The 55635-nt window shown below is 71.6% G+C and carries 57 protein-coding genes (1 of these 57 only partly in view); 39 read left to right on the top strand and 18 right to left on the bottom strand.

Translation table 11 applies throughout. The features are described from left to right. Together AB0368_RS34690 and AB0368_RS34685 are read right to left on the bottom strand one after the other, a co-directional pair. Window positions 1-535 carry the 5' portion of a TrkA family potassium uptake protein gene (locus tag AB0368_RS34690; RefSeq protein ID WP_366158262.1) on the bottom strand. The gene continues 134 nt to the left of window position 1, outside the view, so 535 of the gene's 669 nt are visible here — the first part of the coding sequence; it begins with the start codon at window positions 533-535; its stop codon lies beyond the left edge, outside the window. Beyond that, window positions 528-1829: a potassium transporter TrkG gene (locus tag AB0368_RS34685; protein WP_366158305.1), complete on the bottom strand. Its 1302-nt coding sequence runs from the start codon at window positions 1827-1829 to the stop codon at window positions 528-530. The genes AB0368_RS34690 and AB0368_RS34685 overlap by 8 nt, the downstream gene beginning before the upstream one ends. 190 nt (window positions 1830-2019) lie before the next feature. Here AB0368_RS34685 and AB0368_RS34680 point away from each other — a divergent pair, with 190 nt between their 5' ends. Continuing rightward, window positions 2020-3303, top strand: a complete 1284-nt coding sequence (locus AB0368_RS34680) for an MFS transporter (RefSeq protein ID WP_366158261.1) — start codon at window positions 2020-2022, stop codon at window positions 3301-3303. Between the two features lie 250 nt (window positions 3304-3553). Here AB0368_RS34680 and AB0368_RS34675 read toward each other — a convergent pair whose 3' ends face one another. Further along, a complete protein-coding gene (locus AB0368_RS34675) occupies window positions 3554-3952 on the bottom strand; it encodes a hypothetical protein (RefSeq protein ID WP_366158260.1) in 399 nt (132 codons plus the stop codon). 126 nt (window positions 3953-4078) lie between these two features. On the opposite strand from AB0368_RS34675, the gene AB0368_RS34670 reads away from it, so the two are divergent. Then, window positions 4079-6235, top strand: coding sequence for a DEAD/DEAH box helicase (locus AB0368_RS34670; protein WP_366158259.1), 2157 nt, complete (start codon window positions 4079-4081; stop codon window positions 6233-6235). Window positions 6236-6334: 99 nt separating this feature from the next. On the opposite strand, the gene AB0368_RS34665 is transcribed toward AB0368_RS34670, so the two are convergent. Beyond that, window positions 6335-7525: an NlpC/P60 family protein gene (locus AB0368_RS34665; RefSeq protein WP_366158258.1), complete on the bottom strand. Its 1191-nt coding sequence runs from the start codon at window positions 7523-7525 to the stop codon at window positions 6335-6337. Between the two features lie 95 nt (window positions 7526-7620). On the opposite strand from AB0368_RS34665, the gene AB0368_RS34660 reads away from it, so the two are divergent. From AB0368_RS34660 to AB0368_RS34650, 3 genes are all read left to right on the top strand, one after another. Beyond that, window positions 7621-7923 (top strand): metal-sensitive transcriptional regulator, encoded by a 303-nt coding sequence (locus tag AB0368_RS34660; RefSeq protein ID WP_366158257.1) that lies wholly within the window; start codon window positions 7621-7623, stop codon window positions 7921-7923. 175 nt (window positions 7924-8098) lie between these two features. Further along, the gene (locus tag AB0368_RS34655; RefSeq protein ID WP_366158256.1) at window positions 8099-8311 is read left to right on the top strand and encodes a heavy-metal-associated domain-containing protein; all 213 of its coding nucleotides are present in this window, start codon (window positions 8099-8101) and stop codon (window positions 8309-8311) included. Continuing rightward, on the top strand, window positions 8304-9284 hold the full coding sequence (locus AB0368_RS34650) for a hypothetical protein (RefSeq protein WP_366158255.1): 981 nt from the start codon (window positions 8304-8306) through the stop codon (window positions 9282-9284). The genes AB0368_RS34655 and AB0368_RS34650 overlap by 8 nt, the downstream gene beginning before the upstream one ends. Here the strand turns inward: AB0368_RS34650 and AB0368_RS34645 are convergent. Then, the gene (locus AB0368_RS34645) at window positions 9277-10443 is read right to left on the bottom strand and encodes an SAM-dependent methyltransferase (RefSeq protein ID WP_366158254.1); all 1167 of its coding nucleotides are present in this window, start codon (window positions 10441-10443) and stop codon (window positions 9277-9279) included. The genes AB0368_RS34650 and AB0368_RS34645 overlap by 8 nt on opposite strands. Window positions 10444-10527: 84 nt before the next feature. Between AB0368_RS34645 and AB0368_RS34640 the strand changes: the two genes are divergently transcribed. Then, window positions 10528-11169: a biliverdin-producing heme oxygenase gene (locus AB0368_RS34640; RefSeq protein WP_366158253.1), complete on the top strand. Its 642-nt coding sequence runs from the start codon at window positions 10528-10530 to the stop codon at window positions 11167-11169. Beyond that, window positions 11166-11459 carry a DUF2470 domain-containing protein gene (locus tag AB0368_RS34635; protein ID WP_366158252.1) on the top strand — a complete coding sequence of 98 codons (294 nt, stop codon included), beginning with the start codon at window positions 11166-11168 and terminating at the stop codon, window positions 11457-11459. Before AB0368_RS34640 ends, AB0368_RS34635 begins: the two co-directional genes overlap by 4 nt. Window positions 11460-11507: 48 nt before the next feature. On the opposite strand, the gene AB0368_RS34630 is transcribed toward AB0368_RS34635, so the two are convergent. The 3 genes from AB0368_RS34630 to AB0368_RS34620 form a co-directional block, all read right to left on the bottom strand. Further along, window positions 11508-13358 (bottom strand): DEAD/DEAH box helicase, encoded by a 1851-nt coding sequence (locus tag AB0368_RS34630; protein WP_366158251.1) that lies wholly within the window; start codon window positions 13356-13358, stop codon window positions 11508-11510. Window positions 13359-13631: 273 nt separating this feature from the next. Next, on the bottom strand, window positions 13632-13856 hold the full coding sequence (locus AB0368_RS34625; protein WP_366158250.1) for a DUF3107 domain-containing protein: 225 nt from the start codon (window positions 13854-13856) through the stop codon (window positions 13632-13634). Window positions 13857-13893: 37 nt separating this feature from the next. Continuing rightward, window positions 13894-14556, bottom strand: coding sequence for a TetR/AcrR family transcriptional regulator (locus AB0368_RS34620; RefSeq protein ID WP_366158249.1), 663 nt, complete (start codon window positions 14554-14556; stop codon window positions 13894-13896). A 155-nt stretch (window positions 14557-14711) separates the two neighbouring features. On the opposite strand from AB0368_RS34620, the gene AB0368_RS34615 reads away from it, so the two are divergent. The 5 genes from AB0368_RS34615 (at window position 14712) to AB0368_RS34595 (ending at window position 20776) form a co-directional block, all read left to right on the top strand. Beyond that, window positions 14712-16736, top strand: coding sequence for a Daple (locus AB0368_RS34615; RefSeq protein ID WP_366158248.1), 2025 nt, complete (start codon window positions 14712-14714; stop codon window positions 16734-16736). After that, a complete protein-coding gene (locus tag AB0368_RS34610; RefSeq protein ID WP_366158247.1) occupies window positions 16736-17695 on the top strand; it encodes an alpha/beta hydrolase in 960 nt (319 codons plus the stop codon). Before AB0368_RS34615 ends, AB0368_RS34610 begins: the two co-directional genes overlap by 1 nt. A gap of 37 nt (window positions 17696-17732) precedes the next feature. Next, the gene (locus AB0368_RS34605) at window positions 17733-18596 is read left to right on the top strand and encodes a DUF3152 domain-containing protein (protein ID WP_366158246.1); all 864 of its coding nucleotides are present in this window, start codon (window positions 17733-17735) and stop codon (window positions 18594-18596) included. 111 nt (window positions 18597-18707) lie between these two features. Beyond that, window positions 18708-19889, top strand: coding sequence for an adenylyltransferase/sulfurtransferase MoeZ (gene moeZ / locus AB0368_RS34600; RefSeq protein WP_366158245.1), 1182 nt, complete (start codon window positions 18708-18710; stop codon window positions 19887-19889). 80 nt (window positions 19890-19969) lie between these two features. Then, on the top strand, window positions 19970-20776 hold the full coding sequence (locus AB0368_RS34595) for a prenyltransferase/squalene oxidase repeat-containing protein (RefSeq protein ID WP_366158244.1): 807 nt from the start codon (window positions 19970-19972) through the stop codon (window positions 20774-20776). Window positions 20777-20780: 4 nt separating this feature from the next. Here the strand turns inward: AB0368_RS34595 and AB0368_RS34590 are convergent, their stop codons facing one another. Together AB0368_RS34590 and proB are read right to left on the bottom strand one after the other, a co-directional pair. Next, a complete protein-coding gene (locus tag AB0368_RS34590) occupies window positions 20781-22019 on the bottom strand; it encodes a glutamate-5-semialdehyde dehydrogenase (RefSeq protein ID WP_366158243.1) in 1239 nt (412 codons plus the stop codon). A 17-nt stretch (window positions 22020-22036) separates the two neighbouring features. Continuing rightward, a complete protein-coding gene (proB, locus tag AB0368_RS34585) occupies window positions 22037-23149 on the bottom strand; it encodes a glutamate 5-kinase (protein WP_366158242.1) in 1113 nt (370 codons plus the stop codon). Between the two features lie 61 nt (window positions 23150-23210). Between proB and AB0368_RS34580 the strand changes: the two genes are divergently transcribed. Together AB0368_RS34580 and AB0368_RS34575 are read left to right on the top strand one after the other, a co-directional pair. Next, window positions 23211-23513 carry an MGMT family protein gene (locus AB0368_RS34580; protein WP_366158241.1) on the top strand — a complete coding sequence of 101 codons (303 nt, stop codon included), beginning with the start codon at window positions 23211-23213 and terminating at the stop codon, window positions 23511-23513. Continuing rightward, entirely contained in the window at window positions 23513-24316 is an 804-nt protein-coding gene (locus AB0368_RS34575; protein ID WP_366158240.1) for a class I SAM-dependent methyltransferase, read from the top strand. Before AB0368_RS34580 ends, AB0368_RS34575 begins: the two co-directional genes overlap by 1 nt. Here AB0368_RS34575 and AB0368_RS34570 read toward each other — a convergent pair. Then, window positions 24313-24987, bottom strand: a complete 675-nt coding sequence (locus AB0368_RS34570) for a TetR/AcrR family transcriptional regulator (protein ID WP_366158239.1) — start codon at window positions 24985-24987, stop codon at window positions 24313-24315. The two genes, AB0368_RS34575 and AB0368_RS34570, sit on opposite strands and share 4 nt — an antisense overlap. Before the next feature lie 89 nt (window positions 24988-25076). Between AB0368_RS34570 and AB0368_RS34565 the strand changes: the two genes are divergently transcribed. Beyond that, entirely contained in the window at window positions 25077-26051 is a 975-nt protein-coding gene (locus AB0368_RS34565) for an NAD-dependent epimerase (RefSeq protein ID WP_366158238.1), read from the top strand. Here the strand turns inward: AB0368_RS34565 and AB0368_RS34560 are convergent. Next, a complete protein-coding gene (locus tag AB0368_RS34560) occupies window positions 25970-27388 on the bottom strand; it encodes a gamma-glutamyltransferase (RefSeq protein WP_366158237.1) in 1419 nt (472 codons plus the stop codon). The genes AB0368_RS34565 and AB0368_RS34560 overlap by 82 nt on opposite strands. Before the next feature lie 105 nt (window positions 27389-27493). On the opposite strand from AB0368_RS34560, the gene AB0368_RS34555 reads away from it, so the two are divergent. Both AB0368_RS34555 and AB0368_RS34550 read left to right on the top strand, forming a co-directional pair. Beyond that, entirely contained in the window at window positions 27494-28081 is a 588-nt protein-coding gene (locus AB0368_RS34555) for an NADH-quinone oxidoreductase subunit B family protein (RefSeq protein WP_366158236.1), read from the top strand. A gap of 64 nt (window positions 28082-28145) precedes the next feature. Next, entirely contained in the window at window positions 28146-29450 is a 1305-nt protein-coding gene (locus AB0368_RS34550; protein ID WP_366158235.1) for a DUF2252 domain-containing protein, read from the top strand. Between the two features lie 4 nt (window positions 29451-29454). Here AB0368_RS34550 and AB0368_RS34545 read toward each other — a convergent pair whose 3' ends face one another. Further along, entirely contained in the window at window positions 29455-30444 is a 990-nt protein-coding gene (locus tag AB0368_RS34545) for a hypothetical protein (RefSeq protein ID WP_366158234.1), read from the bottom strand. Next, a complete protein-coding gene (locus AB0368_RS34540; protein ID WP_366158233.1) occupies window positions 30437-30979 on the bottom strand; it encodes a SigE family RNA polymerase sigma factor in 543 nt (180 codons plus the stop codon). Before AB0368_RS34540 ends, AB0368_RS34545 begins: the two co-directional genes overlap by 8 nt. A 64-nt stretch (window positions 30980-31043) precedes the next feature. Here AB0368_RS34540 and AB0368_RS34535 point away from each other — a divergent pair, with 64 nt between their 5' ends. Then, window positions 31044-31784: an NADH-quinone oxidoreductase subunit C gene (locus tag AB0368_RS34535; RefSeq protein WP_366158232.1), complete on the top strand. Its 741-nt coding sequence runs from the start codon at window positions 31044-31046 to the stop codon at window positions 31782-31784. Continuing rightward, window positions 31784-32743 (top strand): complex I subunit 1 family protein, encoded by a 960-nt coding sequence (locus AB0368_RS34530; protein WP_366158231.1) that lies wholly within the window; start codon window positions 31784-31786, stop codon window positions 32741-32743. The genes AB0368_RS34535 and AB0368_RS34530 overlap by 1 nt, the downstream gene beginning before the upstream one ends. 94 nt (window positions 32744-32837) lie before the next feature. On the opposite strand, the gene AB0368_RS34525 is transcribed toward AB0368_RS34530, so the two are convergent. Further along, on the bottom strand, window positions 32838-33260 hold the full coding sequence (locus tag AB0368_RS34525; protein WP_366158230.1) for a hypothetical protein: 423 nt from the start codon (window positions 33258-33260) through the stop codon (window positions 32838-32840). A gap of 367 nt (window positions 33261-33627) precedes the next feature. On the opposite strand from AB0368_RS34525, the gene AB0368_RS34520 reads away from it, so the two are divergent. The 8 genes from AB0368_RS34520 (at window position 33628) to AB0368_RS34485 (ending at window position 42389) form a co-directional block, all read left to right on the top strand. Further along, on the top strand, window positions 33628-34281 hold the full coding sequence (locus tag AB0368_RS34520; protein WP_366158229.1) for an NADH-quinone oxidoreductase subunit I: 654 nt from the start codon (window positions 33628-33630) through the stop codon (window positions 34279-34281). Further along, on the top strand, window positions 34278-34793 hold the full coding sequence (locus tag AB0368_RS34515) for an NADH-quinone oxidoreductase subunit J (RefSeq protein ID WP_366158228.1): 516 nt from the start codon (window positions 34278-34280) through the stop codon (window positions 34791-34793). The genes AB0368_RS34520 and AB0368_RS34515 overlap by 4 nt, the downstream gene beginning before the upstream one ends. Then, window positions 34793-35113, top strand: a complete 321-nt coding sequence (gene nuoK / locus AB0368_RS34510; protein ID WP_366158227.1) for an NADH-quinone oxidoreductase subunit NuoK — start codon at window positions 34793-34795, stop codon at window positions 35111-35113. The genes AB0368_RS34515 and nuoK overlap by 1 nt, the downstream gene beginning before the upstream one ends. After that, window positions 35110-37011: an NADH-quinone oxidoreductase subunit L gene (locus AB0368_RS34505; RefSeq protein ID WP_366158226.1), complete on the top strand. Its 1902-nt coding sequence runs from the start codon at window positions 35110-35112 to the stop codon at window positions 37009-37011. The genes nuoK and AB0368_RS34505 overlap by 4 nt, the downstream gene beginning before the upstream one ends. After that, window positions 37008-38549 carry an NADH-quinone oxidoreductase subunit M gene (locus AB0368_RS34500; RefSeq protein ID WP_366158225.1) on the top strand — a complete coding sequence of 514 codons (1542 nt, stop codon included), beginning with the start codon at window positions 37008-37010 and terminating at the stop codon, window positions 38547-38549. Before AB0368_RS34505 ends, AB0368_RS34500 begins: the two co-directional genes overlap by 4 nt. Beyond that, on the top strand, window positions 38546-40033 hold the full coding sequence (locus tag AB0368_RS34495; RefSeq protein WP_366158224.1) for a proton-conducting transporter membrane subunit: 1488 nt from the start codon (window positions 38546-38548) through the stop codon (window positions 40031-40033). The genes AB0368_RS34500 and AB0368_RS34495 overlap by 4 nt, the downstream gene beginning before the upstream one ends. Window positions 40034-40136: 103 nt before the next feature. After that, the gene (htpX, locus tag AB0368_RS34490) at window positions 40137-41024 is read left to right on the top strand and encodes a zinc metalloprotease HtpX (RefSeq protein WP_366158223.1); all 888 of its coding nucleotides are present in this window, start codon (window positions 40137-40139) and stop codon (window positions 41022-41024) included. Window positions 41025-41132: 108 nt separating this feature from the next. Next, on the top strand, window positions 41133-42389 hold the full coding sequence (locus AB0368_RS34485) for an MFS transporter (RefSeq protein WP_366158222.1): 1257 nt from the start codon (window positions 41133-41135) through the stop codon (window positions 42387-42389). Window positions 42390-42393: 4 nt separating this feature from the next. On the opposite strand, the gene AB0368_RS34480 is transcribed toward AB0368_RS34485, so the two are convergent. Next, on the bottom strand, window positions 42394-43092 hold the full coding sequence (locus tag AB0368_RS34480) for a GntR family transcriptional regulator (RefSeq protein ID WP_366158221.1): 699 nt from the start codon (window positions 43090-43092) through the stop codon (window positions 42394-42396). A gap of 151 nt (window positions 43093-43243) precedes the next feature. On the opposite strand from AB0368_RS34480, the gene AB0368_RS34475 reads away from it, so the two are divergent. After that, window positions 43244-44356, top strand: coding sequence for a carbohydrate-binding protein (locus tag AB0368_RS34475; RefSeq protein WP_366158220.1), 1113 nt, complete (start codon window positions 43244-43246; stop codon window positions 44354-44356). Here the strand turns inward: AB0368_RS34475 and AB0368_RS34470 are convergent. Beyond that, window positions 44353-46329 carry a transglycosylase domain-containing protein gene (locus tag AB0368_RS34470; RefSeq protein ID WP_366158219.1) on the bottom strand — a complete coding sequence of 659 codons (1977 nt, stop codon included), beginning with the start codon at window positions 46327-46329 and terminating at the stop codon, window positions 44353-44355. The two genes, AB0368_RS34475 and AB0368_RS34470, sit on opposite strands and share 4 nt — an antisense overlap. 287 nt (window positions 46330-46616) lie before the next feature. After that, window positions 46617-46805, bottom strand: coding sequence for an ATP-binding protein (locus tag AB0368_RS34465; protein ID WP_366158218.1), 189 nt, complete (start codon window positions 46803-46805; stop codon window positions 46617-46619). A 173-nt stretch (window positions 46806-46978) separates the two neighbouring features. Between AB0368_RS34465 and AB0368_RS34460 the strand changes: the two genes are divergently transcribed. From AB0368_RS34460 to AB0368_RS34410, 11 genes are all read left to right on the top strand, one after another. After that, window positions 46979-47509 carry a hypothetical protein gene (locus AB0368_RS34460; RefSeq protein WP_366158217.1) on the top strand — a complete coding sequence of 177 codons (531 nt, stop codon included), beginning with the start codon at window positions 46979-46981 and terminating at the stop codon, window positions 47507-47509. Window positions 47510-47538: 29 nt separating this feature from the next. Beyond that, entirely contained in the window at window positions 47539-47679 is a 141-nt protein-coding gene (locus AB0368_RS34455; RefSeq protein ID WP_366158216.1) for a hypothetical protein, read from the top strand. 70 nt (window positions 47680-47749) lie between these two features. Next, window positions 47750-48769 (top strand): hypothetical protein, encoded by a 1020-nt coding sequence (locus AB0368_RS34450; RefSeq protein WP_366158215.1) that lies wholly within the window; start codon window positions 47750-47752, stop codon window positions 48767-48769. Window positions 48770-49074: 305 nt separating this feature from the next. After that, window positions 49075-49710: a hypothetical protein gene (locus tag AB0368_RS34445; protein WP_366158214.1), complete on the top strand. Its 636-nt coding sequence runs from the start codon at window positions 49075-49077 to the stop codon at window positions 49708-49710. After that, entirely contained in the window at window positions 49707-52103 is a 2397-nt protein-coding gene (locus tag AB0368_RS34440) for a serine hydrolase (protein WP_366158213.1), read from the top strand. Before AB0368_RS34445 ends, AB0368_RS34440 begins: the two co-directional genes overlap by 4 nt. Window positions 52104-52154: 51 nt before the next feature. Beyond that, on the top strand, window positions 52155-52391 hold the full coding sequence (locus AB0368_RS34435; protein WP_366158212.1) for a hypothetical protein: 237 nt from the start codon (window positions 52155-52157) through the stop codon (window positions 52389-52391). 69 nt (window positions 52392-52460) lie between these two features. Then, window positions 52461-53471 carry an LLM class flavin-dependent oxidoreductase gene (locus AB0368_RS34430; protein WP_366158211.1) on the top strand — a complete coding sequence of 337 codons (1011 nt, stop codon included), beginning with the start codon at window positions 52461-52463 and terminating at the stop codon, window positions 53469-53471. A gap of 11 nt (window positions 53472-53482) precedes the next feature. Next, on the top strand, window positions 53483-54304 hold the full coding sequence (locus tag AB0368_RS34425; RefSeq protein ID WP_366158210.1) for a GNAT family N-acetyltransferase: 822 nt from the start codon (window positions 53483-53485) through the stop codon (window positions 54302-54304). Further along, a complete protein-coding gene (locus AB0368_RS34420) occupies window positions 54301-54966 on the top strand; it encodes an MOSC domain-containing protein (RefSeq protein ID WP_366158209.1) in 666 nt (221 codons plus the stop codon). The genes AB0368_RS34425 and AB0368_RS34420 overlap by 4 nt, the downstream gene beginning before the upstream one ends. A gap of 29 nt (window positions 54967-54995) precedes the next feature. Next, window positions 54996-55364: a DUF4180 domain-containing protein gene (locus tag AB0368_RS34415; protein WP_366158208.1), complete on the top strand. Its 369-nt coding sequence runs from the start codon at window positions 54996-54998 to the stop codon at window positions 55362-55364. 116 nt (window positions 55365-55480) lie between these two features. Beyond that, on the top strand, window positions 55481-55635 hold a 155-nt coding region (locus AB0368_RS34410; protein WP_366158304.1), incomplete at its 3' end, for a toll/interleukin-1 receptor domain-containing protein.

Below are 55635 nucleotides of genomic sequence, written 5' to 3'. Positions count from 1 at the left end.
TGACCCCCCACTTGCTGCGCAGGCCGATGTCGGCCAGCGACCGGCCCACGGCCTCGCGTGGCGCCCGGACCTTCGCGATGGCGAAGCCGTCGTCGAACTCGATGTAGTCGAGCATCCGGCCGGTGATCAGGTGCGCGACCCGCTCGCCCATCTCCGACTCGGGGAAGATGACGTGCCCGGCGCCGACCCGGGACAGGATCTGCCCGTGCTTGACGCTGGTCGCCTTCGCCCAGATCTCCTGGACGCCGACCTCCGCGAGGGTGAGCACGGTCAGCACGCTGGTCTCCAGGTTGGTGCCGATGCCGACCACGGCCCGGGAGAAGTCCTGGACGCCGAGCTGGCGAAGCGCGTCCGTGTCGGTCGCGTCCGCCTCGACCACATGAGTCAGCCGGTCCGACCAGTCCTGCACGATCCGCGGATCGGAGTCGATGCCGAGCACCTCGTGGCCGAGGTTCAGGAGCGAATCGGCGACCGCACCGCCGAAGCGGCCCAGTCCCACGACGACGACGTTGTCGGTTGCTTCCTTGTCAGCCAACGAGGGGCCTCTCTTCCGGATAGCGGTAGAGCCGGCGACGGGTGTTGAGCGCGATCGCGGTGCCGACCGCGATGGTGCCGACCCGGCCGACGTACATGAGAACGACCAGCACCATCTGCGCGGCGGAATTCAGCTCCGGCGTGATGCCGGTGCTCAGCCCGACCGTGGCGAACGCCGACGTCACCTCGAAGAGAGCGCGGTCGAACGGCACGTCGTCGGTGAACAGGATCAGTGCGAGCGTCCCGCCCCCGACCAGGGCCACACCGAGCAACGCGACCGTGATCGCCTGCCGCTGCGTCTCCTCCGCGATCCGCCGCTTGCGGACGACCACATCGGGCTCGCCCCGGATCTCCGCCCAGATGACGAAGGCGAGCAGCAGGAACGTCGTCACCTTGATGCCACCCGCGGTGCTGGCACTGCCCCCGCCGATGAACATCATCCCGTTCGTGACGGCGATGGTCTCGGTGTTCATCGCGCCGAGGTTGATGCTGTTGAAGCCGCCCGAGCGGGTCATGACGTCCTGGGTGAAGGCGGCCAGAACCTTCGCCGGGGTACTCAGCGGACCGAGCGTCCCCGGATTGCTCCATTCAAAAGTCAGGAAGACGAGAAAGCCGAACAGGCTGAGCAGCAAGGTGCCCCACACCGTCAGCCGGGTGTGGGTCGACCACAATCCAGCGGTACGCCACTCGCGCGCGAGCTCGAAAATCACCGGAAAGCCGATCGAGCCGCCGAGCACACCCAGGGCCAGCGGTACGCAGATCCACCAGTCCCCGACGAACCGCACGAGGCTGTCCGGGTACAGCGCGAACCCGGCATTGTTGAAGGCCTGCACGGCGTGGAAAACGGCTTCCCACGCGGCCCGCCCGAACGGATAGTCGTACGCCAGCCAGAACCGCAGGGTGAGCACCACACTGATGGCGGCCTCGGACGCGAACATGAGCAGCGCGACCCGGATCAGCACGCCCCCGATGTTCCCGCCGAAGAGCCCCGCGCTCTCCGCCTGAGCCAGCAACCGGCTCCGCAACCCCAGCCGCCGCGACACCAGCAGGCTGAGCAGCGTGGCCAGCGTCATGATCCCGAAACCGCCGATCTGGGACAGCACGGTGAGCAACACCAGGCCGAAGCCCGACCAGTACGTCGGAGTGTCGACCACCGACAACCCGGTGACGCAGACAGCGCTCGTGGCGGTGAACAGCGCGGTGACGAACGGCGCATGCCCTGGCTCAGCCCGCGCAGCAGGAACCATCATGAGCGCTGTCCCGACGGCGATGGCCCCGAGGAAAGCGATCGGCACGATGCGCGCCGGGTAGCGCCACGGCGAACGAGCACGCACCGCTGGAACCTCCCGATCTTGTTGGCTAAGGTCCTTCATTACCCGGCAGAAAGGGTGCGTGATGCAACTCGACATGGCGACGGTCTTCGCCCTTTAGCGAGGACGGGTGTGGTGCCCGCTCCTCGTTCGCTTCGTCGTCGAGGAGTTTCTTTTGCGTGCCCTTCATCCGGGTCTCGGCCCGGACTTCGTCAAACTCTGGAGCGCCACCGCGATCGCCAACCTGGGCGACGGCGTCGCCCTCGTGGCCGGACCGCTCCTGATCGCATCACTGACGCCCGACCCGGCCGCGGTGGCCGGCGCGGCGTTCGCACAGCAGCTGCCCTGGTTGCTGTTCGCACTGATCAGCGGCGCCTGGGCAGACCGGCTGGACCGCCGGCGCCTGGTCGTCACGGTCGACCTCATCCGCGCTGGGGTGCTGGGTGTGCTGGTCGTCTGCGTACTGGGTTCAGCACTGTCGATCTGGCTGGTGTACGGGGTGGTATTCGTGCTCGGCACCTGCGAGACGTTGGCGGACACCGCGTCTTCGGCGTTCGTGCCGGCGCTGGTGCCGGCGTCGCGGTTGCCGGTGGCCAATGCGTGGTTGGGAGCGGCGTTCACCGTGATCAACCAGTTCGCGGCCAAGCCTTTGGGTGGGTGGTTGTTCGTGGCGGGGGCGGCGGCTCCGTTCGGCTTGCAGGCGGCGGCTTTCGTGGTAGCGGCCTTGCTGATCCACCTTCTTCCGGTGGGGCGGCCCTCGGCCTCTCCCGGCTCGGCGCCGGTCTCTCCGAGCTCGGTGCCGGTCTCTTCCGGCTCGGTGTCGTTGCGGGATCGGCGGTCTCTTCGTTCGGAGATCGCGGAGGGGGTTCGGTGGTTGTGGCGGCATCGGTTGCTCCGCACGCTTGCGTTGGCTATGGCTTGCGGCAACCTCGTGTACTGCGCTGCGTTCGCCACCTTCGTCCTCTACGCGCGTGACCGGCTGGGCCTCGGTTCGGTCGGCTACGGGTTCCTGCTGACGGCTTTCGCGGTGGGCGGCCTGCTGGGCAGCGTCCTGGCACCGCGGCTGATCCGGAAGGTGGGGGCGGGGGTCCTGTTGAGAGCGGGACTGCTCGTCGAGGTCGCCCTGCACGGGACCCTCGCAGCCACGACGACACCCCTGGCCGCGGCGGCGATGATCGTGGCCTTCGGCGTGCACACGATGGTGTGGGGGACGGTGGTGTGGACGCTCCGGCAGCGGGCCGTCCCGTCGTCCCTGTACGGGCGGGTGACCGGGGCGTACTCGCTCCTGGACCTGGGCGGTGCGGCGCTCGGCTCGCTGGCCGGCGGCGCGCTTGCGCAGGCATTCGGCATCGTGCCGGTCTTCCGGGGCGCGGCGATGGCTATGGGTGTCGTCGTGGTGCTCACGTGGCGTCCCCTCGGTCGGGCGACGGCCGCGTTGCGGGAGCCGGTCCCGAGCTGATTGCCCCTCGGTGGGCGGGGTGCGGTGGCGTCTGGCACCGCACCCCCCGCACTAGTTGTTATCGATCACGCCATGCAAACGGCGACACGGTGACGGCGGCTTCGGCGATGCGCCGGCCAGTGTGAGTCTTGAGATCCTTGCGCGCCGACTCGATCCACGCCTCGACGGGACCGGCAAACTCACGTCCACGGCGAGGTGAGCGTCGGAGGCGCTCAGGGCCTCAGCGCGCATGGACTCGACGGAAGCCGTCCTAGTTCGCTCCGCCTGTGAAGCGGCCCTCGCCGGGTTTGTTGGGGCGGAAGCGCAGGGCAGACCAGCGGTCGTCGATCGCCACCTGGCCGCACGGGCGCATGTCGAAGTCCGCCACGATCGGCCACAGGGTGTCGCGGTTGATGTCCGCCTTGTTGCCCTTCGGATACGCCACCCAGACGGCGGCCGGCAGCTTGAGTTTCTCCGCGTGCTCCTCCATCAGCTTGCGCGCGCTCGCCGCGTCGTCCGCGAATACCACCGCTGTGCTGGCCGTCTGCGGGGTGTCCACCTCGCGGACGCCCTCCGGCATCGGGGTGAGCAGCGGCAGATGGGCCGGGTGGGACAACCAGACGGTGGTGTTCGGCTTGATCAGCAGCTTTTCGGCGATCGACTTCGTCATGCCTTCACGCTGCCACCGACCTCCGGATCCGGTCTACGAAATCCTCGAGCCTGTGGACAACGGACGTGCCTGTGGATAACCGGCATCCTGTCGGACCGGGCTGGTAGACATGCGGTCGTGGCGGAGATGACGCAAGAGGCAGTCAGCGGAGCGGAGCGGGCGGCCGTCCGGGAGTGCGCCGAGGAGGTGCTCCGGAGGCTGGCGGGCGATCATGCCGTGCTGCGCGAGGACCAGTGGCGCGCGATCGAGGCGCTGGTCGTCGACCGGCGGCGGGTGCTGTGCGTTCAACGTACGGGATGGGGTAAGTCTGCCGTCTATTTCGTCGCCACCGCGCTCTTGCGGGACGGTGTGACCGCCGAGGAGGGCGAGCCGCCCGCCGGCCCCACCGTGATCGTCTCGCCGCTGCTCGCGCTGATGCGCAACCAGGTCGAGGCCGCCGCGCGCGCCGGGATCCGGGCGCGGACCATCAACTCCGCCAACCTCGACGAGTGGGACGAGATCACCGCGGAGATCCGCAGCGGGTCCGTGGACGTGCTGCTGATCAGCCCCGAGCGGCTCAACAATCCCGATTTCCGCGACAACGTGCTGCCCGGACTGGCGGCCGGCACCGGTCTGCTCGTCGTCGACGAGGCGCATTGTGTCTCCGACTGGGGCCACGACTTCCGCCCCGACTACCGGCGGCTGAGGACCTTCCTGGCGGGGCTTCCCTCCCGTACACCGGTTCTCGCGACCACCGCCACGGCCAACGCCCGCGTGACCGCCGATGTCGCCGACCAGCTCGGGGATGCCCTGGTGCTGCGGGGCACCCTCGACCGTGACTCGCTGCGGTTGGCCGTGCTGGAGCTGTCGAACCCCGCGCGCCGGCTGGCGTGGCTTGCCGACCACCTCGACCGGCTACCGGGCTCCGGGATCATCTACACGCTGACGGTCGCCGCGGCCACGGAGACCGCCGAGTTCCTGCGGACACGGGGGTTCACTGTCGCCTCGTACACGGGGCAGGTCGAGGACGCCGACCGTCGCGCCGCCGAGCAGGACCTGCTCGACAACAAGATCAAGGCCTTGGTCGCGACGTCGGCGCTCGGCATGGGGTTCGACAAGCCCGACCTCGGGTTCGTGGTGCACCTCGGCGCGCCGCCGTCACCGATCGCCTACTACCAGCAGGTCGGCCGCGCGGGCCGTGCCGTGGAGCATGCCGAGGTGGTGCTGCTGCCGGGCCAGGAGGACGCCGCCATCTGGCGGTACTTCGCAAGCCTGGCGTTCCCGCCCGAGGACCAGGTCCGCGCGGTGCTCGCCGCCCTGTCACCGGACCGCCCGCTGTCGACGCAGGCGCTCGAGCCGATCGTCGACCTGCGCCGCGCCCGCCTCGAACTGATGCTGAAAGTCCTCGACGTGGACGGCGCGGTCCGCCGCACCCGTGGCGGCTGGATCGCCACCGGCGAGCCGTGGACATACGACACCGCACGCCTGCGCCGCGTCGCGGAGGCCAGAACCGCCGAGCAGCAGACCATGGTCGAGTACGCGGACACGACCATGTGCCGCATGGAGTTCCTCCGCCGCTGCCTCGACGACCCGGCGGCCCAGCCGTGCGGTCGCTGCGACACGTGCGCAGCGCCGCAGTTCGACACGGAGGTCTCGCCCGAGTCGCTGGCGGCGGCCAACGCCTTCCTCGGCCGCGCGGGCGTCGACATCGCTCCGAAGAAACTGTGGCCGACCGGCATGGCGACCGTCGGCGTCGACCTCAAAGGCAAGATCCCTCCGGCCGAGCAGATCCTCCCGGGCCGTGCGGTGGGTCGCCTCTCGGATCAAGGATGGGGTACGAGACTCCGCGCGCTCGTCAGCCCCGAGGCGGCGGACGCCCCGATCCCGGACGAGCTGGCGGCCGCCGTGGTCGAGGTGTTGAAGGGCTGGGCACACGCCGACGACGCCTGGCAGCAGCGGCCGGCCGGAGTGGTGGGAGTGGCCTCGCGGCGGCATTCGGTGCTCGTCGCCAGCCTGGCTAGCCACATCGCGACGGTGGGGCGGTTGCCGATGCTGGGCATGCTCACGTCGTCCCACAGAAGTGACGGCGGGCCGCGGGGCAACAGCGCGCAACGGGTCCTGGCGTTGCATAACGCTTTCACGGTTCCGGCGGAGGTGGGGGAGGCGTTGGGCGGGCTCGGCGGGCCGGTTCTGCTGGTGGACGACCTCGTGGATTCGGGGTGGACGATGGTGCTGGCGGGGCGGGCGCTCCGGCGGGCGGGAGCTTCGGGGGTGTTGCCGATGGCTCTGGCAATCGCCGGCTGATCAGCCAGAGGGCATCGGTGGGCCGTGGCGCGGGCGGCCCGGTGGCCGGGTGGTGTCTTGGCTTTTGGCCACGCTCAGCGGCTCGTGGGCGGCGGCTCCTTATGCCGGGCGGGCGAAGCCTGCAATGGGTTGGGAGTCGATGCTCGCCACGCGGACGTTCTCGCCGAACTCGGGGGCGTGGATCATCTTGCCGCCTCCGATGTAGATCCCGACGTGGCTGATCGGTCCGTAGAAGAACACCAGGTCCCCGGGCTTGAGTCGGCCCCTGCCGATGTGAGCGGTCGAGGCGTACTGGCGGGCCGCGTTGTGGGGGAGATCGACCCCGGCGGTGCGCCATGCTGCCAGGGTCAGGCCCGAGCAGTCGTACGCGCGGGGGCCATCCGCGCCCCAACGGTAGGGCTTGCCGAGTTGGGCGAAGGCGAATGCCACCGCTTGTCCGGCGGGGCCGGGGACGTAGTCGGGGACGGGGATGTCGCCCATGTCCGTGTAGCGGCTGCCTCCGCCGTACGCGATGACTCGCATCTGTTTGAGGGCGACGATTTCGCCCTTGACGGTGGCCCTGCGGGTGTTGAGTTGCGTCTGCTGGCGACGTTGCTGATCGGCGAGGGCGTTGAGCATCTGCCGGGTGCCGTTGACCCTCGACTGGGCCCGCCGCAGCGCCTCGGTGGCTCGCTGTTCCGAGGATGCGAGCTGGTGCAGTACGAGCAACTTGTCGACGAACTCATGAGGCTCGTCGGAGGCGAAGAGGGCGACCGTCGGGCCGGTGCGGGTTCGCTGGTACGTGTTCGACATCAACCCGTCCACGAGCACCTGCTGCTGTTCGAGGTCGCGGGTCATGGGCCCGAGCCGGCTGTTGAGGTGCGAGATACGGACTTGTGTCGTGTGGAGGTCCTCGCGCGAGTCGTTGTACTGCTCGACGACCACCTCGAGCCGGCGCGAGGCGGCGGCGATGTGCTTGTCCAACTCGGCGGCGGTCGGGCGGTCGGCACGGAAGGCGGCTGCGGCAAGGCGGTCGGCGCGGACGGCGCCGAGGGCGGCCGCGGTAAGCCGGTCAGCGCGAAGCGGAGCGGCAGCGCTAACGCGGTCACCGCGGAAGGGAGCGGCAGCGGCAAGGCGGTCAGCGCGGAAGGAGGCGGCAGCGGAGCGGTCAGCGCGGAAGGGAGCGGCCGCGGTGATGAGCCGGTGGGCGTGGAAGGCAGCGGCTGCCGGAGCTGGGGTCTGGAAGCCCGTGAGCAGCAGCGCCGACATCAGCGCGACAATGGCGGCTCGGGCGGTCACGGTAGACGACACAGAGCACCTAACGACGCAAAACTCTCAAAAGCCACGCGCAAGATCGGAAATGACCCGGCGGGTGGTGGATACCGGTGGGGGGTATGATGGCCTCCATGACCACCGAGCACGAACACCCCGGCCCGCACGGCTACTCCGGGGATAAGGCCGCTCTCCTCGGCCGGCTGCGTCGTATCGAGGGACAGATTCGCGGCCTGCAACGGATGGTCGACGAGGACACGTACTGCATCGACGTTCTCACGCAGATCTCCGCCGCGAAGAGCGCTCTGCACGCGGTGGCGGTCGGACTTCTCGAGGACCATCTCGCGCACTGCGTCGTCGACGCCGCCCGAGCGGGCGACCCGACCGCCAAGGTCAAAGAGGCCTCCGACGCGATCGCCCGCCTGGTCCGGTCCTGAAGCCACCCGAAACCCGCCCGGGGAGCGCCTGAGAGCCGCCGGGAGACGCCGGGGAGACGCCGGGAGACGCCCGGGAGACGCCGGGGGAAGAGCGGGGAAGCCCCGACGCCCGAAACGAACGAGAACAGACGCCCGAAACGAACGAGAACAGACGAGAGAAACGAGAGAGACCGCCATGGCCGTCACCGCCACCTACACCGTCACCGGGATGACCTGCGGCCACTGCGTCCAAGCCGTCACCGGCGAACTCAAGCAACTCCCCGGCGTCGACGACGTCCAGATCGACCTCCCCACGGGCGCCGTCACCGTTACCAGTGCCGGCCCCCTCCCCGACGATGCCGTGCGCGCCGCCGTCGACGAGGCCGGATACGAGCTCGCCGATGCCTGAGCTGCTCGAAGACGCCCCTCCCGCGGACACCCAGGCCGCCGAGCGGGGCGCCGGGTTCAAGCTGGCCGCCTTCGGCGCCGTCCTCGTCGTCGTGCTTTTCGCCGGGTACGGCATCGGCCGCCTCAACAACTCCGTGGAGAAGGTGCAAAACAACTCCGTGGAGAAGGTGCGAACCAACCCCACGATGGCAAGCCATGACGACACCGGCGCCGCGCCGCATGTGCACAACGCCGACGGGACCGTCACCCAGGTTTCCGGGGGCTCGGCGCAGTCCGTCGGCGGTCTCTCGGTGACCGCGAGCGGCCTCACCCTCCAGCCCGTGACCTCTGCCTTCACCGCGGGTCGCACTCAGCCGCTGCGCTTCAAGATCACTGCTGCCGGCGGTGCGGCGGTCACCACCTATGCCGTCGTGCATGACAAGCCGCTGCATCTGGTCGTTGTTCGCCGTGACCTCACCGGCTATCAGCATCTGCATCCGGTCATGGCGCCCGACGGCACCTGGGGTGTCGACCTTCGGCTCGCTCAGCCGGGCAGCTATCGGGCCGTCGCCGACTTCACCGCCATCGTCGGCGGGCAGCAGACCCCGGTCACCCTGGGCGTCGACCTCACGGTCGCCGGGAACTACGCGCCGGTCGGGCTGCCCGCGCCGGTCACCGAGGTGACCACTGACGGCTTCAGCGTTCAGTACGCGGGTACGCCGCAAACCGCCACGACCCAGCCGATCCTCATGACGGTACGGGGCCCGGACGGCCGGCCCGCGACGCTGGAGCCTTACCTGGGCGCGTACGGGCATCTGGTCGTGCTTCGTGAGGGCGACGTCGGCTACGTCCACGTGCACCCGGAGCCCCAGCTCACCGACGGCGCCGTGAAGTTCTGGCTGGCTGCGCCGGGGCCGGGGCGGTATCGGCTGTTCTTCGACTTCCAGGTGGCGGGGAAAATCCACACCGCGGCCTTCAGTGCGGTGGTCAGCTGAGGAGTTTCTCCAGGGCCGGCGTCACGCCCCACTGGGCGGTCAGCGTCTCGTACTCGTCGCGCTGGGCGTCCGTGGCGGTGGCGCCGGTGTGGCGGGCTCGCAGGAGCAGGTTGCGGGGTGTGTGCTGGGAGTCCACGAACTCGACCACGTCCACCTTGTAGCCGTTCAGCCGCAGCAGGGACGAGCGCAGCGAGTCGGTGAGGACGTCGGCGAAGCGCTCCCGCAGGATCGCGTTCCGGGTGATCTCCGCGTACGGCCGGGGGGCCGGGTGTCCCTTGAGCTGGGTGGCGATGTCGTGGTGGCAGCACGGCGCCGCCAGCACCCAGCGGGCGTTCCAGCGCACCGCCCGGGCCAGCGCCTGGTCCGTCGCGGTGTCGCAGGCGTGCAGGGCCAGGACCAGGTCCGGCGCCTCGTCGACGACCGCGTCCTCGATCGTGCCCGCGACGAACCGTACGGTGTCGGCGCAGCCCAATTGCTCGGCGACGGCGGAATTCCGTACCCGCTGATCCTCTCGGACGTCGACCCCCACGACCCGGACGTTCGCTCCGCGGTCCGTCAGATAGCGGTAAGCCGCGAAGGTCAGGTAGGCGTTCCCGCAGCCCAGGTCGACGACGCGCAGCGGCGACGGCAGCTCCTCGGGCAGCGTGGCGGCCAGCGCCCGCAGGAACGCGTCCACCTGGCGTCGCTTGGCCGCGTTGCCGCCGATGACGCCGAAGAGCGGATCGCCGGGGTCGAGCAGCCACTGCTTGGCCCGGTCGTGGTCCAGCGGCCGGGCGGGATCGCGATCGCCGGGGAGGCGCGGTTCGCGGGCGGCCGGGGCGCCGGACCGGTGCACCTGGGCGTCGCCCTTCTTGGTGATCCGGATCTGCACCGTCGCCGTCTCGGTCTCGACGTGCCAGTTGCCGAACGGCTCCGCCAGCAGGGCGTCGATCGCCGCCGCGGCCTCGTCAACCGCGAGATTCCTCGTGTACGGGCGGGTGCCGTCGTCCGTCACGAGCTGCAGCCGGCGGCCCGCCTTCAGGGTGACCGGGCGCAGCTCGGCTCGGGTCACCGAGGGGGCCGGGCCGCGGCGCCGGCCGGCCGCGACCGCGCGGGTCAGCGTGGGGCCGAGCACCAGCTCGCGAACCTCGGAGAGGGCGGTGTCCAGGGGTTGGGGCATCCCACCATTCTGCCCCCGGCTTTTCGGGGAACCGCGATCCGGCGGGACTTGTTAGGCTCGCCTAACCAGGCATGGAGGTGCTGCATGACGTTGGCCGATCCTCCCGCGCGACTCTCCACCCGGCTGCGGACCGGAACACGTACCGAGCACGATGCCGCTCAGGGCAGCGGGTTTCTCGACCGGCTCGCCGCCGGCACGCTGCCACGAGCCGCGTACGCGGACCTCGCCGTCCAGCACTGGTTCATCTACGAGACGCTGGAGCAGGCGGCGGTGGCGATGGCGGGCCACCCGGTGGCGGGCGCGTTCGTCTTCCCGGAGCTGACCCGGCTGCCCGCGCTCAGCGAGGACGTGGCCGAACTGGGCGGCCATGAGCAGCCGGCTCAGCTTCCGGCCACCCGCGAATACCGGGCGCGCCTGCGGGCCGTCGCCTTCGACAACGCCTGGGGCTTCATCGCGCACCACTACACCCGCTACCTGGGCGACCTGTCCGGCGGGCAGTACCTCGGTCCGGCGATCGCGCGGGCGTACGGGCTGGACGGCGCCGGGCACCGGTTCTTCGTGTTCGAGGGCATCTCGCCGCCGGAGTTCCGAAGTCGCTACCGTGAGCTGCTGGACGCGGCGGCTCTGTCACCGGAGGACGAGGAGCGACTCCTGGCCGAGGTCGTGGAGGCGTACAGGTTGAACATCGCGGTGCTGGACGATCTGCAGCAGAGGTGGGCGTCATGACCTTCACGCCGGACGTCGTCGAGCAGATCGCGCGCCACATGAACGGTGACCATGCCGAGGACAACGTGCTCATCGTGCGCGGTCTCGGCGGGGTCAGCACGGCCAGCGCCGCGCGGGTGTCGGGGGTGGACGCCGACGGGATGGACTTCGAGGCCACCGTGAACGACATCGCGGTGCCGGTGCGGATTCCGTTCCAGCGGCGGCTCACCGAACGCCGCGAGGTACGCGGTGAGGCGGTGCGCATGTACCGGGACGCCTGCGCCGCCCTGGGCGTCGAACCCCGGCACTGAGCAGCGAAAGGGCGCCCCACCGGGTGGTGAGGCGCCCTCGTCGTCAGCTCAGTCCTGCGCTCCGGCGCCCACGCCGGCGTCGGAGCCGCCGGTCATCTCGCCCGAGGCCGGGGCATCGTCGCTTCCGTGCCCACCGCGGCGGCGGCGCCGGCGGGGACGGGTGCTGCCGCCGTCCGGTGCGTCGCCCGGCTCGGCATCCAAGGAGACCGGGGCGGCGTCCGAGGAGACCGGGGCGGCGTCCGAGGAGACCGGGGCGGCGTCCGAGAAAGCCGGGGACTCGGTGCGAGACCGGCTGCGGCTCCGGGAGCGGGTGCCGGCCCTCGGCGACTCGGAGTCGCCCGTAGACCCGGAGTCACCGGTGGAACCCGTGCCGGCGGGGGAGTCGGTGTCGGCGGCCGGCGCTGTGTCCGTACCGGTGACGCCTTCTCCGGCGCGGCTGCGACGACGCTGCCGGCGCGGACGATCGGACGTCTCCTCCGAAGGGCCGGTGCTCTGCGGTGCGGCGTCGCCGCCGCGGTCGCGGGAACGGTCGCGGGTGCGCGGGCGGGTGGACTCCCGGCCACTGCCCCGGCGCCGGCCGCCCAGGTCCTCCTCCACCTCGGCAGCCAGGCCCGCCCGGTTGCGCTCGGCGGTGGGCAGCGTGCCCGAGATGTCGGTGGGGATGTCCAGGTCGGCGTAGAGCGCCGCGGAGGTGTGGTACGTCTCCGGCGGCTGCGGCATGCCCAGGTTCATCGACTTGTCGATGAGCACCCAGCGCGGCATGTCCTCCCAGTCCACGAAGGTCACGGCCACGCCCGTCGCGCCCGCGCGGCCGGTGCGGCCGATGCGGTGGGTGTAGGTGTCCGGGTCCTCCGGGCAGTCGTAGTTGATCACGTGGGTGACGCCGGAGACGTCGAGACCGCGGGCGGCGACGTCGGTGGCGACCAGGACGTCGATCTTTCCCGCGCGGAACGCGCGCAGGGCCCGCTCCCGCGCGCCCTGGCCGAGGTCACCGTGGACGGCCGCGACCGCGAAGCCGCGGAAGTCGAGGTCCTCGGCGACCCGGTCGGCCGCGCGCTTGGTCCGGGTGAAGATCATCGTGAGGCTGCGCTCGCGGGCCTGCAGGATGCGCGCCACCATCTCGAGCTTGTTGAGCGGGTGGGTGCGGTAGACGACCTGCTTGGTCAGCGGAGACGGGCCGCTCTCCGAGGTGTGACCGGCGTGGATGGTCACCGGGTGATGCAGGAAGCGGCGGGACAGCGCCACGATCGGGTCCGGCATGGTGGCCGAGAAGAGCATCGTCTGGCGCTGCTCCGGGAGCATGGCCAGGATCTTCTCGACGTCCTCGAGGAAGCCGAGGTCGAGCATGCGGTCGGCCTCGTCCAGGACGAGAGCCTTGATCCCGCTGAGCTTGAGCTGCTTCTGCTTGGAGAGGTCGAGCAGGCGGCCGGGGGTGCCGACGAGGATCTCGATGCCCTTCTTGAGCGCCTCGACCTGCGGCTCGTACGCCACGCCGCCGTAGATCGGCAGCACCCGGACGCCGCGGGTCGCCCCGGCGGCGGCGAGGTCGCGGGCCACCTGCAGGCCCAGCTCGCGGGTCGGGACGACGATCAGGGCCTGCGGCAGGCCGTCGGCGCCCTCGGAGGGTGCGGTCACCCGTTCGAGGATGGGCAGGCCGAAGCCGAGGGTCTTGCCGGTGCCGGTCGGGGCCTGGCCGATGAGGTCGGTGCCGCGCAGCGCGATCGGGAGCGCGTACTCCTGGATCGCGAAGGCCCGGGTGATGCCGGCGGCGGCCAGCGCCTCCACCGTCTCGGCGCGCACGCCCAGCTCGGCGAAGGTGGGGCTGTCGGCACGGACGGGGGCGCGGGTCAGGACGGGTACCAGAGCGGGTTCTGTGTCGTTGTTCGGGATGTCGGTCATGGAGTTCTACGGGTGCCTCTCGTGGTGCGCCCGTCGAAGTCCTGGGCGCGGTTTGGGTAGAGCGCGGGCCACACGCGAGAAGAGCTCACGGGCCGCACGCGCGTCGCCGCGGCGATCGTTTCCCGGCCGTGCGAACAGACTGGGACGGATCGACGTGGCGGCGACGGACGCAAGTCTACCCGACGGAGGGATTTCGCACCTCAGGCCGAGATTGACCGTGCCGAAACAGATGCTTCAGGGGGCCCCGGCGGGACCCCCTGAAGGCGACGTGCGCTAGCGCGTGGTGAAGCCGAACGGCCGGCTAGAGCTCTCGGCGATCTCCACGTAGGCGACCTTGGCGATCGGGACGATCACTTTGCGGCCCTTCTCATCGGCCAGGGTCAGGACGCTGTCCTTGGCCATCGCCTCGGTCACTGCCTGTTCGACCTCGGCCGGCGTCTGCGCGCTCTCCAGCACCAGCTCGCGCGAGGCGTACTGCACGCCGATCTTGACCTCCACGGGGGTCCTCCCTCTCAGCAGTCTTCCGACATGAAGGCTAGCCGATTTCTCCAGGCGTTCCCGGCGTTGACTCACCCTGCAACGGGAAGCTGGCGATGCCCCGCCAGACCAGGGCCGCCACCAGCGCCTCCGCCTCCTGCTTGTCGACCCGGCGGCCGGTCGCGAGCCAATACTGCGCGGCCTGACCGGAGACGCCGACCAGGCCCGCGGCGAGCAGCTCGGCCTTCGCCTGGCTCAGGCCGGTGTCCGAGACGACCGTGTCGGTGATCGCGGCGATGCAGCCCTGCTCCACCCGCTCGACCCGCTCGCGCACCTGCGGATCGTTGCGCAGGTCGGACTCGAAGACGAGCCGGAAGGCCTCGCTCTCGTGGTCCATGAAGTCGAAGTACGCCCGTACGGCACCCTTGACCCGCTCCTTGTTGTCGGGCGTGGCGAGCATGGCGCCGCGTACCTTGGCGATTATCGCGTCGCAGTGCGTGTCCAGCAGCGCCAGGTAGAGCTCGAGCTTGCCGGGGAAGTGCTGGTAGAGCACGGGCTTGGATACGCCGGCCCGCTCGGCGATCTCGTCCATGGCGGCGGCGTGATAGCCCTGGGCCACGAAGATCTGCTGCGCGGCGGCCAGCAGTTGCTTACGGCGCGCGGAGCGAGGCAGGCGCGTGGGGCGCCCCGCCGTCTGTGCCCCGCCGGACGCAGCGGTCATGTCAACAACCTCCGAGCTTCTTCACCGCGCGCAGCAACGCGGATTGCCCGGATCGTCGCCTGTCGCGTTCCGGGCGGGCAATTGTCGCGACGCTGCAACTTATCGCCACTGCAACCACACGGTAGCCTCAGCGTGGGGCAAGCGAGGAGCGCGTGGTGGACGAAACAGGGCATTCCGGTGACGCTGGTACCGCGGACGGCGGTTCCGGGGCCGAGTCACGCGACCGCACCCTGTTGAACGGCTGGGCTGCGCGGGAAAGCCCCTGGTCGAACGCGGGGGCGGCGCTGGACCCCGAAACCGAGATCCCGGCCTGGCGGCGGCCCGGCACCGAGGTGCGGCCGTTCACCCGGCGTCCCCTTCCGACTGACCCCCCGTCGGGTGACATCCGTCCGTTCGCCGCCCCGCCGCCGTTCACCCCCGCCCCGCCCTCGCCCGCACCGCCGGCCGACGATGCCCAGCAGCCCCGCACCGATAACGCCGCCGCGCCACGCTGGTCCGACAGCCGGGCCCGCTATCAGGACCTGCTCTCGCACCTGTCGCCGAACGGCACCGAACCCCGGCAGAACCAGCCGCCCCTGGCCGCGGAGCCGCCGGAGCGCCCCGACCCGCTCGCTCCCGAGCTGCTGCGCGCGAACGGTCAGGCGGCATTGCCCTCCAGCGCCCCGCCGTATCCGTACGAGGGCGACCTCGACGACACGCGCCAGCAGCGTGCGGCGCTTCCGGCCGAGCGGCCCTTCCCTGCGGTACGCCCCGCCACCCCCGGAGGCCGCCGCCCCGACTGGTCCGCGCCCGAGTCCGCACGCCACGCCCTGGAGCCGCCGACGCCCGCCGAGGGCCTGCCCCGGGTCGGCTCCGAGACCACCGAGGCCGCGCGAGCCGGTGATCAAACGACCGCCCGGGCGTCGTACGATCCCTCCAGCTTCCCGCGCCGGTTGCCGTACCAGCCTCCGCAGCCGGCGTTTCCGGCCCGGCCGGCCGGCGATCCCGGCGCCGGCGACACGGGGGAGCAGCCCTTCTCCGCGTTGCCCCAGCGCGTCCCGGCCCAGCCGGACGTGCCCACCGTCCCGGAGCCGCCGTCCGTGGAGCCCTCGGCCGAAACCCCCGCGCTGGCCCGCATCGCGACGCACCTGCGCCGCGGTGACGTGCTGTCGTCGCGGGAACGGCAGGAGGGCTTCGACGTCAACGCCATCCTGGAGGCGGTCCGCGAGGTCGACGGCGTGCGCGACGCCGCCCTGCGCACCACCCCGGCCGGGGCACACAGCCTGCGGCTGGACCTCGCTGAGGGCGCCGACCCGGCCGAGGTGAGCCGCCAAGTCGCGCGCCTGCTGCAGGACCGGATGGGACTCGACGCCGCCATGCAGGGCGCGTCTCCGCTCGGCGCGCCCCCGCAGGGCCCGCCGCCGGTCGCGCCCGGCTCGGCGCCACCCGCGCCGGCTCCGCGCTCTGCCCCGCCGTCCCCGGCCCCGCGCTCGGCGCCACCCGCGGGCCGCGCGACCGCGCCCGGGCAGGCGCCGACCCGGCCGGTGCCGCCGGTGACCGCCCAGCCCTCCGCCCCGCCGCCGGTCCAACCCGCGCCGTTCGCCCCGGACCAGCCGGCGCCGTTTTCCCCGGGGCAGTCCGCGCCGTACGTCCCGGCTCAGCCGGCGCCGTACGTCCCGGCGCAGCCCAACCCGGCCGGCCGGCCGGCGCCGGCACCGCCCCCGTCCACCGAGAACGTGCCGACCGGCCTCGACGCCGCCCCGCCGCGCCCGCTGCTGGAGCCCGGCGAGCGCCCCGGCCCGCGCGTGATGATCGAGAATGTGCAGGTCAACACGTTCGGCAGCGAGGCGACCGTACGCGTACGCCTGACCGTCAGCGGCCAGGTCGCCTCGGGCGAGGCCACCGGCCCGGCGATCGACGGCTACCTGCTGCGGCTGTGCGCGATGGCGACCGCGAACGCCGTGGACGAGCTGCTCGCCCACTCCGATCACGCCGACGGGCCGGCGAAGTGCTTCGTCGAGCATGCGGCGGCCGTACCGTTCGGGTCGATGCAGGTGGCCGTGGTCGTGGTCCTGCTCGCCACCGACGGCTGGGTGGAGCAGCTCGCCGGCTCGGCCGTCGTCACGGGCGACGACCGGCACGCGATGGTCCGCGCCACACTCGCCGCGGTCAACCGGCGCATCGAGGCACTCTTGTCCTGATGAAGGGCGCAAAGCTTGCGGCGGACGAGGTCCTGCCGCCGGACGGGGTCGTGCCGCCGCCATGGCCGGCCCGCCGGGTCATGATCAACGGCGCGATGCTGCACGTCCGGGACACGCCGGGCGCCGCGCCCGATGCCGAACCGGCGGTCTACGTGCACGGCCTCGGCGGCTCGTCGCAGAATTTCACCGACCTCGCGGCGCTGCTCGCCGACCGCTTCGACGGCCAGGCCGTGGACCTGCCGGGCTTCGGCTACAGCGACCCCAACCGGCGCTACTCCATCGCCGCGTTCGCCGACCGGCTCATCGGCTACCTGGAGTACGCCGGTCGCGGCCCGGTCCATCTGGTGGGCAACTCGCTCGGCGGGTCGATCTCCGTACGCGTCGCCGCCCTCCGCCCGGACCTGGTACGCACCCTCACGCTGATCAGCCCCGCGATGCCGTTCCTGGACCCCCGGCGTACGGCCCAGGGTCCGGTGCTGCCGCTGCTCGCGCTGCCCCGCGCGCACCGGATCCTCGCCTGGGGGATGGCGCGGATGACCGTCGAGGAGATGGCCGACCAGGTGCTGCTCGCCTGCTTCGGCGACACCAGGAAGGTCAGCCCGCAGCGCCGCGCCGAGGCTATCGAGGAGATCAAGCTGCGCTACACGGTCGCCCACTACCCGCAGGCCTACCTGGGCACGATGCGGGGGCTGGTGTCGAGCTTCCTGCGGGCGTACCTGCCGGGCGTCAACTCGCAGTGGCGCCTCGCCGCCCGGATCGCCGCGCCGACGCTGGTCATCGGCGGCCTCAAGGACGGGCTGGTCGACCCGCGCGTGCCGGCGCAAGTCGCGAAGGTGGTCCCGGACAGCCGGCTGCTGATCCTGCCCGGCGTCGGGCACGTCGCCCAGATGGAGGTGCCGCGGCTGGTCGCCCGGGCCGTCGTGGGCATGCTCGAGGACGTCAAGTCCCCGGTGGGATAGGCGGCACGGCGACGCCGGCTGTGGCACGCTGGCGGCAATGATCGACTTCCGTACGCCGCCGGTCCGCAACCGGCGCCGCCGCATGTGGCTGGCGGCGCCGATGGTGGCGGGACTGCTGTTCGCCGGCGGCATGTGGTTGCCCACCGTGTGGTCGTCGACCGTGACGCCGCCCGCCTCACCTTTGCCGTCAGCCGCAGCCCCCATCTTCGCCCCGGCTCCGCCGCCTTCCGCCGCTGCGTCGCCCTCGCCCACCTCGGCAGCGCCGGTTCCCGTCGCGCAGAACGCGCTGGCGCTGCCGGGCAAGGTCCCCACGCACGGTTCAGGCCGGTTCGACGTCGCCCCCGGACGAAGCAGGATTTTCGGTACGGCCGGAGCAGTGCGCCGCTACCACGTGGCCGTCGAGCGCGGCAGCAACGAGGACCTCACCGCCTTCGCCGCGCAGGTGGAGGCGACCCTCGGCGACGGGCGGAGCTGGGTCGGCGACGGGAACCTGCGGCTGCAGCGCGTGCCCGGCACCGAGCCGGCGAGCTTCACGGTGTACTTGGCCACCCGGGACACCGCAGGGCGGATGTGCCGCGTAGGGGGCGTGAACATCACCGTCGGCGGGCGGCCGTACACGTCGTGCCGGGCCACCGGGCGGGCGATCATCAACCTGGACCGGTGGCGCCTCTCGGCTCCGACCTACGTCTCGGCCCGGATTCCGCTCGCCGTCTACCGCCAGTATGTGGTGAATCACGAGGTCGGCCACGAGCTGGGCCGGCACCACGAGGGCTGCCCGAGGCTCGGGGGACCGGCGCCCGTCATGGTGCAGCAGACGTTGACGTTGCGCGGCTGCGTCCCGTACGCCTGGCCGCGCCGGGGCGATCGGCCGCTCCAGGGGCCCGCCGTTCGCGCCGGGTGACGATTCATTCCCGCGTCCCGCATCTCGGGCCGGTGTTCCACGTCATGCCCACGGCGGCGATCCACGAGCAACAATGGTGGCGCACCTTACCGCCAACCCGGGGAGTTCACCGTGTCACTGCCCCCGCTCGTCGAACCGGCCGCCGAGCTGTCCGTCGATGAGATCCGCCGCTACTCGCGTCACCTGATCATCCCCGACGTCGGGATGGAGGGGCAGAAGCGGCTCAAGAACGCCAAGGTGCTCGTCGTCGGCGCCGGTGGCCTGGGCTCCCCGGCGCTGCTCTACCTGGCCGCGGCCGGGGTCGGCACGCTCGGCATCGTGGACTTCGACACCGTCGACGAGTCGAACCTCCAGCGCCAGATCATCCATGGCGTCTCCGACGTCGACCGGCCCAAGGCCGAGTCCGCCGCGTCGAGCATCCGCGAGATCAACCCGCTGGTGAACGTGGTCATCCACAACACCGCGCTCGACCGCGACAACGTCAAGGAGATCTTCGGCCAGTACGACCTCATCGTCGACGGCACGGACAACTTCGCGACCCGCTACATGGTCAACGACGCCGCGGTGCTGCTCCGCAAGCCGTACGTCTGGGGCTCGATCTACCGCTTCGACGGCCAGGCCTCGGTCTTCTGGGAGGAGCACGGTCCCTGCTACCGCTGCCTCTACCCGGAGCCCCCGCCGCCCGGCATGGTCCCGTCCTGCGCCGAGGGCGGCGTGCTCGGCGTGCTCTGCGCGTCGATCGGCTCCATCCAGGTCAACGAGGCGATCAAGCTGATCACCGGCATCGGCGAGCCGCTGGTCGGCCGGCTGATGGTCTACGACGCCCTGGAGATGGAATACCGCAAGATCAAGGTCCGTAAGGACCCGGCCTGCGCGCTCTGCGGCGAGAACCCGACGGTCACCGACCTGCTCGAGGACTACGAGGATTTCTGCGGCGCCGTCTCCACCGAGGCGCAGGAGGCGACGCTCAACGCGACGATCACCGCCCGCGAGCTGAAGGACATGCAGGACTCCGGCAAGGACCTGTTCCTGGTCGACGTCCGCGAGCCGGCCGAGTGGGAGATCAACCGCATCCCGGGCGCGACGCTGATCCCCAAGGGCGAGATCCTCTCCGGCGACGCCCTGTCCCGCTTCCCGCAGGACCGGCAGATCGTCCTGCACTGCAAGTCGGGCGTCCGCTCGGCCGAGGCACTCGCCGCCCTGAAGGCGGCCGGCTTCAAGGACGCGGTGCACGTCCAGGGCGGCATCGTGTCCTGGGTGAACACCGTCGACCCGTCCCTGCCCTCCTACTAGGTCCGTCCGCCCGGCCGCCCGTCCTGAGGGCGGGCGGCCGAGTGCAGCGCAAAGTCAGTTCTGGTTGTAGCGTCACGATCGTGGTCGATATCGATGCCGCGATCGGGTACGTCGTCGCCCACGGCGACCCGGTCGAGCGGGCCCGGCTGTCCTACCTGCGCAAGGGCACCCAGCCGCCACCCGGCGTGCTGGAACGGATCGAGAGCGGGCAGACCCCGTCCGGCGGCTGGCCGGCGGCCGGCGACAGCGCCGTGTCCTCGGTCGACGCCACCTGCTTCCGCCTCTCCGAACTCGACGACCTCGGCGGCCTGCGCGGCCCCCAGGTCGACCGCGCGCTGAGCTGGCTGGCCGGCGTCCAGCGCGGCGACGGCACCTGGCAGGAGGACGAGTCCCTGGCCCCGGAAGCCCCGCCCTGGGCCATGCCGGGCGACCCCGAGGCCACGCTGTACCTGACCGCGGTGGCCGGCTTCTGGATGACCGTCGCCGAGGTGGAAGCCCACCCGCACCACGAGGAACCAGCCCGGTACGCCGACACCCTCGCCGCCGCGGCCCGCTTCGTGGTCGCCCAGCTGCGCCCGGACGGCACCTGGCCGTCCTTCCTGGCGACAGGCTGGCATGCGGCCGGACTGCTGCACGAGCAGCAGTTCTTCTACGAGTCGGCGCGCGTGCAACTCGTCCTGGGCGATCGCCTGCCCGACATGTCCCCGGCGGACGTGGCGAACATGGCGGCCGCCCTTCGCCGGGTCAACCTCGGGGACGACTGGCTGCCACAGAGCGCTCGGAAGCGGCTGGGGGAGGCGCAGCGTACGGACGGGGGCTGGGACAGCGACGAGGGCCCGAACTTCGACGTGAACACCACCCTGATCGCCATCCGAGCCTGTCGCTGAGGCGTCAGCGGGTGTGGCCGTTGCCCGTGACGATGTACTTCGTCGAGGTCAGCTCCGGCAGGCCCATCGGGCCGCGGGCGTGCAGCTTCTGCGTACTGATGCCGATCTCCGCTCCGAACCCGAACTCCCCACCGTCCGTGAACCGCGTCGACGCATTGATCATCACCGCGGCCGCGTCCACCCGGGCCGCGAAACGTCGCACCGCCGTCGTGCTCTCGCTGACGATGGCCTCCGTGTGCCCGCTGCCGTAGCGGCGGATGTGGTCGAGCGCATCGTCCAGCGAGTCGACCACCGCGAGCGAGATGTCGGCCGACAGGTATTCCTTGCCCCAGTCCTCCGAGGTTGCCGGCACCACGCCGTCGAAGGCCGCTACCCGGGGATCGCCGTGGACGGTCACGCCGGCGTTGATCAGCTCCTCGATCACCAGCGGCAGGAAGGACTCCGACAGGGCCGAGTGGACCAGCAGCGACTCGGCCGTGTTGCAGGTCGACAGCCGCTGCGTCTTCGAGTTCAGCACCACGCCGAGCGCCTTCTCCAGGTCCGCCGCCTCGTCGACGTACACGTGGCAGTTTCCGACCCCCGTCTCGATCACCGGGACCGTCGATTCCTCGACCACCGTCTTGATCAGCGAGGCGCCGCCGCGCGGGATCAGGACGTCGACGAGGCCGCGGGCCTTCATCAGTTCCTTGACCGAGTCGCGGGTCGTCGCGTCCAGCAGCTGGACCGCGTTGGCCGGCAGGCCGGACTCCGCGATCGCCTTGCGCAGCACCGAGACGATCGCGGCGTTCGAGCTCATCGCCGAGCCGGATCCGCGCAGCAGGACGGCGTTTCCGGACTTCAGGCAGATGCCGGCCGCGTCTGCGGTCACGTTCGGGCGGCCCTCGTAGATGATGCCGACCACGCCGAAGGGGACCCGCACCTGGCGCAGCTCGAGGCCGTTGGCAAGGGTCGAGCCGCGGACCACGTCGCCGACCGGGTCCGGGAGGGCGGCGAGCTGCCGCAGGCCGTCGGCCATCGCGGCGACCCGGTCCGGGGTCAGGGCCAGGCGGTCGACCATCGCCTCCGGCTGTCCACCGGTACGCGCGTTGTCGATGTCGACGGCGTTGGCGGCCACGATGTCGTCGGCCCGGTCGACGAGGCGCTGCGCCATCAGCAGCAGCGCGGCGTCCTTCTCCGCGCGGGTGGCGGCGGCCAGGTCGATCGCGGCGACCCGGGCCTCGGCGGCCTGCTGATGCACACTCATGATGACTCCTGGGAGGTTCATAGGAGGACCAGGTCGTCGCGGTGCACGACCTCTCGTTCATATCCCGGCCCGAGGGCCGCCGCCAGCTCCGGCGTGGAGCGACCGAGCAGGGCGGGTAGTTCGACGGCGTCGTAGTTCACCAGGCCGCGCGCGACCGGGGCGCCCGAGTCGGCGTCGACGAGGTCGACCGGGTCGCCGGCCGCGAACGAGCCGTCCACGGCGGTGATGCCCGCCGGCAGCAGCGACTTGCGGCGGGCGACGACCGCCGCGACGGCGCCCGCGTCGAGGTGCAGGCGGCCGCGTGGCGAGGTGGCATGGGCCAGCCAGAACAGCCGGGCGGCGGGACGGTTCTTGACCGCCTGGAAGAGGGTGCCGACCTCCTCGCCCTCCAGCGCCGGGCCGGCCATCGGGGCCGCCGTCAGCACGACCGGGATGCCGAAGCCGGTGGCGATGCGGGCGGCCTCGACCTTGGTGACCATTCCGCCGGTGCCGACGCCGGCCTTGCCTGCGGTGCCGATGGCGATGCCCTCGAGGTCGGTCTCGTCGCGGACGGCCGTGATGCGCCGGGACTGCGGGTCCGAGGGGTTGCCGGTGTAGAGGGCGTCCACGTCGGAGAGCAGGACGAGCAGGTCGGCATGGACGAGGGCGGCGACGAGCGCGGCCAGGCGGTCGTTGTCGCCGAAGCGGATCTCGTCGGTGGCGACCGTGTCGTTCTCGTTGACGATCGGGAGCGCGTGGAGGTCGAGCAGCTTGCGCAGCGTCCTGTACGCGTTGCGGTAGTGGGCGCGCCGGGTCACGTCGTCGACGGTGAGCAGCACCTGGCCCACTGTGAGGCCGTGACGGGCGAAGCCGGCCGCGTACCGTCCGATCAGCAGGCCCTGACCCACCGAGGCCGCCGCCTGCTGGGTGGCCAGGTCGCGCGGCCGGCGGCGGAGCCGGAGCGGGGCCAGGCCGGCGGCGATCGCGCCGCTGGAGACCAGCACGACCTCCCGGCCCTGGGTGGCCAGCCTGCCCAGCACGTCGACCAGGGCGTCGACCCGCTGCTCGTCGATCCCGCCGGTGGCCGTCGTCAGCGAGGAGGACCCCACCTTGACGACGACCCGGCGAGCACCGGTCACCTCTTCACGCACCTGCACCATTCTGCTCGCCGCGGCCCGCGAACCCCGGCGCGGATCCCATATCGTGGCAGCGGTGACACCGCAGGAGTACGTCGAAGAGGTGCTGCGGCTCGTGGAGAGCATCCCCGAGGGCCGGGTCATGTCCTACGGCGCGGTGGCCGACGCCCTCGCCGAGCGGTCGGGCCGCAACTCGGCGCGCCAGGTCGGGACGATCATGGCGCGACACGGTGGCGGCGTCCCGTGGCACCGGGTGGTGACCAGTTCCGGGCGGATGCCGCCGGGGCACGAGCAGGAGGCGAGGCAGCGCTTGCTGAGCGAAGGGGTGCCCCTGAAGGGTGATCACGTGGACATCGCACGGGCCGGGTGGATGCCCTGATGGAGACGGGACAGCCGAGCCGCACGGCGTACAGCGCGGCGCGTTACCGGGCGGCCCATCAGGTCATCGACGGCGGGGCGATCTTCGCGGATCCGCTGGCCGTACGGATCGTGGGGGAGCCGCCGGACACGGACGAGGTGCCGGGCCGGCGGGGGCAGCGGCTGTTCATCGCCGCGCGGGCCCGCTTCGCCGAGGACGCGCTGGCCGCCGCCTTCGAGCGCGGGACCCGGCAGGCGGTGGTGCTCGGCGCGGGGCTGGACACGTTCGCCTATCGGAACCCGTACCCGGGGCTGGAGGTGGTCGAGGTCGACCACCCGGACACCCAGGCGTGGAAGCGGCGCCGGCTGCACGACGCCCGGATCGAGGTGCCGGCAACGCTGACGTACGTGCCGGTGGACTTCGAGAAGGAGTCGCTGCGGGACAGGCTCGCGGCGCGGGCGGGGGCGTTCTTCGTCTGGCTCGGTGTCGTGCCGTATCTGAGCCGTACGGGGTTCGACGAGACGCTGGCCTTCGTCGCGGGGACCGACCGCGCGGAGGTGGTGTTCGACTACGCGATGCCGACGGCGTCCATGTCGTCCGAGCGGCGCACAGCACTGGAGGCGCGGGCGGCCCGGGCGGCGCGGGTCGGGGAGCCGTGGCGGTCGTCGTTCCAGCCGGAGGAGATCGCGGGGCTGCTGAACGAGCACGGGTTCGGCGAGGTCGAGGATCTCGGGCCGGCGGAGCTCGCCGAGCGGTACTTCGGGCGTCCGGGCGTACCGAAGGACACTCCCGGCGGCCACGTCCTGCGCGCGCGGAAGATCTAGCGCAAGCCGATCCAGGCGAGCGCGCCGCGCATCTGGAACTCGAAGAACTCGCGACGCTGGTCGATCGTGTTGTTGAGCTGCCCGAACAGCTCCGCGCTGACCGCGCCGCACAGGTGGATCCAGCCGGCCATGCTGCGGGCCACCAGCTGCGGGGGTGCGCCGGGGGCGGCCTCTTCGGCCACGGCCGCGAGTTCCTCGCCGAGGCGTCCGCCGACCGGTTCGCCGATCTCGACCTGGCCGGCCGTGGCGGCGTCCTGGACGATCCGGCCCAGCGCGAGGATGACCCGGACCGCGGGGCCGACCGTGTCGCGAGGGGCCTGGTAGCCGGGGACCGGGCTGCCGTAGATCAGCGCCCACTCGTGCGGGTTGGCCAGCGCCCAATCCCGTACGGCGTGACACACGGCAAGCCACCGCTGCACGGGCGACCCCTGCTCGTCGGCGGTCTCCGCGGCGGCGCCCAGGGCGTCGTACGCGTCGATGATCAGGGCCGTGAGCAGCTCGTCCCGGCTGGCGAAGTAGCGGTAGACCGCGGACGAGGCCATGCCGAGCTCGCGCGCGACCGCCCGCAGCGACAGGTTGGCGCCGTCGGTCGCGAGGTGCCGGCGGGCGGCGGCCTTGATCTCGTCGGACATCTCGGCGCGTAGCCGGGCGCGGAGCGAGGCGGCAGTCATGCGAACAGTGTGCCACATCGAGAGCACTGCTCTTGACAGCGCCCGTCCCGGCACTGACACTGAGAGCAGTGCTCACAAAGGAGAACACCATGTCGACCCACGTAATCGTCGGTGCCGGGCCGGTCGGTACGGCGGTGGCCCGCCTGCTCGCCGAGGCGGGCGAGACGGTCCGCGTCGTCACCCGCAGCGGATCGGGCCTCGATCACCCGCTGGTCGAACGGGTCGCCGCCGACGCCGGCGACGCCCGGCGCCTGAGCGAGCTCACCCGCGGCGCCGCCGTGCTCTACAACTGCGCGAACATGGCGTACACGAAATGGCCGGAGCTGTGGCCGCCGGTCTCCGCCGCGATGATCAAGGCGGCGAAGGAGAACGACGCGGTCCTGGCCATCACCGGAAACCTCTACGGGTACGGACCGCAGCCGGGTGGCCGGATGTCCGAGCACACCCCGCTCGCCGCGACGGGCCGCAAAGGGCGGGTCCGGATCGCGATGTGGGAGGACGCCCTCGCGAGCGGCGTCCGGACGTTCGAGGCCCGGGGGTCGGACTACGTCGGCGCCGGCGCGGACGGCGTGTTCTCCGCGGTGCTCATCCCGGCGATCACCAAGGGCCGCACCGCGTGGCTGCCCGGGGACCCGGACATCCCGCACACCTGGACCTACATCGGCGACATGGCCCGTACGCTCGTCACCCTGGCCCGCGACGAGCGGGCGTGGGGCCGGGCCTGGCACGTGCCGTCACAGCCCGCCGTCAGCGTCCGCGACCTGGCCGCCCGGTACTCCGAACTGACCGGCAAACCCGCGGTGAAGCTCCGGCGCCTGCCTCGGTGGGTGATGCGTACCGCCGGACTGGCCGTGCCGATCGCCCGCGAGCTGGCCGAGATGGACTACCAGTTCTACGGGCCGTTCCTGCTCGACTCGCAGGAGACCGCGAGCACCTTCGGCCTCACCGCGACGAGCCTGGACGTGGCCCTGCGCGAAGAGAGTCAGAGCAGCAGTCCGACGCCGTCCCGGCGGGGATCACCGGCCGCGCCGCCCACCCCCACGGCCGTGACGCCGCCGAAGTAGTGGTTGATCTCCGGCCACTCCCGGAGCTGCCAGCCGGCCTCGGTCAGCGCGTCCAGCTCGTCGCGGGCGTATCCCGGCTCGACGTGGATCGTGTCGTCGACGACGTGGAACCGCGGCCGGGCGATGGCCGCCGGCATGTCCAGGCCGTCGACCAGTACGCCGATCAGCGTGTCCACCAGCGCGGTGCGGATCCGCGACGCCCCGGCGGATCCGATCGCCACGGCCAGCGCGCCCGCCTCGTCGATCACCACCAGCGGGCACATGTTCGACGACATCCGGCGTCCGGGGGCGAGGTCGTCGGTGATGAGTTCGCCCTCGCCGAGCATCGAGTTCAGGTTGATGCCGAGGCCGGGCAGCCAGACCGCCGCGCCGAGACCCATCGTCGTGGTGATCACGCAGGCGTTGCCCTCGGGGTCGACCACCGAGACGTTGGTGGTGTCGCCGATCTTCTGCCGCCCCCGGTCGCGCAGCGCGGCGGCCAACGCCACGGCCCGTTCCGGCCGTGGCAGGTTGGCCAGGCCCGCGGGGAGTGCCGCGATGGTGTCGACGGTCCGGTTGAGGTCGTGGCGGGCCCGCACCCGGTACGACCCCAGCATCGCGTGGTCGACGTGCGTCTCCAGCACCCGGTACGCCGCCAGATCCATCGGTCCCATCGCGCCGCCGGCCGCGCGTACCGTCTCGACCATCAGGGACGCGTAGGCGCCGGTGTAGAACAGGGCCGGGCCCTCGGCGGCGAGCGCTTCGAAGGCGGTCGCCAGGCCCGGGTGGAAGAGCTGGTCGCCGCCCCGCAGCAGCTGCCCGCCGGGCGCGTAGACAGCGGCTCCGTCACCGTGTGCCAGCGCGGGCGCGCAGGCGTCCAGCGTGCGCGCGTGGGCGGGCGGCATCTCGACCCCGGTGACGGCCAGCTCGTAGGCCGGTTCGACCAGCGCCGCCCAGGGCAGCCGTCCCCAGCGGCGGTGCACCTCGCCGCAGCCCGCGGGCACGCCCGGCACGGCGACGCTGGCCCCGCCGATCGAGTAGACCTGCGGCACCCCGCCGAAGAACACGTCGACGGCGACCATCGGGCCCGGCCGGCGGTCACCGTCGGTGCCCGGCACCGAGACGAAGAAGTCGAGGCAGGTCACGTCGCCCGACGCGGCGTCGAAGTACGTCGCGAACCCGCCGCCGCCCAGTCCCGTGTAGACGGTCTCGGCGGCGCAGGTGGCCAGCACCGCGGCGACCGCGGCGTCGGCGGCCGAACCCCCGGCCTCCAGGATCCGCAGCCCGGCCGCGGTGGTCGCCGGGTGGCTGGCGGCGACGCCGGCTGCCACCCGCCCCGTCCGTGGGGAAATCTCCATTGGGCGAAGCGTAGGCGCAGCAGCCCACCCGTGGTTACCATCCGCGTCCGTGGCGGCCGCCGATCCCCCGCCGGGCGTACGGCGGCCTGGGGTACGTTGAGCGGCGTGGCCGGTCTGCCTGGAGTGCTCGGTGAGCCCATCAAGTTCGTGCTGAACTGGGGGCGCCGCTACTCGCTGTGGGTGTTCAACTTCGGCCTGGCCTGCTGCGCCATCGAGTTCATCGCGACCAGCATGAGCCGCCACGACTTCATGCGGATGGGCGTGATCCCGTTCGCGCACGGTCCGCGCCAGGCCGACCTCATGGTGGTCTCGGGCACCGTGACCGACAAGATGGCCCCGGCGATCAAGCGGCTCTACGACCAGATGCCCGAGCCCAAGTACGTGATCTCGTTCGGCTCGTGCGCCAACTGCGGCGGCCCCTACTGGGACTCGTACTCGGTGACCAAGGGGGTCGACCAGCTGATCCCGGTCGACGTCTACGTGCCCGGCTGCCCGCCCCGGCCCGAGGCGCTGCTGCACGGCATCCTGCGCCTGCAGGAGAAGATCGCCGCCGAGCAGTCCGGCCCGGGCGGCGTTCCGCGCCCCGACCCGCTGCGCTCCGGTGACGGGCTGGTGCCCGGTCCGCCGGATTCCTCCGCATCCTCCCGCGATGCCGCCTCGCTGACGGCCCCAGTGGTGCGCCCGCCGGCCTGACGCGTCGCCGGTTCGTCGCGTCTGTGACATACAGCTATCGACTTCCCGGTCTACGCTGCGGGGCATGAGTGATCAACCGCGGTCGGACTTCATCATCGACGTCTTGACCAGGGAATTCGGCGAGTTGATGGCGATCGATCCGGCGGCGTTCCGGCGCAAGTTCCGGAAGATGGCGGCCTCGCCCTTCGCGTTCTACCGGGGCAGTGCCTCGCTCTTCTACGCCGACATGACCGGCGCGTTCGCCGACGACCGCTTCCTCGACGAGCGGACCAGCCGGGTGTGGATCCACGGCGACCTGCACGCCGAGAACTTCGGCACCTACATGAACTCCTCCGGTCAGCTGGTCTTCAACGTCAACGACTTCGACGAGGCGTACGTCGGCCCGTTCATCTGGGACCTCAAGCGCTTCTGCGCCAGCGTCGCCCTCATCGGCTACAGCAAGGCGCTCTCGGACGATGTGATCACCTCGCTGGTCACCACGTTCGCCGGGGCGTACCTGACCGAGCTGCGGGCCATCGCCCGCGGCGGCGACGACGCGATCGGGTCGATCACCCTGGAGAACGCCGACGGCGTCCTGCGCCGGGTGCTCCAGGAGGCCCGCCTCAACACCCGCGTCGACCTGCTGGCCGGGCAGACGACGATCGACGACTACGAGCGCCGGTTCTCCCTCGGCGACGGCGTGTACGAGGTCGACGACGCGACCGCCGCCACGGTTCGCGACGCCTTCCAGCAGTACCTGGCGACGCTGCCGTCGCGCGGCGACGGGGTGTCCACGAACATCAAGGACATCAAGCTGCGCAAGGGCGTCGGCATCGGGTCGGCGGGGCTGCCGTCGTACAACCTGCTGCTGGAGGGGCACACCCAGGCGCTGGAGAACGACGTCATCATCTACATGAAGCAGGCGCAGATCCCGGCGGTGGCCCGCTGGATCGACGACGAGCGGGTGCGCGGCTACTTCCGCCACCAAGGCCACCGCACCGCCGAGTCGCAGCGGGCCCTGCAGGCGCACGCCGACCCGTGGCTGGGCTACACCGAGCTCAACGGGGTGGGCCAGCTCGTGGCGGAGGTGTCGCCGTACGCGGCCGACCTGGACTGGGCCGACGTCAACGAGCCCGAGGAGCTGACCGGCGTCCTCACCGACCTGGGCCGCGCGGTGGCCCGCATGCACTCGGTCGCCGACGACGAGTCGAGCCACGACCTCGTCGACTTCTCCACCGAGGAGACCATCGTGGCCGAGGTCGACAAGGACGAGACCGGCTTCGTGCGGCTCCTGGTCGACTTCGCCCACGCGTACGGGGACCAGACCCGCGAGGACCACCAGGACTTCGTCGACGTGTTCCGCAACGGCCGCCTCCCCGGCCTGGGCTGACGCGTCACACGGGGTCGAGGTAGTACGCGAACCCGGCACGGTTCCGGGCGGCCTCGTCCGGGGTGACCGTCACCGCGAGCGTCGCGTTCTTCGGGAGCACCACTGTGGTGCTCCCGTCGGCCGCCCGCGGGTCGACGTCGGTGCAGCTCACCACCTCGTCCGACAGGACCCCGCCGGCGTCGCTGATCCGGCCGTCCCGCACGGCGAGCTGCTGCAGCCGCACCACGACGGAGCCGGGGCCGGCGCAGGCCATCCGGAACTCGTACTCGCCGGCCTGCCGCACGGCCTGGGTGGTCTGGGCCGGCCGCTCGGTGGTCATCCGCTCCGGCTGGAAGTGGCCGCCCGACGAGAGCACCTGGGCGGCCCGGCCGGCGTTCCACGACGACTCCGGATCGACCGGCGCCGACTGGTCCGCGGCGCCGGCTCGCGCCACCACGAGCGAGTAGGCCGCTTCTCTGGCGGCTTGATCGTCACCATGCAGCGAGACGGTCAGCTCGCCGTCGACCGGAAGCTGGAACGGCATGGTCGCGGCCTGCGGGTCTGTCGCGCAGGAGACGACCTGACCGCCCAGGGCCATCGGATTCTCCCCGTCCGACCGCGTCACGGCCAGCGTCAGTACCCCGGCGCCCGCGCACGCCACGGCAACGATGTAGCTGCCGGCGGTCAGGCCGGGGACGTTCTCGACGGTTCCGCCGGTCACGGGCCCGGCGGCCGCGTGGCCGCCGCGGTCCGGCACCTGCTCGCCGACGGCCCGCTGCGCGGCGGCCGTGAGCCGGGCCATCCGGTCATCGGGCGCCTTGCGTTGATCATGCTCGGGCAGACCCATGGCGGCGAAGGCGCCCGCGGCGGCCAGCACGGCGGTCGCGCCCGCCACGCTCCGGGCCGTACGGCGGCGGCGCACGGTCCGGTGTACGGCGGCGATGCCCGGCGGCCGGACCTGCGGGAGCGTCTCGGCGCGCAGCCCGGCGAAGAGGCTCTCGATCTGGTCAGGCATTGCGCACCCCCTCGGTGGTGAGCTCGGCGGCCAGGGCGGCCCGGCTGCGGTGCAGCCACGACTTGACCGTGCCCTCGGCAACCCCTTCCCGATCGGCGATCTCGGCGATCGTCATGTCGGCCAGGTAGTGCAGCACCATCGCGCGCCGCTGGGCCGGCGGCAGGGTGCCCAGCGCGGCGACCAGCGCCACCCGCTCGGGGCTCGGCCCGTCGACCTGCGCCTCGACCGGCCGCTGCCGGCGCAGGAAGTTCAACGCGGTACGCCCCCGCCGCCACCTGCTCACGGCGAGGTTCCACGCGACCCGGCGTACCCAGCTGACCGGATCGTCGTACGCCGACACGGTGCGCCAGCGCGCCAGTGCCCGGCAGAACGCCTCCTGCACCACGTCCTGCGCCTCCTGCCGGTCGCCGAAGTACGCGTACAGCTGCACCGTCAGGTCGCCGTAGTGCGCGGCGTACAGCTCGTCGAACGACACTGGGGTGGCTGTCACGGCGGTGAGCGGCTCCGGTCCGAGGCTGACGGCTGGCGATGTCACGGCGACTACACGTACGGGAAGCGTCGGAGGTTGCGCCGCGTCGCCGGATCATAGGATGGGCACCATGACGCCCGAAGAGATCGGCGAGCGGTTGGTCGCGCTGCTGACAGCCCACGACGCCGACGCGCCCGCGGATCCCTCGGCGATCACCGCGGGCGTCTCCGGCGGCGGACCCGGTCACGAGCGCGCGGTCGTCGACGTGCCGGCCGCGATGTGGTGGACGGCCATCGGCGCCGCGCGCGACCCCGGCGCCCTGGGCTGCGACTTCTTCGACTGGCTCTCCGCCGTCGACGAGCTCGACGAGGGCTTCACCGTGGTGGCCCACCTGTGGTCGACCCGCCGCCGGCACGGCCTGCTGATCCGCGCCCGGGTGCCGCGCGAGAACCCGGCGGTGGAGTCGGTCGTCGACCTCTTCCCGGGCGCGACCTGGCACGAGCGGGAGACGCACGAGATGTTCGGCATCACCTTCGTGCGCCACCCGGACCTGCGCCCCCTCCTGCTGCCGCCCGGCTTCGAGGGGCACCCGCTGCGCAAGGAGTTCGTCCTCGCGTCCCGGGTCGCGAAGGCATGGCCGGGCGCGAAGGAACCGGGGGAGTCCGAGGCCGGCGTGGCCAAGCGCGCCCCGATGCGGCCGCCGGGTGTCCCGGATCCGAACGAGTGGGGCCCGATGAAGGGCAAGGTTCCGCCGCCCGAGCCACCGACCCGCCGCGCCCCCGCGCGCCCGGCCCCGGGCGACCGCCCCGCGCGCCCGGCCCCGCGGGAACCCAAGGCGGAGAACCCCGACGGTGCCGAGGGGGAGCGCTGATGCCGCTCTGGCTGGACCTGCTCGTACGGGTCGTCGCGGTCGTCGCCGCCTTCCTCGTGCTGCCGCTCGTCATCGGGCAGGCCGAGCACAAGGTCATGGCGCACATGCAGGGCCGGCTGGGACCCATGTACGCGGGCGCCTTCCACGGCTGGGCGCAACTCGTCGCCGACGGCGTGAAGTTCGTGCAGAAGGAGGACATCACCCCGCGCGACGCCGACCGCAGGGTGTTCCAGCTGGCGCCGCTCGTGGCGCTCTTCCCGTACCTGATCGTCCTGCTGGTCATCCCGCTCGGACCCGGCGGCCTGGTCGCCCAGCCCCTGGACGTGGGTCTGTTCTTCGTCCTCGCCGTGCTGGGCATCGGCGTGGTGGCCGTGCTGATGTCCGCGTGGGCGTCGGCGAACAAGTACAGCCTGCTCGGCGGGCTGCGGGGAGCGGCTCAGCTGCTCGGCTACGAGCTGCCGCTGGTGCTGTCCGCGGCGAGCGTCGCCATGGCGGCGGGCACCTTGAGCCTGCCGGGCATCGTCGAGGCCTGGTCGCCGTGGTGGCTGCTGTGGCAGGCGCCGGCCGCGGTGGTCTTCTTCGTCTCGGGGCTCGCCGAGATCCGGCGGCCGCCGTTCGACATGCCGATCGCCGACTCCGAGCTGGTCTTTGGCTACATGACCGAATACACGGGCCTGCGCTTCGCGTTCTTCCTGCTCGCCGAGTACGTCGGCATCGTGGTCATCGCCGGCCTCACCACCGTGCTCTTCCTGGGCGGCTGGCACGGTCCCGACCCGGCACACCTCGGCTGGCTGTGGACCCTGCTGAAGGTCTTCGCGGTGTCCTTCGTGATCATCTGGTTCCGGGTGAGCTACCCGCGGCTGCGGGAGGATCAGCTCCAGCGCCTGTGCTGGCTGGTGCTCGTGCCGGTCGCCCTGGGACAGCTTGTCCTGACCGCGGCGGTCAAGGTGGCGTTCTGACTTCTGCTCGCTGAGCGTGTCGGGCCCCGGTTCGCTCTGCGTGACGATCGGCCGGGCACCCCAGGAGAGGCAGGGCGCCCGGCCGTCCGGATCATCAGGTCAGCAGCGTGACCGTGTAGTTCAGGGTCGTCCCGCTGGCGGTGTACGTGGCCGTCTGGCCGTTCGCGCAGTAGGACACGAAGGTGTTGCCGAGCACGTCGTCACCGGCCGTGGCGTGCGTGAGCGGCCGTACGTCCACCCCCTCCTCGAGCGGCGTCGAGGTGAGGTCGATCAGCCGCCACTGGTTGACGGGGTAGTCGTCGGTCGGCGCGGAGAGCTGGCCCTCCCGGGTCGTGATCTGGAAGTTCAGCACGAAGCCGCCGTTGTTGACGACGGCGATCTTCTGCACGCAGGGCGACGCCGGCGCGGCGGGTGCCGCGGCCGCGGGCTGCGCGGCGGCGCCGAGCACGCCGGTGAGCCCGGCCGCGGCCAGCGAGACGCCCAGAACCGCCCGGCGACGGGATGCGGTGCGAACCATCAGTGTTCCTCCAATGTGGTCGGTGGCACTGTGTCACGAGCACCAGTAACCGGACAGAGGGGATACAAACTGACGATCATCTTTATTTATCACTAAAAATCTGAAGCCACCGAATAGTGATCTTGCCGCGCCCCGCGGCATACCGGTCAGCCGTGCATATTCCTGCCGCCGACACCATGGCAGCGATCACACCATCGGGCGGGAGCGACAGAGGCGTTGATACCTTCCCGAGCGCGTTGATCGGGGGGTCCGCAGGCGTAGTCACCCACTCCGCCTGCGGTCGCATCCGGCCTCCCAGGACCCAAGGCGGAAGATCTGGTGGGGGTGTGCTCGCCTCGGCCGCGCCGACCGGGCAGGATATGCGGTTATGAGTGAGCACGGGGAGCGGTCCGCGCCCGGCAAGGGCCTGGTCAACGGGCTCGCCGTCACGCTCAAGACCATGACCAGGCGGTCCATCACCCAGCAGTATCCCGACGTCGAGCCCGACCTCCCGCCCCGGTCGCGCGGCGTCATCGCGCTGCTGGAGGAGAACTGCACCGTCTGCATGCTCTGTGCGCGGGAGTGCCCCGACTGGTGCATCTACATCGACTCGCACAAGGAAGAGGTCGTCGTGCCCGGCGCGGCGCGGGCCCGGCAGCGCAACGTGCTCGACCGGTTCGACATCGACTTCTCGCTGTGCATGTACTGCGGGATCTGCATCGAGGTGTGCCCGTTCGACGCCCTGCACTGGAGCCCCGAGTTCGAGTACTCGGAGATGGACGTGCTCGACCTGCTGCACGACAAGAACCGCCTGGGCGACTGGATGCCGACCGTGCCCCCGCCGCCCGCCCACGACGTGCTCGGCGAGCCGTCGAAGGAGGAGGCCACGGCGGCACGCAAGGCCGCAGGCCCGGGCGCGGCCACGCCGGCCAGGACCGCCCGCCCGGCCACCCGCCCCCAGGCCGCAGCCCCGGCCCCGGCCGAGCCCCAGGCCGAACCGCAGGCCGAGACCCAGGCCGAGACCCCGGAGCCCGGCCGGTGACCGTCGCCGACGCGCTGCTCCTGGCGCTCGGGGCCGTCGCGGTCGGCTCCGGCGCGCTCGTCGTCACCACCACCCATATCGTGCGAGCTGGGCTTTACCTGGTCGTCAGCCTCGGTGCCATGGCCGCCCTGTACCTGGTCCTCGGCGCCGAGCTGGTCGCTTGGGTCCAGGTACTGGTGTACGTAGGAGCCGTCGTCGTGCTCCTGCTCTTCGCGGTCATGCTCACCCGGGCCCCGATCGGCCCCTCGACCGACCTGGACCGCCCCGCGTGGCCCGCGCTGATCGTCGGCGGCGGTGTCGGCCTGGGCCTCGCCGCCCTGCTCGCCGACGCCTTCCGCTGGACCCTTTTCGAGTTCCCGCAGCCCGGGACCACCGAGCGGATGGGTGGCGAGATCTTCGGGACCTGGGTGCTGCCGTTCGAGGTGCTGTCGATCCTGCTGCTCTCCGCCCTGGTCGGCGCGATCGTGCTGTCGCGGCCGGACATCGGCGCCCCGAAGGGAGGGGAGGCCTGATGCATGCGGCTGTTCCGTACGTGACGGCGGCGCTGCTCTTCGGCCTGGGCGTCTACGGCGTCCTGCGCCGTCGCAACGCGATCCTGGTGCTGATGGCGGTCGAGCTGATGCTCAACGCCGTCAACCTGATCCTGATGACCGCGGACGCGACCATCACGCCCGCCCTGGGGCACCGGGGTGGCGTCTTCGCCCTCTTCGTCATCGTGCTCGCCGCCGCCGAGGTCGGTGTCGGCCTGGCCATCATCCTGCAGTACTACCGGATGCACGCCGCGGTGCACGTCGACGAGGTCGTTCTGCACCACGAGCCGGAGGCCGGATGACCGCCGACGTGCTGACCCCGCTGCTGGCCGGCGTACCGCTGCTGCTCGGGGTGGCCGGCCTGCTGCTGCCACCCGGCGACGGCGGCCGGGACCGACGGCGCTCGGCCGCTCTGCTGGGCATCACCGGGGCCGCGCTGGCCCTGCTGATCACGGTCGTGCTGCTGATCGTGGTCGACGATCCGGTCGAGGTGACCGGGCACTGGGTGACCTTCGGGGATCTGCCGGTGACCCTCGGGTTCGCCCTCGGCCCGGCGGCGCTCTACGTCGCGCTGGCGGTCACCGTCGTGGCGCTCTTCGTGCAGATCTACTCGGTCGCCTACCTGCACGACGACCGCCGGTACGCCCCCTACGCCGCCCAGGTCAGCCTCTTCACCGGCGCGATGCTGCTGGTGGTCTCGGCGAACGACCTCATCCTGCTGCTGGTCGGCTGGGAGGTCATGGGCGCCTGCTCCTACCTGCTGATCGGCCACGACCGGCGGCTGCCCGAGGCGCCCGCGGCGGCGGTGAAGGCGTTCGTCGTCACCCGCGTCGGCGACGTCGGTTTCCTGCTCGGCATCGCCTGGCTCGGCGTCGCGGCGGGCAGTTTCCGGATCTCCGACATCATCGAGCACATCGGCGCGCCGACGACGGCCTTGTTGCTGCTGCTGGCCGGGGTGGCGGGCAAGAGCGCCCAGTTCCCGCTGCACACCTGGCTGCCCGACGCGATGGCCGGCCCGACGCCGATCTCCGCGCTCATCCACGCCGCGACGATGGTCGCCGCAGGTGTCTACGTCGTTTTCCGGCTTTTCCCGCTCTTCGCGGGGTCGCCCGTCGCCCTCTCCGTCCTCGGCGTCATGGCCGCGGTGACGCTGCTGCTGGGCGCGCTCGCCGCGACCGCGCAGGACGACATCAAACGGGTGCTGGCCTGGTCGACGGTCTCGCAGATCGGCTACATGACCGGCGCCCTCGCGGTCGGCTCGCCCGCGGCCGCGCTGTTCCACCTGCTTACCCACGCCGCCTTCAAGGCCCTGCTCTTCCTCGCGGCGGGTGCCGTGATCCACGCCGCGGGCACCAACCTGATGTCGCGGATGGGCGGCCTGCGCACGCACATGCCGGTGACGTTCTGGTCGTTCGTGGTGGGCCTGGGCGCGCTCGCGGGCGTACCGCCGCTTGCCGGTTTCTGGTCCAAGGAGAACGTGCTGGTCGCGGCCGCGCACGCCACCGAGGGCGGCGGACCGGCCCCGGCCTGGGTCGGCTGGGTGGTCTGGGTCGCCGCGCTGGCGGGCGTCGGGATCACCGCCTGGTACGCGACCCGCCTGCTGCTGCGTACCTTCTTCGGCTTCCCGCGCTCCCGGGCCGAGCAGTGGTCGGTCGGCTTCGCGGACGCCTCCTACGAGGTTTACGAGGAGCCGGAGCCGCACGATCCGCCGGGTCTCATGCGCTGGCCGGTGGTGCTGCTCGGGGTCCCCACCGTCCTGCTCGGGCTCGCCGCTTTCCTGCCCGGCTTCCGCACCGCCCTGGAGCTCGAGGAGCCGCATCTGGGCGTCTCGATCGTCCTGCCGCTGGTGCTGCTCGGGCTCGGCGCGGGCAGCGCGTGGTGGCTGTGGCAGGCCTTCCCGGGTGCGGATCCGGCGAAGGCCCTCGGCCGGTTGCGGCCCTTGTTCGCCGCCGGCTTCCGGCTGGACGCCCTTCAAGACCGTTTGGTGGTACGGCCGGTACGCGCACTCGCGCAGGGCGTGCGCCTGGCCGACGAGCGGGTGGTCGACGCCGCGGTGGAGGGCACCGGCACCTCGACGACACGCCTCGGCACCGTGCTGGCCGCCGCCCACCGGGCCGCCCTGCCGCGCGCGGCGGTCGCGGTCTTCACCGGCGCGCTGGTCCTCGGCCTCGTCGCCGCCATCTACGGAGCCACGTCATGATCGATCCCACCGACGTCTCTCCGGCGTTGCAGATCCTGCTGCTCGCCGTGCTGGCCGTCCCGATCCTCGGCGCGATCGTGGTGGCCCTGCTGCCGGCCCGGCTCGACCGCGGCGCGCGCATCGTCGCGACGGCCTTCGCCGCGGTCACGTTCGTGGCGGCGGTGCTGCTGGCCCTGCCGTCGTCGCGGGACTTCGGCTGGTTCGACTACACCGGTTCGGGCATGCCTCCGGTGATCCCGTGGGCCGAGGTGGACCTGCCCTGGGTGCCCTCGCTGGGCATCGAGTTCCACATCGGCGTGGACGGCGTCTCGTACCCGCTCGTCGTGCTGACCGGGCTGCTGACGCTGCTCTGCTGCGCGTACACGGTGTGGAAGGTTCCTACCGGCGGCTCCGGGCGTACCCTCGCGGCTTTGTTGCTGGTCCTCGAGGCCGGCATCCTCGGCACCTTCCTGGCGCTCGACCTGGTCCTGTTCTTCGTGTTCTTCGAGGTCGTCCTGCTTCCCATGTACGCGGTGATCGCGGGTTGGGGCGGCCCCGAGCGGCGCAGGGCGGCCCGCAAGTTCGTGCTCTACACCCTGTTCGGCTCGGTGCTGCTCCTGCTCGGTGTCTTCACCGTGGTCGCGTCGGCGGACACGGGCGACGTGACGGTGCTCACGGGCGGCCACGGGCTCTCCCGGACGACCCAGCACGTGGCGTTCGCGCTGTTCGCCGTCGCCTTCGCGGTGAAGGCGCCGTTGTGGCCGCTGCACACGTGGCTGCCCGACGCGCACACCGAGGCGCCCACGGTCGGCAGCGTGATCCTCGCCGGGGTGCTGCTCAAGATGGGCACGTACGGCCTCATCCGGATCGGCGTCGGAGTCGCCCCGCAGGGTGCCGCCTGGGCCGCGCCGGCGCTGGGCATCCTGGCCACGGCCGCGATCATCGCCGGGTCGCTGGTCTGCCTGCGCCAGACCGAGCTCAAGCGGCTGATCGCCTACTCGAGCGTCGGGCACATGGGCTTCGTCCTGCTCGGCATCGCGACGCTGACGGCGACCGGGGTGCAGGCCGCCCTCATCGGCAACGTGGCGCACGGCGTCATCACCGGCCTGCTGTTCTTCCTGGCCGGCGCGATCAAGGACCGGGCGCACACGGGCGACCTCACCGCGCTCGGCGGCCTGCGCGAGACCGCCCCCCGGCTCGCAGGCCTGCTCGGCTTCGCGGCGATCGCGTCGCTCGGCCTGCCCGGGCTGGCCGGGTTCTGGGGCGAGGCGTTCGCGGTCGTCGCCGCGATCCAGCGCGGCAGCCCGTTGTGGACCACGCTCGCCGTGGTGGCGGCGGTCGGCGGCGCGCTCACCGCGACGTACTTCCTGCGGCTCCTGCGCCGGGTGACCCACGGCCCGGCGGTCGAAGCGGTGACCGGCTTCCCGGCCATCAGCCGGGCGGAGTGGCTGGCGTGGGCGCCGCTCGTCCTGCTCACCCTGGTCGTCGGCCTGGTGCCCGCGCTGGTGCTCGCCAATGCCGCCGACCCGGTGGCCGCCCTGACCGGAGCGCTGCCATGACCCAGGCCGTCAACCACGTGGCCCTGCTGCCGCTGTACGCCGCTGCCGGCACGGCCCTGCTCGTCCTGGTGATGGACCTGGCCGTGGGCCGCTTCCACCTCCCGGCCGCGGCGCTGGGCGGTCTCGCCACGGCCGTCTGCGCAATCGCCGTTCCGGACCACGCGGCCACCTTCTGCAGCGGCGATCTCTGCTCGTGGACGGTCACCCCCCACGCGGCGCTCATGACGGTGTTGTTCGCCGTACTGACCGTCGGTGTGCTGGCCCTCTCCGCGCCCGCGCTGCGCCTGGGGCTGGCGCCGGCCGGCGAGTTCTGCTTCTTGCTCACGTGCGCAATGACGGGCGGCGTGGTGGTCGCGTACGCGGGCGACCTGATCTCGCTGATCGTCGGCCTGGAGACCCTCACCCTGCCCCTGTACGTCCTGGTCGGGCTGCGCCGGGTCCGGGTGTCGGCCGCCGGCGCCTCCGCAGCGGTCACGTTCTTCCTGGTCAGCGTGGTGTCGACGGCCATCGCCCTGCTCGGTGCGGCCCTGCTGTACGCGGCCACCGGCGCCCTGCACCTGGACGCGCTGACCGAGGGCTCCGGGCCGTACGCGCCCCTCGCCGCGGTCGGTGCCGCCCTGGTGGTGATCGGGTTCGCGTTCAAGGTGGCCGCGGTGCCCCTGCACGCCTGGGCCCCGGCCACGTACGACGGCGCGCCGGTGCCGGTGGCGGCGTACCTGTCGACGGCCTCGAAGCTGGGCGGTGTCCTGGCCCTCGCCGCGGTCGTGCAGCGCCTGGACACGGGCCCGCTGGTGGCGGTCCTGGCCGTGCTCACGATGACGGTCGGCAACCTGGTGGCCCTGCGCCAGACCCGGATGGTCCGGCTGCTGGCCTGGTCGTCGGTCGCCCAGGCGGGATACATCCTCGCGGCGCTGGCGGTGGGCGCGGCGGGCGTCGGGACCGCGTACGCGTACGCGGTCTTCTTCGTGCTCCTCGAGTTCATCGCGTTCGGGGTCGTGACGGCCGTGCGCGGCCCTGGCCTGGACGGCGGCGACCTCGACGACTACCGGGGCGCGGGCCGCCGTGCCCGCTGGATGGGCGCCGCGATGGTGCTGGCGCTGGCGGGCCTGGCCGGCCTGCCGCCCGGCCTGGCGGGGCTCTTCGCCAAGGTCGCCGTCGTCGGCACGCTCATCGCGGCGGGCTGGGGCTGGCTGGCGGGCGTCGTGGCGCTGAACGCGGTGATCGCCCTGGCGTACTACGTCCGTGTCGCCGCGCAGCTCTACGCTGCCCCAGAACCGGTCGGCGTCCACCTGGCGGACGTGCCGGCCGCGCCGCCGGCTTCGGCTGCGCCGGTCGCGGTCCTGGATCCCACTCTGCTGGAGGCGGCCACCCACACCCGCGTGGCGGCGCCCAGGGTCGTGGTGGCGGCGGTCACGGTGGCCGCGGCCGTGACGGTCGTCGTGGGGTTCGCGCCGCAGGCGATCTTCGATGCCCTCACCGGCTGAACGCTGACGCTCAGCGAACTCTCAGTCACTCCCGGATGAATTCTCGGCGGGGCGATGTTCTATCGGACGTGGGCCCACCGGCCCGCATGCCGAAGGAGTGATCGTGCACCGCCACCACAACGGCCTCAAGACGGCCGCTCTGCTGGGTCTGCTCACCGCCATGATTCTGGCCGCCGGATACTGGCTCGGCGGCAGCGGCGGCCTGGTGTTCGCCGTGGTTCTCTCGCTGGCGATGAACGCCGGCAGCTACTTCTTCTCCGACAAGATCGCGCTGCGCTCGATGGGTGCGCGGCCGGTCAGCGAGGCGGAGTTCCCCGAGCTCTACCGGATCGTGCGGGAGCTGGCCACGGAGGCGGGCCAGCCGATGCCCCGCCTCTACGTGAGCCCCACGATGCAGCCCAACGCGTTCGCCACCGGGCGTGACCCCCGGCACGCCGCGGTCGCGGTCACCGTGGGGATCACCCGGATCCTCGACCGCCGGGAACTCCGCGGCGTCATCGGCCACGAGCTGTCCCACGTCTACAACCGCGACATCCTGATCTCCAGCGTCGCCGCGGCGCTGGCGGGCATCATCACGATGGTTGCCCAGCTCGCGATCTTCCTGCCGCTCGGCGGCTCGGACGACGAGGACGGCCCGAACCCGGCGTCGCTGCTGCTCCTGCTGATCCTCGGTCCGCTCGCCGCCTCGGTGATCCAGCTGGCCATCAGCCGCAACCGGGAATTCCAGGCGGATGCCTCCGGCGCCACGCTGACCGGCGACCCGCTCGCCCTGGCGAGCGCCCTCGAGAAGATCCAGTACGGCGCCCAGCGGATGCCGCTCCCTGCGGACGGCCGACTCGCGACGTCGGCGCACCTGATGATCGCCAACCCGCTGCGCAGCGGGGGCATCGCCGGCCTCTTCTCCACGCACCCGCCGATGGAGGAGCGCATCAGGCGCCTGCACCAGCTGGCCGCGATCACGGGCCGGGGCCCGGTGCAGTTCCAGCGGTGAGCCGCCCGGGGTGACCTCGCTGACAGGCCGCCTATTTCCGTCGTGGTACGCCGCCTCCGGCCGTTACGGTCGGAGGCGGCTTCGCTCGTTACAGGGGGTGGGAAAGGCGTGACCGCGTTGCGGCAGTACCTCGGCGTGTGGCGGCTGCCGGGCGGCAAGGTCCTGCTCATCGTGGGTGTCCTGGCCCGCCTCGGCATCGGCGTGACCCCGCTCGCCCTGCTGCTGCTCGTGCAACAGGCCACCGGCCGGTACGCCGCCGCGGGCCTGGCCGGCGGCATGTACGCGCTCGCCGGCGCGGCGGTCAGCCCGTTCGCCGGGCGCCTCGCCGACCGCATCGGCCCGTCCCCAGTGCTGATGGTCACCGCGGTGCTGCACCCGCTCGCCCTGGGTGGCCTGCTCCTGATCAGCCGGGGCGGTGCGGCCGCGCTGCCGTCGATCGTCCTGGCGTCGGCGCTGGCCGGGGCGACGTACCCGCCGCTGAGCGCCGCCATCCGGCGCGCCTGGACCGACGCGACCGCGCCCGGCACCGGCCGGCACGCCCTGCGACCGGCGGCGATGGCCGCCGAGACCTCGCTGTTCGAGCTGGTCTTCGTGCTGGGCCCGCTGCTCGTCGCGGCCTTCGTGCTGCTCACCGGCCCCGGCGCCGCGCTGGTGTTCGCCGCGGTCGTCACCCTGGTCGGCACGCTGGCGATCGCCCTGCTGCCGGTGATGCGGCACTGGGAGCGTCACGAGTCCGCCGAACCGGCCCGCGGCCTGGGCCCGCTCAAGGTCGGCGGCTTCCCCGCCCTGCTCCTGTGCGTCAGCGCGCTCGGCATCGCGTTCGGCGCGGCCGGGGTGATGGTGCCGGCGTACGCGCAGCAGCACGGCGGCGGCGAGGGCCTCGGCGGCGTCCTGCTCGGCGTCTGGGGCGTCGGCAGCGCGATCGGTGGCATCTGGTTCGGCACCCGCCGCCCCGCGATGACGCTCACCCGCCAGTTCGCGTGGCTGCTCGCCGCGGTGTCGACGAGCTTCCTGGTGCTGTCGGTGATGCCCAACCCGACGGCGCTCGGCGTGGCGTTGGTCATCGGCGGCGCCACCATCGCACCGGCGCTGACGGTGGAGAACAACCTGGTCGGCCGGATCGCGCCGAGGGCGATGCTGAACGAGGCGTACACCTGGATCGTCACGGTGTCGGTCGGAGGCAGTGCGGCCGGCGGCGCGGTCGCCGGGGTGATCGTCGACCAGCCCGGCGGTCTGCCGTGGGCGTTCGTCTTCGCCGGCGCGGTGCTGATGGTGGCGGCGGCGGTCGCCGCCGTGCCGGCCGGGTCGATGGCCCGCGCCGACCTGCGCGCGGCGGAGGAGCTTCGCGAGGCACTGACGGCCTGAGCGATCAGCCCGATTCCGGACCGAAGCGCAGCTGCTGGGTGATCCGGTAACGGTCACCCCGGTAGACCGACCGGGCGAACTCGATCAGCCGTCCGCGAGCATCCTGCGTCGTGCGCTCGAAGAGCAGGGCCGGAGAATGCAACGGTACGGCGAGAAGCCGCGACTCCGTCGCGTCCGTCACCGTGGGCTCGGTGATCTGCACGGCCTCGGCCGGGACCACGCCGTGCCGGACGCGCAGGTGCTGGTAGAGCGTGCCGCCCTCGAAGTCGTCCCGGCTCAGATGCGGGGCGACCGTCCGCGGGATGCGGATGTCCTCCAGCGCGATCGGCTCACCGTCGACGACCCGGCGGCGCAGCGCCCGGACGACGTCGTCGCCGGGGGAGAGCCGCAGCCGGCGCCCGAGCCGGGCGCCCGCCGGGACCACCTCGAACTCCAGCACCTCGCTGGCCCATTCGCCCTCGGCCGGCGGCAGGTCCGCCGTCGACGGCACCTCCTGCGAGATCTTGTGCGGGTTGGTGAACGTGCCGCGGCCGTGCCGGCGTACCAGAAGACCTTCCCGGGCCAGCTCCTCGATGGCGGCGCGGATCGTGGGCCGGGACGCACCCAGGCCGCCGCTGAGGTCCCGCTCGGAGGGCAGAGCGTCGCCGGGGGCGACGGACTCGATCAGTTCGAGCAGTCGTTCCCGCACCTCGGCGCGTCGCATCCCCACCACACTCCTCATCGGTGCCCGATCTTTCTACCAGGCCCTGATTTAAAGGAGGGCACAGGCGCGAGCTATTGACGCTGACCACTGGCTCGGGGTTGGGTTCTGACCACTGGTAAACATTCATCCCCGAACCGAGGAGCCCTTCCCCATGGGCCGGACACGCACCATCTTCGTCGGCGCCACCGTCGCCGCCACCGCGAGCGCGCTCACCGCTTTCGGCATCGCCTCCGCCCCGAGCAGCAGCGCCGCCACCGCCTGCGGTGTGCTGTTCGACGACTTCAACTACTCGTCGCGTACCGATCCGGCGCTGTCCCAGCACGGCTGGAGCATCCGGACGGAGGCGGGCGGTCCGGGCGTACCCGGCGCCGGCTGGCGGGCCGACAACGTGTCGTTCCCCGCAGTGGATGGTCAGCGGGTCGCCCAGCTGGCCGCCCGCACGGACGGCACCGCGGCCGGCACGTCGCACGCCGAGTTCTCCCTCAGCAACCGCCGCTTCCTGGAGGGCACGTACCTGGCCCGGATCAAGTTCGCGGACGCCCCGGCCAGCGGCCCGGACGGCGACCACGTCAACCAGACGTTCTACACGATCTCCCCGCTGGCCGCCCCGATGGACCCCACGTACTCGGAGATGGACTTCTCCGAATACCTGCCGAACGGCGGCTGGGGCGAGGCGGGCCCGATCAACTACCAGACGACCTGGTTCACGTACGTGCCCGACCCCTGGTACGCCGACAACCAGCACAGCCAGCAGGCCAGAAGCATCGCCGGCTGGCACGACGTGATGGCCACCGTCGCCGGCGGTCACGTGAAGTACTACATCGACGGCGCGCTGGTGGGGGACCACTCGGGCAAGGTGTACCCGCGGCAGAACATGTCCATCGACTTCAACCAGTGGCTCATCGACCTGACCGGCCGGCCGGCGGGCGGTACGTCCGTGTGGCAGGAGTCCGTCGACTACGTCTTCCACGCGAAGAAGCAGGTCCTCACGCCGGCGCAGGCCTCGGCCGCGGTCGCCACGTACCGCTCGGCCGGCACGACCCACACGGACAACGTCGTCGGCACCGGCGACTGCTCGGCAGGCAACCCGCCGGAACCCCCGTCGACGACGTCCCCGTCGAGTACGACCTGGGCGCCGAACGTGGCCTACACCCAGGGCCAGGTGGTCACGTACGCCGGTGTCCGATATCAGTGCCGCATCGCGCACACCTCACTGGTGACGTGGGAGCCACCGAACGTCGAAGCCCTCTGGCTCCGGCTCTAAGCCGGTTCGGACGGCGGCACCGACTCCGGCCGTTGCTTCCCGGCCGCGGCGTCACTCTCGTCCGGCTGTTCCGGCTGCTCGGTCTTTCCCGGCTGCCCCGGCTGCCCCGGCTGCCCCGGCTGCCCCGGCCGCTCCGGCCGCTCCGGCTTCTCCGGCTCGGACGTCTCGGCCTGCTCCTTCTCCTCGATCCGGGAGTCTTCGGGCGGCTGCGCGTCGCCGATCCGGGTGTAGCCCACGTGGGCGGGCTCCGGAAGCTCCGTCGGGGGAGTGGCGCCGAGGGCGTCGCGGGTGAAGGCCTGCCACAGCCGTGCGGGCATGGTCTCACCCTCGATCGGCTCACCCCGGCGATCGCGGATCGGCCCGGGCTGGGCCTTGCCGATCCAGACTGCGGTGGCCAGATCGGGGGTGTACCCCGCCATCCAAGCGTCCTGGTTGTCCTGGGTGTCGGCCCACTGCTGGGTGCCGGTCTTACCCGCCGCCGGGCGCCCCGGCGACAGGTCATGGGCCCGCACGACCGCACCCAGCACGGCCGAGACATCCGCGGCGATGTGCCGGTCGATCACCTTCACCGCTCGCGGCTCGGCGGAAAGGAGCCGGCCGCCGTCGAGTGTGGACGCACTCTCGACGAAATGCCGGTCACGCCGGACGCCGCCCGCGGCGAAGGTGGCGTACACGGTGGCAAGGTCGGCCGGTGCGACCGGATAACGGCCGAGCGCGATGTCGGGGCGGGTCTTGCCGGGCGCGGGGTCGCCCTTCACGTCCACCAGCGTCGGCGCGTTCGCGTACCGCTTGGAAACGCCGAGCGCGTGAGCCATGCGCCGGACCGAGTCCGCGCCGATCCTCTCGGTCACCGAATAGAACGGCGTGTTCAGCGAATCGACCATCGACTCCTCGAGCGTGCAGGACGGGCACTGCAGGTTCTGCTGATTGCGCAGCGGCACCCCCAGCCGGCCCGGAAAGAGCCGCGGCGAGCTGCCGTCCCACCGCGACTCGTAGGAGATGCCGCTGCGCAGAGCCGCGGCCAGCACGATGGGCTTGAAGGTCGAAGCAGCCGGGTGCGGCGCCGAGGCATTGTCGAAATAGCCCCGGCCCTGACTGTTCCCGTAGTACGCCCGAACCCCACCGGTGCCGGGGTCGATGGCCACCAACGCCGCCAGCAGGCCCTTCGGCTGGCCCTTCAGGTGCTTCCTGACCTGGGCGACGGCCGCATGTTGCGCGGCCGCGTCCAGGGTCGTGGTGACCGCCAGACCCCTGGTGTGCAGAGCCCGGGGCGTGATGCCGCGCGCCGCGAGCTCCCCCTCCACGCGATCGATGATCGGACCGTTCGGCCCCGGATCCTTCGCGTGCGCCGAGTCGACCTTCGGGTACGCCGGTGCCTCCGCAAGCCACCCCTGCTCCTGCTGCGCCCGCACGATCCAGTCCCACCTGGTCCGCGCGGCCCCCGGATCATTCGCCGGATCGAAGTTGTACGGATCCTTGATCACCGCAGCCAGCACGGCACTCTGCCCGGCCGTCAACGTGTTGGCAGTGGTCCCGAAATAGGCGTACGCGGCGGCCGCGATGCCGTACGCACCCCGTCCGAAGTAGATGGTGTTGAGATAACGCTCGAGAATCTCATCTTTACTGAACATCCGCTCGAGCCGAACAGCCAGCGCGATCTCCTTCGCCTTGCGCTCGAACGTCACATCCTGGCTCAGGTACGCATTGCGCGCGTACTGCTGGGTGATCGTCGAAGCGCCCTCCCGATTCCCGCGAACATTGGCGACGACCGCGCGCAGCACACCCCGGATCGAGACTCCGCCGTGGTCGTAGAAATCCCGATCCTCAGCGGCCAGAACGGCCCATTTGACGGCGGCGGGCACGGCCGCGAGCGGAACATCGCTGTGGTCGGTGGTCCCGACCCGCGCCAGCACGGTACGGCCGTCCCGGAAGTACAGCGTCGACGCCTGCGGCTGGACGGATTGAGCCGGCATCGGCACCGACCGTACATATATCTCTCCGGCAGTGACCGCTCCACCGCAGAGAATGACCACCACGACGGCGAACCAGGTGAGGGTGCGACGCCACCGCCGCGGCCTTCTCCGTTTTCCCCGTTTGATCAGCACGCCGAAGAGCGTGGTCGGTGAATGTTAGAAAGTCGTTCGTCTCGATGCCAAGGTTCCCCCCGCACTACGCACTCGGGGTCGCGGTCCGGGGTCGGCCGGTGGCGGGCGGCCCTATGCGTCGGCTGAAAGCGCGCGGCTGGGCGGTGCTGCCGGAGTCAGATCGTGGCCTCCACGCCGGTCCCCGGCGCTTGTTCAAGGGTGATCTGTCCACCGCCGGCGCGGACGAGGCATTCGACGATGGCCAGGCCGTCGATGGTCACCGCGCTGCCCGGCGGGGCGATCCGCAGGGCGTTGGTCAGCAGGTTGTTTAATACCTGTTCCAGGGCGTCGGGAACGGCCATCACGTGGCCGACGGGAGTCCTGCGAACGCCGACGCGGGCCCTCCTCCGGGCCCAGAAGCCGGAGGGCGCGGGCGCAGGAAGCGACCGTTTGGCGGATCCTGAACGGTCTCTGTTTTCCTCAACCGAAAGGATCACAGTCCGAATGGCCCCGGGTCTCCGCACCCGAAAGGTCCGCCATGAAGCGCCTCTTGCTCGTCGCGACAGTCAGCCTTGCGGTGACAACCGCCCTGACCGGCTGCGCACCGATGGGATCGCACGCTGATGCGCCGAAGGCGACACCGGCAACCGCGCAGATGATGAGCCTCAAGCAGGCCGGTGAGACCTACGAGCGGCTCGCGGCCAAGTCAAACGGGGCTCGGGAGGCCTGGCTGCACGGTCCCAAGCTGACCGAGGCAAACCTGGACGAGCATCGGACCCTCGCGGGGCGGGCGGCGAAGGTCACCAGTGACTTCGCCACCACCATTCGGACTCAAGGCTGGCCGGCACAATCCCGGCGCCCGCTGGATGCGCTTCGGAAGGACCTTGAGGTACGGGCGGCGGCGTACCGGAAGGTGGCCGCGGCTCGGACGATCGAGCAGTACGTCGCCGCAGCGCGTCACGTGTCGCTCAGCAGCCCGGCCGCCGCCGAGGTCCGCCGCGCCCTCAAGCTTTCGGAGGCGCCCACCTTCTGCTTCTGCGACACGCCCTCGGGGCCGACGGCGGGCTGAACACCGCCGCGCCGTCTTAGCCTCAAAGCGTGGACGCGGGGATCGTGGGGCCGGTGCTGCTCGGGCTGCTGGGCATCGCCGTGCTTTACCGGGTGATCCGGACGGCCGTTGCGCACGGCATTGCCGACGCCGAAGACAAGCGGCGGCGTGAGGCCGACAAGGCGCCCTGATCGGACCGGCACGGCCGAAGTGCTCAGAATCGCTCGGAGCCCGCCGACGCAAGCAGGCCGAGGTGGTGGAGTGAGTTACGGCCTGCAAGAGCGAGCCGAAGACGTTCGAGCACGGCGGCCATGGGTACTGGGCGCCGCTCCCGTGCTTGCGCTGGTGACGGCAGCCGCCGTCGGCACCGTCGTGGGCGGCGTGCTCGCCTACCTGCTGGCGACGAACGCGCATGACCGCTGGTCCGACATAGGCGCGTACCTGATAGGCACGTTGATCGGAGTCGTGGTCGGCGTCGTGGGGTACGTCGCGGCCCTGATCTTCGCCGCGGGACGGATGTTTCCGGCGGGTCGGCGGGCGGTGCCGGTGGTGCTGACGCTGCTGGGGCATGCTGTGGTCGGCGGGGTCGTGAGCGTGCTGGGGGTTGTTCTTCGGCCCACGGAAGCGGGTGAGGCTGCCATTGCCGTGCTGGTGGCCCTTGCCGCCCTCGGGTGCGGGCCGGCCGTCTTTCTCCGGTTCGGCGCTACGGGCCGGGCTCGCCGGGTGGCGGTTCCCGCTGTGGCAGTGATTCTTGCGGTGACCAGCGTGGTCGCCGTCGTCGCGCACGTCGCCCGGCGGGCCGATGACGCTCGCGTGCTTGCTCAGATGCCCTTCGTCCTGTTCGGCGGCGACACGGCCGACCCTGCGTACCCGGGTTGGCAGCGGGATCGGTCCACGGAAATGTTGCTGTGGCGCCCGTACGACCTCAGCGAACGTGGACGCCAGGGCGACCTGAAGTACTCCATCGGTAGCCAGACCGTTGCCCTCACGATGTACACGGAGGTCGGGGACTGCGCGACACCGGTGAACCAGTACACATGTGCGGCCGCGGGTAGCCTGCCGGCTGGGCAGCTTCGCCTTTACCGGCTGTCGTACGCCCCGGAGGCCGCCTTGGTGCTGGTCTTCCAGGACGGCTCGGGAGTGTCGGTGGAGGTGAACACCGACTCCAGGCTGTCGTCCGGCATCGACCTGGAACAGGCGCGCGGGGTTCTCGGCGATCTTCGGCGAGTGAATCGGGCGCGGTTCGAGGAGCGGACCGGCATTCGGCCGACGGTGCCCTGAAACCGAGTCGCACCTGAAGGAGTTCCCGTTCTGAGCCCGGGCCCCGCCAACCTGGCTGACAAGCGCCGGCATTCCGGCGCCCATTCGGCGTGGGGGCAGCGGTGAACACGGCAGGCCAGGCAGATCTTGTGGGAGCGGTCCCCTATTGGGCGAACCCACCGGTCGCGGCCGTCCCGGTTGCTGCCCCCGAAGTCATGCAGGCCTACCCGCCGGTCGCTCCGACCCAGGCCGCCGTCCCCACAGCTCCGGCGTTCGCTCCGACTCAAGACCCCGCGCCCCAGCCTTTCGTTCCGATCCCCGCCACCGTGCCGGCGCCCGAAGCGATGACTCCCGCGCCGCTCCAAGCCGCCATGCCCGCGCCGGCCCAGGCCGCAGCACTCAACTCCGCCACCGTGCTCGTCAGCCCCTGGATCCGGTGGGCCCTGCTGGCCATCGCTGTCGCCCTGGCGGCGTATGTCGTTCTTCGCCCGGGGGCGAACGGCAGCCCCGAAGCCTGGCAGCAGACGGCGATCGACGTGGTCAAGGCGGCCACCGCGGCTCCGGAGACCGTGCGGGTCACCGGCGGCTACCTGCCGGACAGCGGCCTCGTCTTCTCCGCAGAACTCAACGGAGTAGCCCCGAAGAGCCTCAACGCCTGGCTGCTCACGCTCTTGAGACCCCGCAAGGACCGGCTGGGCGAGCTCGCCCGCGGCGAGACGGTGGTCTGGCAGGTGGATGTGAAGGGTACGACCTCAGGCGACTACGGCCGCCTCGTCCTCATCCCGCGCCGAGCGGCAGACGACCCGGCGCAATGGGTCTCGACTCCGACGACCGGCTCGGCGGGTACGGCGACCAGCACCGCCCCGAAGGCCACAGCAAGCCCCGCGGCTGGAGAAGACGCCCCGGCGGAAGGCGCGACGGCGACCACCAAAGCCACCCCGAGCCCCAAGGCGACCTCGTGACGGCCGAAGCCCTCGCCCCCCGGCGGTCCCACCGCGCCCCAGACACGGCGGCCGTGCCCGCCGCGGCGGCTCCCGCCCCCGGCGGTGGGAAGCGGCGTGACACCTTCCTGGACAACGTACGGGCCATCTCCCTCGTCCGGGTCATCATCTGGCACACCCTGGCCTCGGCGGTCATCAGCTGGGTCGTCGCCTCGATGCCCGCCATGTTCTTCATCGGCGGCAGCCTGCTCGCGCACAGCCTGGACCGCCGCTCCTCCGGGACCGTGCTGCGGGCGCGGCTGCGCCGGCTGCTGATCCCGTTCTGGGTGTTCGGCGGGGTGGTGCTGACCGTCCTCGCCGTCGTGCACCGGATGTCGCCGGCGGCGGACACGAAGCTGTCGATCGGCGCCCTCGTACCGTGGATCTTCCCGCTCGCCGACCCGCACGGGCCGCCGTGGGAGGCCGGGTGGGCGACCACGCCGCTCTGGTATCTGCGCTGCTACCTGTGGCTGATGCTGCTGACTCCGCTCATGCGCGCGGCGCAGCGGCGGTTCGGGCTCAAGGTTCTGCTGATTCCCCTGGCCGGTGTCTTCATCGTCGACTACCTGAACCGCACGGCGGACGTCGCGCCCGCGGGGTGGGATTCCGTGAAGTGGTACGCCGGGGATCTCTGCACGTACAGCTTCTTCTGGATGTTGGGGTTCTGTCACCGCGACGGGATGATCTCTCAGCTCAACCAGCGGGCTCGGCTCGAGTGGGCGGCGCTGGGCGGGGTGGCGGCGTTCATCTGGGTCAAGGTGGTCGGCGTTCAGGGGATGGTCGTCAACAACTCCTATCCGCTGCTGCTCTTCATGGGCATCGCCTGGCTGGGCATCTTCCTGGCCGCCGAGCGGTGGATCGGCAACCTCTCGCTGAACGCCATCGCCGGGCCGGTGATCCGGTGGTTGAGCCGGCGGTCGATGACCGTCTACCTGTGGCATCCGATCGCGATCGTCGGGGCGTACTGGATCCGCGCGCACCTGGTGCCCGATCTGCCGAAGATGATGGTGCTTCCGATCGTCGGGATCCTCACCGTGCTGTTCTGCGTGATCTTCGGCCGTGCCGAGGACTACGCGGCGGGACGGCCCGGGCAGTGGTGGCCCGGGCGGGATGATCCGCCCGGTACGGCGCAGCTGTTCACCCGGCTCAGCGGGTGGTTGCGCGGGTCGATGTCGAGCACCCAGGCGTTGGGCATTGGCGCCGTGATCGCGGTGGTCGCTGTGGCCTTCGTCGTGCCCTCCGGCGCGGTGCAGGAGAAGGCGAAGACCGACGCGCCGGCCGCGGGTGCGGCGCTCGCCCTGCCGCCCGCGCCGTCCGGCAAGCCTGATGTGGTCGACTTCGCGAACACGACTGAGGAGGAGCCCGCTGCCGCCGAGCCGGAGCCGGCCGCGGCGGACCCCGAGCCGGCGGCGGGCGCTGACGACTCCCTGAAGGGCAAGGTCCTCGCGACTGTCGACGCCTGGCGGGCAGAGAAGAAGGTCGACGGCGTACAGGTGGGCCTGTCGCTGGCCGACGGCTCGCAGGTCGTCCTGGCCAGCGGCGCGCGGCCCGACGGCGGCGCCCTCGAGGCCGAGGCTTCCTACCCGGTCACGTCCGTGACCAAGACCATGACCGCGTCGATCATCCTGCAGCTGGTCGAGGAGGGGAAGATCTCGCTGGAGGACAAGCTCCCGAAGATCAACGCCGTGCCGAACCTCCCGTACGCCGGGAAGGTCACCATCCGGCAGATCCTCAACCACACCGCCGGCATCAAACCGTACGACCAGAGCAAGGCGTACGCGACGGCGAAGAGTCAGCCGCTGACCGCGGTGACGGCGTTGCGCCTCATCGTCGACGAGCCGTTGGAGTGGACGCCCGGCACGCAGGTCGGTTACTCGAACGCCGGGTACCTCACCCTGGGGCTGCTCGCCGAGCAACTCACCGGCAAGACGTACGAGCAGCTCCTGACCGAGCGGATCTTCGGGCCGGCGGGGATGACCGATTCACGGCTGGACCAGACGCCGACTGCCGGCTGGGCCGGTTTCTCGGCCGGCGGCGTGGTCTCCACCCCGAAGGACCAGATGGCCTGGGCCGACGCGCTGTACCGGAGCAAGAAGATCCTGAAGCCGAAGTGGCTCGCGGAGATGCTCAGCGTCGACAACAAGTTCTCCACCGGCCTGGGCGCGTTCCCGACGTGTCCCTGCTCGATGAAGGACGGCAAGCCGGTCTACAGCGCCATCGGGCACAACGGCGGGCAGGCGACGATCCAGTACGCCCCCGCGGAGAACCTGGTGATCGTCCTGAACCTGACGGAGTCCATGTGGACCGCCGAACTCACCCGGGACGACGTCGCGGAGCTGATCGTCTCGCTGCGCAAGAACGTGGCGGCCTCCTGACGTCTCCTTCCTCGTAGCTCATCCGTGCCTCCCTCCTTTAGCCTTACGCACGTGGCGAAGGAAGTCCCGCGGCGGGAAGTCGAGTCGATGCGGGCTGCCGACGCCGACCGGAAACCCGGCCTGAGCGCCGCCGAGGTGAAGGCCCGGCGGGCCGCCGAGGTGCGGCGGGAGACCCGCCGGCTGCCGATGGCGCTGATGATCCTCTGGACGGTCTGGGGTTCCGTCGCGGCCCTCCTGGCCGTCTCCACCCTGGGCGTGCAGACGATGAGGCACCGGCGCGGCCGCTGAGCGCCTTGTGTCCAAGCTCATGCGCCGAGTACGAGCGGGGCCGATCACGGGCGGAGCTAGGGTCGGTGGGTGAGTCGCATACCTTTGTCCGTCCTTGATCTCGCCACCGTGCGCGAGGGGCACGACAGCGCCGACGCGCTGCGGGGGACGACGGAGATCGCCCAGGCCGCCGACGAGTTGGGCTACTCGAGGTTCTGGGTCGCCGAGCACCACAACATGCCGGCCGTCGCCTCGACGTCGCCGCCGGTGCTCATCGCCCACCTGGCCGCCCACACCCGCCGGATCCGGGTCGGTTCCGGCGGCGTGATGCTGCCCAACCACATGCCGTTCGTGGTCGCCGAGCAGTTCGCGCTGCTCGAGGCGCTGCATCCGGGCCGCATCGACCTGGGTATCGGCCGGGCGCCCGGCACCGATCAGGCCACCGCCGCCGCGCTGCGCGGGGTATCGCCGCGCCTGGCCGTCGAGCAGTTCCCGGATCACCTCGGGATGGTGCTCGCCCTGCTCGGCGACGGCCGGGTCGCGCCGGAGCGGATCGAGCAGCTCCGGGCCACGCCCGCGCCGCAGTCGTTCCCCGAGGTGTGGATGCTGGGCTCGTCGACGTACGGGGCTCAGGTGGCGGCGGCGCTGGGATTGCCGTTCTGCTACGCGTACCACTTCGCGATGAGCGGGGACGTGGATTCCGCCGTACACATCTATCGGTCCGGTTTTCAGCCTTCGCCCCGCTTCCCGGAGCCGCACCTCATGATCAGCGCCTCGGTTCTCGCGGCCGAGACCACCGAGGAGGCGCGCTATCTCGCCGGGCCGAGCCGGATCATGGCGCTGAGCCTGCGCACCGGGCGCCTCGGCCCCATCGTCTCCCCGGAGACGGCCGCGGCGGTCGAACTGTCCGAGCTGGACCGCAGTGTGCTGAACCAGCTACCCGGCACCCAGTACGCGGGCACCGCCGACGAGGTCGTCGCGGGCCTCGACGCGCTGGCCGAGCGCACGGGCGCCGACGAGCTGATCCTCGCCGGTGCGGTCTACGACCCCGGAACCCGGCGGGACTCGCTCGCGCGCATCGCCAAGGCCTGGGGTCTGTAAGAATCGCCCCCATGGCATGGCACATCACGGGGGACGTCGACGAGTTTCTGACAGCGGCGGGCGCTTTCCTGCGGGCGCGGCCGGTGCAGAACACGTTGCTCCTGACGATCGCTGACACCGTACGGATAGAAGGTCCGCATGTGTACGGCCCGGGCGACCCCCTCTTCGGGTGGCACGACGGCGAGGAAGCGGCGGTCCTGTGCACGCCGCCCCGGCCGCCGGTGCTGTCCGCGATGTCGCCGGACGCCGCCACCGCGCTGGCCGGACTGCTCGGCGACGACCTGCCCGGCATCTCCGGCCCGGACACCGCCGTGGACGCCTTCGTGGCCGAATGGCAGCGCCGCACCGGGGCGACGGCGAAGGTCCACGGCCGGCAGCGCCTCTACCGGCTGGGCGAGCTGGTGCAGCCCATGCCGCCGGCGCCCGGTACGCCTCGCGTGGGCGGTCCCCGCGACCTGCTCATTCGCTGGACGGCGGAGTTCTTCCGCGAGGTGGGCGAGGACGACCCGGAGGTCGAGCGTTTCGTCGACGAGCGGCTCTCCTACGGCGGCATTTTGACGTGGGAGGCCGACGGCGTGCCGGTTTCCATGGCCTCGCTCACCCGGCCGGAATCGGGCATGGTCCGCGTTCAGGCCGTCTACACCCCACCCGACCAACGCGCCCGCGGATACGCCGGCGCCGTCACGACCGCGATCAGCCGTGCCGCCCGGGAGGCCGGCGCCACCGAGGTCGTGCTCTTCACCGATCTGGCCAATCCGACCTCGAACGCCCTGTACCAACGGCTGGGCTACGTACCTCTGGAGGACAGAACGGTGGTGGAGTTCGCATCATGAGCCGCGTACTGCAGGTCAACCTGGCGGTCCCCGAGCACAGCGACGCCAAGAACGTCGGCACGACCGGCATCAACAAGCAGCCCGTCACGCACGCGGTGGCCGTACGCGCACCGGGTCCGAAGGGCCTGCCGCCCGACAAGGCGAGCGGGCTGGCCGGCGACCTGATCTTCGACATCAAGCACCACGGCGGCGACGACCAGGCGGTCTACGCGTACGCGCGTGAGGACTACGACTGGTGGGAGAAGCAACTCGACCGCGAACTCCCCGGCGGCATCTTCGGCGAGAACCTGACCACAGTGGACGTCGACGTGTGCGGCGCCGAGATCGGCGAGCAGTGGCGCATCGGCGACACGCTGGTCCTGCAGACGACCTTCGGGCGCATCCCGTGTGCGACGTTCCAGTGGAAGATGGGCGAGCCACGGTGGGTGAAGCGGTTCGCCGCGGAGAGCCGGCCGGGGGCGTACCTTCGGGTGGTCACCCCGGGCGAGGTCCGCGCCGGCGACGAGGTGACGGTGGTGGACCGGCCGGGGCACGGCGTGACGATCGCCGACGCGTTCCGGGCCTGGATGCACGAACCGGAGCGGCTCGCGGCGTATCTGGAGATCGAGGGACTGCCCGAGGGCGTGAAGGGCGACATCCGGCGACGACTCAAGCTTCCCTAAATTCCCCGCACAGGGTAGTTTAGGGAACTATGGAGAGGCTGATCGAGCGTGGTGGCGTACCCGTTCTGCTGTGCGACGGGCCGGGTGCCACGATCGGCGAGGTCCAGGACGCGCTGGATGTGATCGGGGCGGCGTTCGGTCGCGCCGACACGGTGGCGATCGCTGCTGAGCGACTGGACGAGCGGTTCTTCCGGCTGAGCACGGGGTTCGCCGGGGAGATCATGCAGAAGTTCGTGAACTACCGGATCCGGCTCGCGATCGTGGGAGACATCTCTGCGCAGGTGGCGGGGAGCGGGGCGCTGCGTGATCTGGTCCGGGAGTCGAACGAGCGGGACCATGTGTGGTTCGTACCGACGCTCGACGACCTCGACGCGCTGCTGGTGCGCCGCGCCGGCTAGGTCTAGAAGCTGCGGACACCTTCGACAACGGCAGCGTGCGGCAGCACATTGGCCGGGATGTGACACTCACTCGTTCGGTGGTGGCCCGCACGTGAGGGCTCGGGCACAGTGGATCTGTGACGGCTCGAACGCCTGCTTCTGCCTGTCCGGCGAGTGCGCCGGATCCGGACGGCCGTGTCGATGTGTTCGTCAGTCACGCGGGCCGGGATCGGGCGTGGGCGGAGTGGGTGGCGTGGACCTTGCTCGACGCGGGTTACACGGTGGAGTTGGA

Source organism: Actinoplanes sp. NPDC051475 (assembly GCF_040689425.1).
In the GTDB taxonomy this organism is placed as follows: Bacteria; Actinomycetota; Actinomycetes; order Mycobacteriales; family Micromonosporaceae; genus Actinoplanes.
This window is presented reverse-complemented; position numbering and strand designations above follow the sequence as displayed.

Coding starts and splice junctions, on each gene's coding strand:
- AB0368_RS34535 (WP_366158232.1), top strand. CDS start 31,044: ATGACGCCCGAAGAGATCGGCGAGCGGTTGGTCGCGCTGCTGACAGCC.
- AB0368_RS34565 (WP_366158238.1), top strand. CDS start 25,077: ATGTCGACCCACGTAATCGTCGGTGCCGGGCCGGTCGGTACGGCGGTG.
- nuoK (WP_366158227.1), top strand. CDS start 34,793: ATGCATGCGGCTGTTCCGTACGTGACGGCGGCGCTGCTCTTCGGCCTG.
- AB0368_RS34590 (WP_366158243.1), bottom strand. CDS start 22,019: ATGAGTGTGCATCAGCAGGCCGCCGAGGCCCGGGTCGCCGCGATCGAC.
- AB0368_RS34570 (WP_366158239.1), bottom strand. CDS start 24,987: ATGACTGCCGCCTCGCTCCGCGCCCGGCTACGCGCCGAGATGTCCGAC.
- AB0368_RS34575 (WP_366158240.1), top strand. CDS start 23,513: ATGGAGACGGGACAGCCGAGCCGCACGGCGTACAGCGCGGCGCGTTAC.
- AB0368_RS34460 (WP_366158217.1), top strand. CDS start 46,979: ATGAAGCGCCTCTTGCTCGTCGCGACAGTCAGCCTTGCGGTGACAACC.
- AB0368_RS34495 (WP_366158224.1), top strand. CDS start 38,546: ATGACCCAGGCCGTCAACCACGTGGCCCTGCTGCCGCTGTACGCCGCT.
- AB0368_RS34655 (WP_366158256.1), top strand. CDS start 8,099: ATGGCCGTCACCGCCACCTACACCGTCACCGGGATGACCTGCGGCCAC.
- AB0368_RS34675 (WP_366158260.1), bottom strand. CDS start 3,952: ATGACGAAGTCGATCGCCGAAAAGCTGCTGATCAAGCCGAACACCACC.
- AB0368_RS34530 (WP_366158231.1), top strand. CDS start 31,784: ATGCCGCTCTGGCTGGACCTGCTCGTACGGGTCGTCGCGGTCGTCGCC.
- AB0368_RS34670 (WP_366158259.1), top strand. CDS start 4,079: ATGACGCAAGAGGCAGTCAGCGGAGCGGAGCGGGCGGCCGTCCGGGAG.
- AB0368_RS34420 (WP_366158209.1), top strand. CDS start 54,301: ATGAGCCGCGTACTGCAGGTCAACCTGGCGGTCCCCGAGCACAGCGAC.
- AB0368_RS34650 (WP_366158255.1), top strand. CDS start 8,304: ATGCCTGAGCTGCTCGAAGACGCCCCTCCCGCGGACACCCAGGCCGCC.
- AB0368_RS34525 (WP_366158230.1), bottom strand. CDS start 33,260: ATGGTTCGCACCGCATCCCGTCGCCGGGCGGTTCTGGGCGTCTCGCTG.
- AB0368_RS34640 (WP_366158253.1), top strand. CDS start 10,528: ATGACGTTGGCCGATCCTCCCGCGCGACTCTCCACCCGGCTGCGGACC.
- AB0368_RS34505 (WP_366158226.1), top strand. CDS start 35,110: ATGACCGCCGACGTGCTGACCCCGCTGCTGGCCGGCGTACCGCTGCTG.
- AB0368_RS34645 (WP_366158254.1), bottom strand. CDS start 10,443: ATGCCCCAACCCCTGGACACCGCCCTCTCCGAGGTTCGCGAGCTGGTG.
- AB0368_RS34660 (WP_366158257.1), top strand. CDS start 7,621: ATGACCACCGAGCACGAACACCCCGGCCCGCACGGCTACTCCGGGGAT.
- AB0368_RS34520 (WP_366158229.1), top strand. CDS start 33,628: ATGAGTGAGCACGGGGAGCGGTCCGCGCCCGGCAAGGGCCTGGTCAAC.
- AB0368_RS34635 (WP_366158252.1), top strand. CDS start 11,166: ATGACCTTCACGCCGGACGTCGTCGAGCAGATCGCGCGCCACATGAAC.
- AB0368_RS34415 (WP_366158208.1), top strand. CDS start 54,996: ATGGAGAGGCTGATCGAGCGTGGTGGCGTACCCGTTCTGCTGTGCGAC.
- AB0368_RS34470 (WP_366158219.1), bottom strand. CDS start 46,329: ATGCCGGCTCAATCCGTCCAGCCGCAGGCGTCGACGCTGTACTTCCGG.
- AB0368_RS34630 (WP_366158251.1), bottom strand. CDS start 13,358: ATGACCGACATCCCGAACAACGACACAGAACCCGCTCTGGTACCCGTC.
- AB0368_RS34605 (WP_366158246.1), top strand. CDS start 17,733: ATGATCGACTTCCGTACGCCGCCGGTCCGCAACCGGCGCCGCCGCATG.
- AB0368_RS34475 (WP_366158220.1), top strand. CDS start 43,244: ATGGGCCGGACACGCACCATCTTCGTCGGCGCCACCGTCGCCGCCACC.
- AB0368_RS34545 (WP_366158234.1), bottom strand. CDS start 30,444: ATGCCTGACCAGATCGAGAGCCTCTTCGCCGGGCTGCGCGCCGAGACG.
- AB0368_RS34425 (WP_366158210.1), top strand. CDS start 53,483: ATGGCATGGCACATCACGGGGGACGTCGACGAGTTTCTGACAGCGGCG.
- AB0368_RS34610 (WP_366158247.1), top strand. CDS start 16,736: ATGAAGGGCGCAAAGCTTGCGGCGGACGAGGTCCTGCCGCCGGACGGG.
- AB0368_RS34620 (WP_366158249.1), bottom strand. CDS start 14,556: ATGACCGCTGCGTCCGGCGGGGCACAGACGGCGGGGCGCCCCACGCGC.
- AB0368_RS34560 (WP_366158237.1), bottom strand. CDS start 27,388: ATGGAGATTTCCCCACGGACGGGGCGGGTGGCAGCCGGCGTCGCCGCC.
- AB0368_RS34550 (WP_366158235.1), top strand. CDS start 28,146: ATGAGTGATCAACCGCGGTCGGACTTCATCATCGACGTCTTGACCAGG.
- AB0368_RS34480 (WP_366158221.1), bottom strand. CDS start 43,092: ATGCGACGCGCCGAGGTGCGGGAACGACTGCTCGAACTGATCGAGTCC.
- AB0368_RS34500 (WP_366158225.1), top strand. CDS start 37,008: ATGATCGATCCCACCGACGTCTCTCCGGCGTTGCAGATCCTGCTGCTC.